Source organism: Sphingomonas sp. Sphisp66 (genome assembly GCF_047324325.1).
GTDB lineage: Bacteria > Pseudomonadota > Alphaproteobacteria > Sphingomonadales > Sphingomonadaceae > Sphingomonas.
This window is the reverse complement of record NZ_CP168508.1, coordinates 2,238,399-2,292,271: the sequence shown is the minus strand read 5'-3', so window position 1 is coordinate 2,292,271 and position 53,873 is coordinate 2,238,399. Positions and strand designations below refer to the sequence as shown.

58 protein-coding genes and 1 tRNA gene (2 of these 59 cut by a window edge) are annotated in these 53,873 nt (G+C 66.7%); 23 read left to right on the top strand and 36 right to left on the bottom strand.

What is annotated here, in order from left to right:
• Nucleotides 1-1,215, top strand: partial view of a hypothetical protein gene (locus ACEN8G_RS11110; protein ID WP_413415609.1) — the 3' portion only. It extends 297 nt beyond the left edge of the window; only the last 1,215 of its 1,512 coding nucleotides appear in the window; its start codon lies off the left edge, out of view; the stop codon is at nt 1,213-1,215.
• Between the two features lie 255 nt (nt 1,216-1,470).
• On the opposite strand, the gene ACEN8G_RS11105 is transcribed toward ACEN8G_RS11110, so the two are convergent.
• Nucleotides 1,471-2,187: a murein L,D-transpeptidase catalytic domain family protein gene (locus ACEN8G_RS11105; protein ID WP_413415611.1), complete on the bottom strand. Its 717-nt coding sequence runs from the start codon at nt 2,185-2,187 to the stop codon at nt 1,471-1,473.
• A gap of 262 nt (nt 2,188-2,449) precedes the next feature.
• Between ACEN8G_RS11105 and ACEN8G_RS11100 the strand changes: the two genes are divergently transcribed.
• The 5 genes from ACEN8G_RS11100 to mtnA all read left to right on the top strand — a co-directional run bounded on the left by ACEN8G_RS11100 (nt 2,450) and on the right by mtnA (nt 6,165).
• On the top strand, nt 2,450-3,166 hold the full coding sequence (locus ACEN8G_RS11100) for a L,D-transpeptidase family protein (RefSeq protein ID WP_413415612.1): 717 nt from the start codon (nt 2,450-2,452) through the stop codon (nt 3,164-3,166).
• Nucleotides 3,167-3,211: 45 nt separating this feature from the next.
• Nucleotides 3,212-3,829, top strand: coding sequence for a methylthioribulose 1-phosphate dehydratase (locus ACEN8G_RS11095; protein ID WP_413415613.1), 618 nt, complete (start codon nt 3,212-3,214; stop codon nt 3,827-3,829).
• Nucleotides 3,826-4,368: a 1,2-dihydroxy-3-keto-5-methylthiopentene dioxygenase gene (locus ACEN8G_RS11090; RefSeq protein WP_413415614.1), complete on the top strand. Its 543-nt coding sequence runs from the start codon at nt 3,826-3,828 to the stop codon at nt 4,366-4,368. Before ACEN8G_RS11095 ends, ACEN8G_RS11090 begins: the two co-directional genes overlap by 4 nt.
• Before the next feature lie 115 nt (nt 4,369-4,483).
• Nucleotides 4,484-5,122, top strand: a complete 639-nt coding sequence (gene mtnC / locus ACEN8G_RS11085; protein ID WP_413415615.1) for an acireductone synthase — start codon at nt 4,484-4,486, stop codon at nt 5,120-5,122.
• The gene (gene mtnA / locus ACEN8G_RS11080) at nt 5,119-6,165 is read left to right on the top strand and encodes an S-methyl-5-thioribose-1-phosphate isomerase (RefSeq protein WP_413415616.1); all 1,047 of its coding nucleotides are present in this window, start codon (nt 5,119-5,121) and stop codon (nt 6,163-6,165) included. The genes mtnC and mtnA overlap by 4 nt, the downstream gene beginning before the upstream one ends.
• A 135-nt stretch (nt 6,166-6,300) precedes the next feature.
• Here the strand turns inward: mtnA and ACEN8G_RS11075 are convergent, their stop codons facing one another.
• The gene (locus ACEN8G_RS11075; protein WP_413415618.1) at nt 6,301-7,008 is read right to left on the bottom strand and encodes a hypothetical protein; all 708 of its coding nucleotides are present in this window, start codon (nt 7,006-7,008) and stop codon (nt 6,301-6,303) included.
• 117 nt (nt 7,009-7,125) lie between these two features.
• Entirely contained in the window at nt 7,126-8,283 is a 1,158-nt protein-coding gene (locus ACEN8G_RS11070) for an aminotransferase (RefSeq protein ID WP_413415619.1), read from the bottom strand.
• Nucleotides 8,284-8,367: 84 nt separating this feature from the next.
• Here ACEN8G_RS11070 and ACEN8G_RS11065 point away from each other — a divergent pair, with 84 nt between their 5' ends.
• Nucleotides 8,368-8,601: a hypothetical protein gene (locus ACEN8G_RS11065; RefSeq protein WP_413415620.1), complete on the top strand. Its 234-nt coding sequence runs from the start codon at nt 8,368-8,370 to the stop codon at nt 8,599-8,601.
• A 212-nt stretch (nt 8,602-8,813) separates the two neighbouring features.
• Here the strand turns inward: ACEN8G_RS11065 and ACEN8G_RS11060 are convergent, their stop codons facing one another.
• The 4 genes from ACEN8G_RS11060 to ACEN8G_RS11045 all read right to left on the bottom strand — a co-directional run bounded on the left by ACEN8G_RS11060 (nt 8,814) and on the right by ACEN8G_RS11045 (nt 11,773).
• Nucleotides 8,814-9,272, bottom strand: a complete 459-nt coding sequence (locus tag ACEN8G_RS11060; RefSeq protein WP_413415621.1) for a hypothetical protein — start codon at nt 9,270-9,272, stop codon at nt 8,814-8,816.
• A 70-nt stretch (nt 9,273-9,342) separates the two neighbouring features.
• The gene (locus tag ACEN8G_RS11055; RefSeq protein ID WP_413415622.1) at nt 9,343-10,167 is read right to left on the bottom strand and encodes an NPP1 family protein; all 825 of its coding nucleotides are present in this window, start codon (nt 10,165-10,167) and stop codon (nt 9,343-9,345) included.
• A gap of 321 nt (nt 10,168-10,488) precedes the next feature.
• Nucleotides 10,489-11,532: a rod shape-determining protein gene (locus ACEN8G_RS11050; RefSeq protein ID WP_413415624.1), complete on the bottom strand. Its 1,044-nt coding sequence runs from the start codon at nt 11,530-11,532 to the stop codon at nt 10,489-10,491.
• A 164-nt stretch (nt 11,533-11,696) separates the two neighbouring features.
• Nucleotides 11,697-11,773, bottom strand: a tRNA-Arg gene (locus ACEN8G_RS11045).
• A 58-nt stretch (nt 11,774-11,831) separates the two neighbouring features.
• Here ACEN8G_RS11045 and ACEN8G_RS11040 point away from each other — a divergent pair.
• From ACEN8G_RS11040 to ACEN8G_RS11025, 4 genes are all read left to right on the top strand, one after another.
• On the top strand, nt 11,832-12,581 hold the full coding sequence (locus ACEN8G_RS11040) for a queuosine precursor transporter (protein ID WP_413415625.1): 750 nt from the start codon (nt 11,832-11,834) through the stop codon (nt 12,579-12,581).
• 4 nt (nt 12,582-12,585) lie between these two features.
• A complete protein-coding gene (locus ACEN8G_RS11035; RefSeq protein WP_413415626.1) occupies nt 12,586-12,924 on the top strand; it encodes a hypothetical protein in 339 nt (112 codons plus the stop codon).
• Nucleotides 12,925-12,981: 57 nt separating this feature from the next.
• Nucleotides 12,982-13,812 (top strand): alpha/beta hydrolase, encoded by an 831-nt coding sequence (locus ACEN8G_RS11030; protein WP_413415627.1) that lies wholly within the window; start codon nt 12,982-12,984, stop codon nt 13,810-13,812.
• A gap of 147 nt (nt 13,813-13,959) precedes the next feature.
• Nucleotides 13,960-15,297, top strand: a complete 1,338-nt coding sequence (locus ACEN8G_RS11025) for a methyl-accepting chemotaxis protein (protein ID WP_413415628.1) — start codon at nt 13,960-13,962, stop codon at nt 15,295-15,297.
• 126 nt (nt 15,298-15,423) lie between these two features.
• Here ACEN8G_RS11025 and ACEN8G_RS11020 read toward each other — a convergent pair whose 3' ends face one another.
• From ACEN8G_RS11020 to ACEN8G_RS10985, 8 genes are all read right to left on the bottom strand, one after another.
• Nucleotides 15,424-15,888 carry a cysteine hydrolase family protein gene (locus tag ACEN8G_RS11020; protein ID WP_413415629.1) on the bottom strand — a complete coding sequence of 155 codons (465 nt, stop codon included), beginning with the start codon at nt 15,886-15,888 and terminating at the stop codon, nt 15,424-15,426.
• Nucleotides 15,889-15,943: 55 nt separating this feature from the next.
• A complete protein-coding gene (purQ, locus tag ACEN8G_RS11015) occupies nt 15,944-16,609 on the bottom strand; it encodes a phosphoribosylformylglycinamidine synthase subunit PurQ (RefSeq protein WP_413415630.1) in 666 nt (221 codons plus the stop codon).
• Nucleotides 16,606-16,836 carry a phosphoribosylformylglycinamidine synthase subunit PurS gene (gene purS, locus ACEN8G_RS11010; protein WP_413415631.1) on the bottom strand — a complete coding sequence of 77 codons (231 nt, stop codon included), beginning with the start codon at nt 16,834-16,836 and terminating at the stop codon, nt 16,606-16,608. The genes purQ and purS overlap by 4 nt, the downstream gene beginning before the upstream one ends.
• 179 nt (nt 16,837-17,015) lie before the next feature.
• The gene (purC, locus tag ACEN8G_RS11005; protein WP_184165459.1) at nt 17,016-17,795 is read right to left on the bottom strand and encodes a phosphoribosylaminoimidazolesuccinocarboxamide synthase; all 780 of its coding nucleotides are present in this window, start codon (nt 17,793-17,795) and stop codon (nt 17,016-17,018) included.
• Nucleotides 17,796-17,899: 104 nt separating this feature from the next.
• Entirely contained in the window at nt 17,900-18,895 is a 996-nt protein-coding gene (locus ACEN8G_RS11000; RefSeq protein WP_413415632.1) for a DUF4349 domain-containing protein, read from the bottom strand.
• Nucleotides 18,896-19,005: 110 nt separating this feature from the next.
• Nucleotides 19,006-19,875 carry a DUF4349 domain-containing protein gene (locus tag ACEN8G_RS10995; protein ID WP_413415634.1) on the bottom strand — a complete coding sequence of 290 codons (870 nt, stop codon included), beginning with the start codon at nt 19,873-19,875 and terminating at the stop codon, nt 19,006-19,008.
• 177 nt (nt 19,876-20,052) lie between these two features.
• Entirely contained in the window at nt 20,053-20,958 is a 906-nt protein-coding gene (locus ACEN8G_RS10990) for a hypothetical protein (protein ID WP_413415635.1), read from the bottom strand.
• 172 nt (nt 20,959-21,130) lie between these two features.
• Nucleotides 21,131-21,448, bottom strand: a complete 318-nt coding sequence (locus tag ACEN8G_RS10985) for a UrcA family protein (protein ID WP_413418331.1) — start codon at nt 21,446-21,448, stop codon at nt 21,131-21,133.
• Nucleotides 21,449-21,562: 114 nt separating this feature from the next.
• Between ACEN8G_RS10985 and ACEN8G_RS10980 the strand changes: the two genes are divergently transcribed.
• Nucleotides 21,563-22,504, top strand: coding sequence for a LysR substrate-binding domain-containing protein (locus ACEN8G_RS10980; protein ID WP_413418333.1), 942 nt, complete (start codon nt 21,563-21,565; stop codon nt 22,502-22,504).
• Nucleotides 22,505-22,546: 42 nt separating this feature from the next.
• Here the strand turns inward: ACEN8G_RS10980 and ACEN8G_RS10975 are convergent, their stop codons facing one another.
• Nucleotides 22,547-23,158, bottom strand: coding sequence for an outer membrane protein (locus tag ACEN8G_RS10975; protein ID WP_413418335.1), 612 nt, complete (start codon nt 23,156-23,158; stop codon nt 22,547-22,549).
• A 538-nt stretch (nt 23,159-23,696) separates the two neighbouring features.
• Between ACEN8G_RS10975 and parC the strand changes: the two genes are divergently transcribed.
• Nucleotides 23,697-25,937, top strand: a complete 2,241-nt coding sequence (gene parC / locus ACEN8G_RS10970) for a DNA topoisomerase IV subunit A (RefSeq protein ID WP_413418337.1) — start codon at nt 23,697-23,699, stop codon at nt 25,935-25,937.
• A 159-nt stretch (nt 25,938-26,096) separates the two neighbouring features.
• Complete coding sequence (locus ACEN8G_RS10965) at nt 26,097-27,713, top strand: putative bifunctional diguanylate cyclase/phosphodiesterase (RefSeq protein ID WP_413418345.1); 1,617 nt, start codon at nt 26,097-26,099, stop codon at nt 27,711-27,713.
• Here the strand turns inward: ACEN8G_RS10965 and ACEN8G_RS10960 are convergent.
• The 4 genes from ACEN8G_RS10960 to ACEN8G_RS10945 form a co-directional block, all read right to left on the bottom strand.
• Nucleotides 27,683-28,873: a CCA tRNA nucleotidyltransferase gene (locus ACEN8G_RS10960; RefSeq protein ID WP_413418339.1), complete on the bottom strand. Its 1,191-nt coding sequence runs from the start codon at nt 28,871-28,873 to the stop codon at nt 27,683-27,685. The genes ACEN8G_RS10965 and ACEN8G_RS10960 overlap by 31 nt on opposite strands.
• A complete protein-coding gene (locus ACEN8G_RS10955; protein WP_413418341.1) occupies nt 28,861-29,451 on the bottom strand; it encodes a CoA pyrophosphatase in 591 nt (196 codons plus the stop codon). The genes ACEN8G_RS10960 and ACEN8G_RS10955 overlap by 13 nt, the downstream gene beginning before the upstream one ends.
• Nucleotides 29,448-30,014, bottom strand: a complete 567-nt coding sequence (locus tag ACEN8G_RS10950) for a DUF1285 domain-containing protein (protein WP_413740784.1) — start codon at nt 30,012-30,014, stop codon at nt 29,448-29,450. Before ACEN8G_RS10950 ends, ACEN8G_RS10955 begins: the two co-directional genes overlap by 4 nt.
• A gap of 327 nt (nt 30,015-30,341) precedes the next feature.
• The gene (locus ACEN8G_RS10945) at nt 30,342-30,872 is read right to left on the bottom strand and encodes a GNAT family N-acetyltransferase (protein ID WP_413415326.1); all 531 of its coding nucleotides are present in this window, start codon (nt 30,870-30,872) and stop codon (nt 30,342-30,344) included.
• A gap of 170 nt (nt 30,873-31,042) precedes the next feature.
• On the opposite strand from ACEN8G_RS10945, the gene ACEN8G_RS10940 reads away from it, so the two are divergent.
• Nucleotides 31,043-31,414, top strand: a complete 372-nt coding sequence (locus ACEN8G_RS10940) for a dihydroneopterin aldolase (protein WP_413415327.1) — start codon at nt 31,043-31,045, stop codon at nt 31,412-31,414.
• A gap of 87 nt (nt 31,415-31,501) precedes the next feature.
• Here ACEN8G_RS10940 and ACEN8G_RS10935 read toward each other — a convergent pair whose 3' ends face one another.
• Entirely contained in the window at nt 31,502-32,203 is a 702-nt protein-coding gene (locus ACEN8G_RS10935; protein WP_413415328.1) for a hypothetical protein, read from the bottom strand.
• A 368-nt stretch (nt 32,204-32,571) separates the two neighbouring features.
• Here ACEN8G_RS10935 and ACEN8G_RS10930 point away from each other — a divergent pair, with 368 nt between their 5' ends.
• The 5 genes from ACEN8G_RS10930 (at nt 32,572) to ACEN8G_RS10910 (ending at nt 35,684) form a co-directional block, all read left to right on the top strand.
• Nucleotides 32,572-33,252, top strand: coding sequence for an energy transducer TonB (locus ACEN8G_RS10930; RefSeq protein ID WP_413415329.1), 681 nt, complete (start codon nt 32,572-32,574; stop codon nt 33,250-33,252).
• An 86-nt stretch (nt 33,253-33,338) separates the two neighbouring features.
• A complete protein-coding gene (locus ACEN8G_RS10925) occupies nt 33,339-34,103 on the top strand; it encodes a MotA/TolQ/ExbB proton channel family protein (protein WP_307119479.1) in 765 nt (254 codons plus the stop codon).
• A 94-nt stretch (nt 34,104-34,197) separates the two neighbouring features.
• Entirely contained in the window at nt 34,198-34,677 is a 480-nt protein-coding gene (locus ACEN8G_RS10920) for an ExbD/TolR family protein (RefSeq protein ID WP_413415330.1), read from the top strand.
• A 32-nt stretch (nt 34,678-34,709) separates the two neighbouring features.
• Nucleotides 34,710-35,132 (top strand): ExbD/TolR family protein, encoded by a 423-nt coding sequence (locus ACEN8G_RS10915; RefSeq protein ID WP_413415358.1) that lies wholly within the window; start codon nt 34,710-34,712, stop codon nt 35,130-35,132.
• A gap of 186 nt (nt 35,133-35,318) precedes the next feature.
• Nucleotides 35,319-35,684, top strand: coding sequence for a tetratricopeptide repeat protein (locus ACEN8G_RS10910; RefSeq protein WP_413415331.1), 366 nt, complete (start codon nt 35,319-35,321; stop codon nt 35,682-35,684).
• A 96-nt stretch (nt 35,685-35,780) separates the two neighbouring features.
• On the opposite strand, the gene dcd is transcribed toward ACEN8G_RS10910, so the two are convergent.
• Nucleotides 35,781-36,332, bottom strand: coding sequence for a dCTP deaminase (gene dcd / locus ACEN8G_RS10905; RefSeq protein WP_183996397.1), 552 nt, complete (start codon nt 36,330-36,332; stop codon nt 35,781-35,783).
• A 94-nt stretch (nt 36,333-36,426) separates the two neighbouring features.
• On the opposite strand from dcd, the gene ACEN8G_RS10900 reads away from it, so the two are divergent.
• Nucleotides 36,427-39,114, top strand: a complete 2,688-nt coding sequence (locus tag ACEN8G_RS10900) for a glycosyl hydrolase 115 family protein (protein ID WP_413417872.1) — start codon at nt 36,427-36,429, stop codon at nt 39,112-39,114.
• Here ACEN8G_RS10900 and ACEN8G_RS10895 read toward each other — a convergent pair.
• Genes ACEN8G_RS10895 through ACEN8G_RS10880 form a run of 4 tightly spaced genes read right to left on the bottom strand, consistent with a single transcriptional unit; the run spans nt 39,111 to nt 41,118 of the window.
• The gene (locus ACEN8G_RS10895; RefSeq protein WP_413740783.1) at nt 39,111-39,485 is read right to left on the bottom strand and encodes a glyoxalase; all 375 of its coding nucleotides are present in this window, start codon (nt 39,483-39,485) and stop codon (nt 39,111-39,113) included. The two genes, ACEN8G_RS10900 and ACEN8G_RS10895, sit on opposite strands and share 4 nt — an antisense overlap.
• 13 nt (nt 39,486-39,498) lie before the next feature.
• On the bottom strand, nt 39,499-39,939 hold the full coding sequence (locus ACEN8G_RS10890) for a cytidine deaminase (protein WP_413417868.1): 441 nt from the start codon (nt 39,937-39,939) through the stop codon (nt 39,499-39,501).
• Nucleotides 39,936-40,628: a GH25 family lysozyme gene (locus ACEN8G_RS10885; RefSeq protein ID WP_413417866.1), complete on the bottom strand. Its 693-nt coding sequence runs from the start codon at nt 40,626-40,628 to the stop codon at nt 39,936-39,938. Before ACEN8G_RS10885 ends, ACEN8G_RS10890 begins: the two co-directional genes overlap by 4 nt.
• Nucleotides 40,629-40,632: 4 nt before the next feature.
• Nucleotides 40,633-41,118: a UPF0262 family protein gene (locus tag ACEN8G_RS10880; RefSeq protein ID WP_413417864.1), complete on the bottom strand. Its 486-nt coding sequence runs from the start codon at nt 41,116-41,118 to the stop codon at nt 40,633-40,635.
• Nucleotides 41,119-41,201: 83 nt separating this feature from the next.
• Here ACEN8G_RS10880 and ACEN8G_RS10875 point away from each other — a divergent pair, with 83 nt between their 5' ends.
• Nucleotides 41,202-42,695, top strand: coding sequence for a replicative DNA helicase (locus ACEN8G_RS10875; RefSeq protein WP_183996387.1), 1,494 nt, complete (start codon nt 41,202-41,204; stop codon nt 42,693-42,695).
• 243 nt (nt 42,696-42,938) lie between these two features.
• Here the strand turns inward: ACEN8G_RS10875 and ACEN8G_RS10870 are convergent, their stop codons facing one another.
• From ACEN8G_RS10870 to ACEN8G_RS10825, 10 genes are all read right to left on the bottom strand, one after another.
• A complete protein-coding gene (locus tag ACEN8G_RS10870) occupies nt 42,939-43,715 on the bottom strand; it encodes a phosphoadenylyl-sulfate reductase (protein ID WP_413417862.1) in 777 nt (258 codons plus the stop codon).
• Nucleotides 43,708-44,133, bottom strand: a complete 426-nt coding sequence (locus tag ACEN8G_RS10865) for a DUF934 domain-containing protein (RefSeq protein WP_413417860.1) — start codon at nt 44,131-44,133, stop codon at nt 43,708-43,710. Before ACEN8G_RS10865 ends, ACEN8G_RS10870 begins: the two co-directional genes overlap by 8 nt.
• 126 nt (nt 44,134-44,259) lie before the next feature.
• Nucleotides 44,260-45,891 (bottom strand): nitrite/sulfite reductase, encoded by a 1,632-nt coding sequence (locus ACEN8G_RS10860; RefSeq protein WP_413417858.1) that lies wholly within the window; start codon nt 45,889-45,891, stop codon nt 44,260-44,262.
• A 256-nt stretch (nt 45,892-46,147) separates the two neighbouring features.
• Complete coding sequence (locus ACEN8G_RS10855) at nt 46,148-46,444, bottom strand: DUF2849 domain-containing protein (RefSeq protein WP_413417856.1); 297 nt, start codon at nt 46,442-46,444, stop codon at nt 46,148-46,150.
• Nucleotides 46,441-47,226 carry a uroporphyrinogen-III C-methyltransferase gene (cobA, locus tag ACEN8G_RS10850; RefSeq protein ID WP_413740782.1) on the bottom strand — a complete coding sequence of 262 codons (786 nt, stop codon included), beginning with the start codon at nt 47,224-47,226 and terminating at the stop codon, nt 46,441-46,443. Before cobA ends, ACEN8G_RS10855 begins: the two co-directional genes overlap by 4 nt.
• 259 nt (nt 47,227-47,485) lie before the next feature.
• On the bottom strand, nt 47,486-48,781 hold the full coding sequence (locus ACEN8G_RS10845; RefSeq protein ID WP_413417248.1) for a glycoside hydrolase 5 family protein: 1,296 nt from the start codon (nt 48,779-48,781) through the stop codon (nt 47,486-47,488).
• Between the two features lie 154 nt (nt 48,782-48,935).
• Entirely contained in the window at nt 48,936-49,226 is a 291-nt protein-coding gene (locus ACEN8G_RS10840; protein ID WP_413417246.1) for a zf-TFIIB domain-containing protein, read from the bottom strand.
• Between the two features lie 5 nt (nt 49,227-49,231).
• Nucleotides 49,232-49,939, bottom strand: coding sequence for a Bax inhibitor-1 family protein (locus ACEN8G_RS10835; RefSeq protein WP_413417244.1), 708 nt, complete (start codon nt 49,937-49,939; stop codon nt 49,232-49,234).
• A 332-nt stretch (nt 49,940-50,271) separates the two neighbouring features.
• Nucleotides 50,272-51,687 carry a succinylglutamate-semialdehyde dehydrogenase gene (gene astD, locus ACEN8G_RS10830; protein WP_413417242.1) on the bottom strand — a complete coding sequence of 472 codons (1,416 nt, stop codon included), beginning with the start codon at nt 51,685-51,687 and terminating at the stop codon, nt 50,272-50,274.
• 60 nt (nt 51,688-51,747) lie between these two features.
• Nucleotides 51,748-53,097, bottom strand: a complete 1,350-nt coding sequence (locus ACEN8G_RS10825) for a protein adenylyltransferase SelO family protein (protein ID WP_413417240.1) — start codon at nt 53,095-53,097, stop codon at nt 51,748-51,750.
• 18 nt (nt 53,098-53,115) lie between these two features.
• On the opposite strand from ACEN8G_RS10825, the gene ACEN8G_RS10820 reads away from it, so the two are divergent.
• Nucleotides 53,116-53,873 carry the 5' portion of an alpha/beta fold hydrolase gene (locus ACEN8G_RS10820; RefSeq protein ID WP_413417238.1) on the top strand. 112 nt of this gene lie beyond the right edge of the window, so the window shows 758 of its 870 coding nt (coding positions 1-758); the start codon lies at nt 53,116-53,118; the stop codon falls past the right edge of the window.

The window sequence follows — 53,873 nt, the reverse complement described above, 5'->3', positions numbered from 1 at the left end:
TGGGGCTTCTACCGCGTCTGCGCGCGCTTCGGGGTGGGGAGCCTTGCCGCGGGCCTGCTCTTCCTGGCGGCGACGATCGGGGACCTGCGCATCTCCAAATTCTGGCTCGAGCCCTGGACGACGACCATGTCGGCCGCCTTCATCTGGCTGGCCTTTGCCGAGGCCGCCGACATGATGTTCGGCCAGCGCCGCCGACCCTGGCTGCTCGGCGCGCTGCTGATGGCGATCGCGCTGGTCCGTCCGGCGGACGTGGTGGTGAGCGCGGTGATCGGCGGCTTCGCGCTCTGGCGCCCGGTGCTGATCGAGAAGCGCTGGGGTGACCTGTTCAAGGGCCTGGGCGGGGCAGGGGCCGCGCTAGCGCCCTATGCCTTGCTCTATCTCGCCATCTATGGCGCGCGCCTGACCGACTATACCGTGCTGTCGGGCGACTACGGCTTCGCCTTTGCCGACCTCGGCTGGAAGGCGAGCATTCTGCTCGTCGATCCCTCGCCCTGGTTCCCGGGCGAGACCGGGTTGCTGCGCGAGCTGCCCTGGCTGCTCACCGGTGTGGCCGGGCTGATCCTCGGCGTGATGCGCCTGCAGGGGCCGGCGCGCTGGCTGACGCTCTGCATGGCGCTGGTCGCGCTGATCTACACCACGATGATGCTGGCCTATGTCGATCTGGTGCCCAGCGGCATGTGGCGCTTCTTCAACGCGCACTACTTCAAGTGGCTGTTCCCGATGGCGGCGCTGTTCACCTGGCTGCTGGTCACCTGGCGCGACCTGCGCGGGCTGGTGGTCGTCGCGGCGCTGGTGCTGCTCGCCAGCTTCCGCATCGTGCCGCGCCCCGCCGAGCCGCAGGAGCCGGCCAAGGCGCTTACCTTCGTCGCGCCTGACATACGCTGGCAGGACATCTATTTCGCCCGCTCGACGATCGTCGATGCGAAGGGCGCCCAGCGCAGCCCGGCGGATTACCACCAGCTGCCGATCGGCGACCGGGTGACCGCGATCGCCTTCAAGCGCCCGTTCGAGGGCGACGCGCGCTGGTATGGCGTAACGCCGCCCGGTATGGCGACCTGGCCCAAGGCCAGCGGGCAGGAGGACGTGGTGCTGCCGGGCAGCTGGCCGCAAAAGCCGATCGCGCGCTACGCGACGAAGCTGACCTTCGGCTATCCCTGCTGGGCGCCGCCCTTCCCGTGCGGGACCGGGCCGGGGCCGGGGCTGCCGAAGAACTAGGCGGGATCGTCATCCAACATCGAGAGCGGCGGCGACTCGCCAAAGTACACGAAGTACAGCCCGAGAGCGGGTTTTGGGGCGGCCTATTTTCCCTGATTTCCCGGTATCGCCGCGCATCTCGCAATATCCTTGCGCCGGGCCGATCCTATCTTTCCTACAAAGCAAAGAGCGGCCGGGACTCGGGTCCCGACCGCTCCAGCGAAACATGCGAAATCCTACATCGCAACCGGGACAGGATCGTCCCGGGGGATGCGCTCAGACCTTGGCGGCGTAGATCATCCGGCCCGGGCCGAGGCGCTCGAACAGCTTGGCCAGCTGGTTCTCACCCACCGCAAAGCAGCCCTGGCTGCGGCCGAGCTTGCCGTGCCGGGCGATCATGTCCTCGTTCGCATACCAGGCCGAGTGGACCACGATCGCGCGGTCGAGCGCGTTGTTGTTGGTCGGATCGAGCCCGAGCAGGCGCTGCGAGTCGCCATGCTTGCCGACATAATAGTCGGCAGTCAGGAACGCGCCTTCGCAGGTCGCTTCCGAATTCACTTCGTTCGAGAAGCGCTGGAGCATGCCGCTATGGTTCGGATCCGAGCCGATGCCGTGCGCGACGAGGAAGCGCTCGACCTGGCCGGTGCCGAGGTTGACGACGTGGAAGCGCTGGTTGTTCGACGAGGTGGCGAAGTCGGCGATCGCGATCCGGTCGTGCGACGGGATGCGCATCGAATGGCGGTTGAGCGCCGCCAGCGCCTTCTTGAACAGCTCGGGCCGGATGCCGTTGGGGACGCCGGGCACCTTGGGCGCGGCAGCCAGTTCGGGCGCCTTGGGAATCGCGGGAACAGGAGCGGGGACCGGCATCGGCGCCGGTGCCATCGCGGTGCTGATCGTACGCGAGGCGCAGGCAGAAACCACCGCGCCACTCGCCATCACCATCGCAGCCTTCAGCAAGGCGCGACGCGTCTGAATCGTATCGAGGCTATCCATCACTATCCAAAGAACCCGCTGCTTTACCCCTTGGGGGAATCTATATCAGACAGATGGTAAGCGCGGCGCTTAACATCCGTCCCAAGTTGCGCGACTCGCCGCAACGCATGCCCGGTTCGCCGAAGGCCCGCCGAAATCCGGAACATTGCCAGCGATTTGCGCACCCGAAATATGTCCGATTCGGCAGCGGCACGAAATTAGGTTAATTTCGTTAAGGAATCGCCCTGAGCCGTCCCGGCTCGCGGATTCGGAGAGCTGTTTGATGCGTTCCGGCGTCCTTGCCGTTTTTCTCCTGGCCAGTGCCACGATCCTTCCCGCCATTCCCGCAACCGCGCAGGTCGCCGCATCGGACACGATGCAGGTGGCGCCCTCGTCGCTGCGCAATGGGCAATGGGCCTGGTATGAGGAGCCCCAGCTGATCAAGGCGAGCACGAACGACTGGGATCCGGTCTCGATCGTGGTCAGCATCCCGGACCAGCGCGCCTATGTCTATCGCGGCGGCCATCTGGTCGGCGCCAGCACCGTGTCGACCGGATCGGACGGGCACGAGACGCCGGTGGGCGCCTTCACCATCCTCCAGAAGAAGGTCTTCCACCGCTCGAATCTCTATTCGAACGCACCGATGCCGTTCATGCAGCGGCTGACCTGGGACGGGATCGCGCTCCATGCCGGCCGGCTGCCGGGCTATCCCGCCTCGCACGGCTGCATCCGCTTCCCCGCGGCCTTTGCCAAGCAGCTCTATGCGCTGACCGAGCTCGGCGGCGATGTGATGGTCACCGACGAGCCGGTGCTCGATCCCGTGCGCGCGGTGCCGCCGACGCCGCTGCTGATGGCCGATGCGCGCAACCTGGGCGGCGAGGCGTTCAACATGGTCACCATGCCGGGCACCGCCCCGCGCCTGCGGATCCAGCCGGCGAGCTGGACGACCGGGCCGACCCGCGAGATCGTCCAGCCGCTGCCGCGTCGCGGCTCGAAATAAATTCTGTAATGCGCGCGACGCTTTGGATCGGCTAAGCGCGATTCCATGACGATGTCCTTCGAAGATGCCGCCCACGCCCTGGTCGAGGTCGGCCGCCGGCTCGATGCGCGCGGCTGGGCCCCTGCCACCGCCGGCAACTATTCCGTCCGCCTCGACGATGGCAGCATCGCCGTCACCGTGTCCGGCTGGCACAAGGGGCGGCTGACTCCCGCGGGCATCATGCGCGTCGATCTCGAAGGGACACCGCTCACCCCGGGCAAGCCTTCGGCCGAGACCGACCTGCATTTGTCGATCTACCGGCTTTTCCCGAACGTAGGTGCCGTCCTGCACGGCCATTCGCCCGAGGCCGTGGGCATGAGCCGCGCCGCAGCCGACGCCAGCGAATGGGTGTTTGCCGGGCACGAGATGCTCAAGGTCTTCCCGGGCAACACCACGCACGAGGCCGAGATCCGCCTGCCGATCGTCGACAACAGCCAGGACATGGCGGTGATCGAGGAGGCGATCCGTCCCGCCTTGCTGGCGCCGAACGCCGCGCCGGCCTATCTTATCCGCAGCCACGGGCTCTATGCCTGGGGCAAGGACCTGGCCGAAGCCGAGCGCGTGCTCGAGGGCACCGAATGGCTGATCGCCGCCGAACTGGCCGAAAGGGCGTGGAAACGATGACCCATCTCCGCATCTTCGACGAAGCGGGCGGCGCTCCGCTCGCCGACACCCGCGACGCGGCCGAGATCGCCGCCGCGCTCCAGCCGATCGGCGTGCGCTTCGAGCAATGGCCCTCGCGCCCGCTCGCCAGCGATGCCGGGCAGGACGAGGTGCTCGAGGCCTTTGCGCCCGAGGTCGAGCGCCTGAAGGCCGAGAATGGCTATCAGTCGGTCGATGTGATCCGCATGGTCCCCGACCACCCCGAAAAGGCGAACCTGCGCACCAAGTTCCTCTCCGAGCACCGCCATTCTGAGGACGAGGTCCGCTTCTTCGTCGAAGGCGAGGGGCTGTTCACCCTGCGCGAGGGCGAGAAGATCTATGCCGTGCTGTGCGAGGAGGGCGACCTGATTTCGGTCCCCGCCGGTACCCGCCACTGGTTCGACATGGGACCCTCTCCCAGGTTCACCGCTATCCGCCTGTTCACCAACGCCGACGGCTGGATCGCCAACTTCACCGGCGACACCATCGCGGACCGGTTTCCACGGCACGAGCCTGCCTAACCCAACCCGTCATCCCCGCGAAGGCGGGGATCCAGAGTCACGAAGGACATCGCTCTGCCACCCTGGATCCCCGCCTTCGCGGGGATGACGAAAGGGGTAGGGCGCCGAGAGTTGAATGACCCACACCCCTCCCAAAGCCATCCTCCTCGACATCGAAGGCACGACGAGCAGCATCAGCTTCGTCGCCGACGAGCTTTTCCCTTATGCCCGCAAGCATCTCGCGGCTTTCGTCGAGGCGAACCCGGAAGCCGCCGCGCCGATCCTGGCCGAGGTGCCGGGCGAGGATCCGGTCGCCACGCTGATCCAGTGGATCGACGAGGACCGCAAGGCGACCCCGCTCAAGACCCTCCAGGGCCTGATCTGGGCGCAGGGCTATGCCGATGGCGAATTGAAGGGCCATGTCTATCCCGACACGCCGGAGGCGCTGCGCCGCTGGACCGAGGCGGGGCTCCAGGTGAACATCTATTCCTCGGGATCGATCGCCGCCCAGAAGCTGATCTTCGGCCATTCGATCGCCGGCGACCTGACGCCGCTGCTCAGCAACTATTTCGACACCACCACCGGCCCCAAGCGCGAGGCAGATTCCTACACCAGGATCGCCGATGCGCTCGGCCTCGCGCCGTCCGGGCTGCTTTTCGTCTCGGACATGCCGGCCGAAGTCGATGCCGCGCGCGAAGTAGGGCTCCAGGCGCTGCTGATCGATCGCGCCGGCGGCCCGGCCGATGTCCATACTCTCGCGGAAGTCCTCCCATGATCCTCGAAGGCAAGCCCACGCGCTCGATCCGCCGCACCGAAGACGGCAAGGGCGCGGTCATCCTCGACCAGCGCCAGCTGCCCTGGGAGATTCGTTGGGTAGAGCTGCGCGACGTCGATGCCGCGGCGGTGGCGATCCGCGAGATGTGGACGCGCGGCGCCCCGATGATCGGCGCCACCGCCGCCTATGGCTATGCGATGGCGCTGGCGGTCGATCCGGGCGATGCCAGCCTCCAGGCGGCCTATGACAAGCTCCACGAGACGCGCCCGACCGCGATCAACCTGCGCTGGGCGCTCGACGAGGTCCGGGCCGCGGTGAAGGACCTGCCCGAAGCGGAGCGCGCCGAGGCCGCCTTCGCCCGTGCCGATGCGATCTGCGACGAGGATGCCGGGCTCTGCCGCGCGATCGGCGAGCATGGGCTGGAGCTGTTCAAGGCACTGCACGCGAAGAACCCGGACCGGCCGCTCAACATCCTGACCCACTGCAATGCCGGCTGGCTCGCGACGGTCGATTACGGCACCGCCACCGCGCCGATCTACCTCGCGCATGATGCGGGCATCCCCGTCCATGTCTGGGTCGACGAGACCCGCCCGCGCAACCAGGGCGCGCTGCTCACTGCGTTCGAGCTGCGCAACCACGGCGTGCCGCACACGGTGATCGCCGACAATGCCGGCGGCCTGCTGATGATGAAGGGGCAGGTGGACGCAGTGGTGGTCGGCACCGATCGCGTCACCCGCAACGGCGATGTCTGCAACAAGATCGGTACGTACCTGAAGGCGCTCGCGGCGCACGACAACGACGTGCCCTTCTATGTCGCGCTGCCCTACACGACCTTCGATCCCAACACCGAAAGCGGTGCCGACATCCCCATCGAGGAGCGCAGCGCCGAGGAACTGACCCGGCTGACCGGGCCGCTGGCAAGCGGGGAAATCGGCACTGTCCGGGTAACCGATTCCCCCGCCGCCAATCCAGCATTCGACGTGACGCCCGCACGCCTGGTGACGGGCTACATCACCGAGCGCGGGGTGCTGGACCGGATCTGAGGTTCATGTGCCTGTTCCCCGGCGAAGGCCGGGGCCCAGTTGCAATGCCGACAGTGAGGTGCCGGCCCCTCTCGAAATGCGCCGATACCGGGCCCCGGCCTTCGCCGGGGAACAGTATTGGCCAGGGTTCGCCGCTCAGCGCGGCTCGGTCTTCACCGTCGTCGTGGTGGTGGTCGATGCCGCCGGGCGGGTGACCGTCGTGGTGGTCTTGCGCACCGGCTTCTTCACGACCTTGCGCGTGGTGGTGCGCGCCGAGGAATAGGTGCGCGCCGGCTGGGTCGTGGTGGTCTCGATCGTGGTCGCGACCGGCTGGGCCGCCGCCGCACGCGCTGCGGCCGCATCCGCCGCCGCCGACTGGGCAGCCTGGGCCGCCGCGTCCGCGCGGGCATTGGCTGCCGCCGCATCGCTCTGCGCGGTCACCGCCGCATCCTGCGCGGCCTCGCGCTGGCTGGCCTCGGCCGCGGCACTGGCCGAGGCATTGGCCGCTGCGGCCTGCGCGTCGCGGCGCGCGTCACGCTCGGCGGCGATCGCATCGCCCTTGTTGCGCTCGGCTTCGGCAAGCGCCTGGTCGGCCAGGCCCGAGGCGCGGCGCGCCTCGTTGATCGTCGAATCGCGATGGTCGCGCGCCATCTGGTCCTTGGCGACGCGCAGCGCCTCCTGCGCCTTGGCCATCGATTCGGTGGCATAGGTTTCCGCGCCCGCAGTCTGCGCCGCTTCCACCTTGGCGGTGGCCTCTGCGATGGCAGTGCGTGCACGGTCGATACGGCTCTGGGCAAGCGACGGCGTCGCGGCGAGCAGCGCGGCCACGGCGGCGCCGCGCATCAGCAGCTTCATGTTACGCATGGTACAACTCCAGTTTGTCCCGCGGCCGGCGAACGTGCCGGAAACGAGCCGAGTTGCGCCTTGCGCGGTGAAGCGGACTTTTACGTCGGTGAAATGCCGCGCGCCCGAGTCGTCGGATCAGCCGGCGAGCCGATCGCGCGCTTCGGCGATTCGAGTGATTGCGGCATCGAGCGTCGCGTCCTCCTTGACGAAGCAGAAGCGCAGCACGTTGGTCACCGCGTCCTCGGCATAGAAGGCCGAGACCGGGATCGAGGCGACGCCCGCCTCGTCGATCAATTTGTTGGCGAAGCTGACATCGTCGAGGCTGATGTCCGATGCGGTGAGGTCTACCGAGAGGAAATAGGTCGCCGCGCTCGGCAGCACCGTGAAGCCCGCGCCTTCGAGCCCGGCCTTCAGCCGGTCGCGGCCATGCTGGAAGCGGTGGCGTGCTTCCTGCACCCAGGCGTCCTGCGTCGCGAGGCCCTCGGCCACGGCCCATTGCAGATTGGGCGGAGTGGTGAAGGTGAGGAACTGGTGGGCCTTGGAGATCACCCGGGCGAGGGCAGGGGCGGCGCAGATCCAGCCGACCTTGAAGCCGGTCAGCGCGAAGATCTTGCCGGCCGATCCGATCTTCACCGTGCGCTCGCGCATGCCGGGGAAGCCGATCAGCGGCAAATGGCGCGCGCCGTCGAAGGTGACATGCTCCCAGACCTCGTCGCAGATCGCGATCAGGTCATGGCTGACGCAGAAGTCCGCCAGCATCGCCAGCTCGTCCGCGCCGCACATCGTCGCGGCGGGGTTGAGCGGGTTGTTGAGCAGCAGCACCCGGGTCTTGCTGGAGACCGCCGCTTCGAGCGCCGCCTTGTCGATCTTCCATTCGGGCGGGCTCAGCCGCACGAACCTGGGCACGCCGCCCGCCTGGCGGATCAGCGGCACATAGGCGTCGTAGAGCGGCTGGAAGCAGATCACTTCGTCGCCGGGGCTGACACAGGCGAAGATCGCCGCGGCCAGCGCCTCGGTGGCGCCCGATGTGACCACCACTTCCTCGGCGGCGAGGTTGAGCGCCTGGTGGCGTGCGTAGTGGTCGGCAACGGCACCGCGCAGCTCGGGCAGGCCGATCATCGGCGGATACTGGTTCGATTTCTCCAGCATCGCCTTCGCCGCCGCCTGCAGCACCGCCTCGGGTCCGCGCCCGTCGGCAAAGCCCTGGCCCAGGTTGATCGCCCCGGTCTCGCGGGCGCGGGCGGACATGGCTTCGAAGATGGTGGTGCCCATCCGGGCGTAGAGCGGGTTCATGGAGCAAGCTTGTGGCGGCTTGCATCTTGGGGTGCAACCGCCGCATTAGGCCGGCGTTCAGGCTTGCATCAATAAAGGAAGATCATGAGCAAGACCCCGCCCAAGCCGCAGGAAGCCCGGTCGCCCTATCCGATCGAGGAGGCCCCGCACGATCATCACGACGAGGGCAGCGAGGCGCTCCAGGCGGTGAAGGACATCGCCGAGGCGAAGAAGCGCTGGAAGCCCGATGCCAAGCAGATCGGCATGGGTGCCGCGATCGGCATCGGCTCGGCCGCGATCGTCGCGGGCCTGCTCTATTGGCGCGGCGGCAAGAAGTAATCGCTTCCCCGCGGCGAACCATCTTCGTCGCTCGATCCACCTCCTACGTCGCACCGCGCTCGTGCTCTCGTGCCCTTCCGGCCACAGGGTTCGAGTGCCGGCGTGACCTGAACCCGACAGTTGCGCCGGCATACATCCCTGTGCCGGTCCGGAACGACGCCCGTATCGGTGCCTGACGGGCGTCCCGCTGGCCGGGGCGCCCGTCCTGGCCGCTATCGCGCCGCTACCACCGATGCGCGGATGTGGAAGAGGTTGCTCTCCACCTCGTCCATCTGGACCGGCCCCTGCATCCGATATCCGTCCGCCGCGACCACCTTGGCCAGCCCGCCAAGCAGCATCTCCTGGCGCCTGGCGAGGAATTCCTCCCCGGTCGGCGGCGGGATCGTCGCGGTGACGGCGCATCCGCGCGCGTCGCAGCTGAAATCCACCTTCTCGAGCAACGGATAGGCCTGGCGGACATGCGCGATCACCTTGTCCGGCATGACCGGTGCATTGGCCGGCACGATGACCGCGGGCGCCGGCGCGTCGCTCGCTGCCGCCACCGGCGCGCTGGTGATCACCACGCCCTCGGCAGGCGGCTTGCTCCCGCCCTCAGCGCTGCCCTGGACGAACCAGAGCCCGGCCAGGGCGAGCAGGCCCGCGCCGCCCAGCGCGAGCATCGGCAACTTCATTCCCATGGGCACCTCGATGGGGTTCCACCCCGCGCCGCCGGGGGTGGGGGGCGGCGCGGGGTGGAGAGGGTCAGCAGATGGTCGAGCCGGCCGGGCAGCCCGGCGAGTTCGCGCCCGAGTCGGTGTTCGGATCGAACCCCGGGGTGATGCTGCTGTTGACGGTGGCAGCGAGGACGCCCGAGAAGCGGGAGTCCTTGTTGTCGAAATTGCCGCTGCCGAAATTATAGTTGGCGATGGCGTTGCGGACGCTGGCCGACGGATAGCCGTTCCAGCTGATCAGCGGCTGGATCAGCCACTGGCCGGTGCCGTTCTCGGGCGGCTCGTCGCCATTGTCGGTCTTCGAGAAGCGCCACAGGTGCGAGAAGCCCCAGGTCTCGTAGTGATAGACCATCTTCACATGCTGGCCGGTCGAGTCGCTCTGGAAGCGCAGCTGGCCGCCGCTGGTCGCACGGGTTTCCCAGCCGCCATGGTTGCCGCGGGTGACGCCGACGACGCTGCTGTTGGTGCCCTGGTCGGTGGTCCAGACGATCACCGATTCCCAGTCATAGGCGTGCGAGAAGTCCGACTGCCAGAAATAGCTGTAGACGCGGGCGCAATAGCCGTTGTTGCAGCGTGCGCGGACATAGACGTTGCTCGTCGTGCGGTAGTTGCCGTTGCGGCACGAGGCGGGCGGCAGCGTGGCGTAGGTCGAGGCGCCCGCGCTGATCGCGCCCGATGCGTTGACGGCGGGGACGTTGAAGCAGACGTCGGTGTCGAAGTCGATCGCCGGCTGGAAGCGCTTGTCGAGCGCGGTGGCCAGTTCCGGTAGCGGCGCGACCGGCGCCGGCCAGCCCTGTGCCTGAGCGGAATGCGGCGACAGCATCGCGAGCGCCCCGAAGGTCGCGACCGCCAGCATTTGAATTTGGCTCTTCATATAATCTCCCAATGCAAGACAATGTGGAGTCAAGTCGCGCCAGTTCGTTTCCGCAATCAGTATTGCGGATGTATTATTTGATAATATTTATAACGAATCGCGCATTATTTAATTCGCGCGTTACTGTGAAAATATTGTTGCAGTATTCGAATTGAAATCTTCGTAACGATATTATTCATGGTCTTCCGGCGCTATTGCGCGCGCCGGGACGTTTCCTCAGCCCAGGCGCGCATGTGCCCTCAGAAGGGAGACGGGAGATCGCGAATATCAGGACAAAGATTTTTTTGCGGCCGGAGCGGCAGGTCAGCTGCTCGACATTGCGCCGCGATACACCGGATCCTCGAGCGCCCGCCCGGCGCCGTTGGCGACGCACATCAGGGCATTCTCCGCGACCATGACCGGCAATCCGGTTGCCTTGGACAGGACATCGTCGAGATTCGCGAGCAGGCTGCCGCCACCGGTCATCACGATGCCCTGGTCATAGATGTCGGAGGCCAGCTCCGGCTCGGTCTTCTCCAGCGCGGAGTGCACCGCCTCGACGATCTGGGCGGTGAGGTCGGCAAGGGCGTTGGCGATCTCGCCCTGATTGACCTCGACCTCGGAAGGCATGCCCTTCACCAGGTCGCGGCCCCTGACCTTGGTCGTCAGGCCGATGCCGTCCTCGGGAAGCTGGGCGGTGCCGATCTCGACCTTTATCCGCTCCGCGGTGGCTTCGCCGACCATGAGATTGTGCTTGCGGCGGATCGCGGAGGCGATCGCCTCGTCCATGCGGTCACCGCCGACGCGGATCGAGGCGCTGTACGCCAGGCCCTTGAGCGACAGGACGGCGACCTCGGTCGTGCCCCCGCCGATATCTACTACCATGACGCCGAGCGGCTCGGTGATCGGCAGGCCGGCACCGATGGCCGCGGCCATGGATTCCTCGATCAGATAGACCTTGCCGGCGCCAGCATTGGTGGCCGCCTGCTGGATGGCGCGCCGCTCCACCTGGGTCGCGCTGCTGGGAATGCTGACCGCGATCTCCGGACGGCGGCCGATCCGCATCGGGCGGCCACCAACCTTGTCGATGAAGTATTTGATCATCTGCTCCGCCACCTCGACGTCGGCGATCACGCCGTCGCGCATCGGACGGATCGTGCGGACATTGTCGGGCGTCTTCCCGAGCATCAGCTTCGCCTCGGCGCCGACTGCCCGTACCCGCGAGATGCCGCTGGTCGTTTCCATCGCCACCACCGATGGTTCGCTGAGGACGATGCCGCGGTCCCGCAGGTAGATGACTGTGTTTACCGTGCCGAGGTCGATCGCGAGGTCGTGGGAGCCGCCCGAGAAAAAGCGAGGAAATTGCATCAAGTTCAATCTGTTGGGATCGCGTGCGCTGCGCAGGATTGCGGAGCGCGATATCGATCGCGCGGGCCGCTGCGGTGGGCCGGTGCCGGGGAGGGGTCAAGCCATTATCCGTTGGGATGACCCGCAGCAGCGCCGATGTGAGCGTGATCGTGCGACTGGGTTTTTGGCGCGCCCGGCTGGATTCGAACCAGCGACCACGAGCTTAGAAGGCACGTGCTCTATCCAACTGAGCTACGGGCGCGCGCCGGATGCCCCTAGCGTGGATTGCGCGGCAGCGGAACCGGGATCATAGATGCCGCATGAGCGAGGGGAACGGGAAGCCGGCGCAGGTCGCCGCGAACACGCTGCGCGGCGGGCATTTCCGCTATTACGACTTCGTGATGGCCGCCTTCGTGGCGATCATCCTGCTGTCGAACGTGCTCGGCGCAGGCAAGGTCTCGCAGGTCTGGCTGCCGATCTACAATGATTACTGGCCATTCGGCGCCGGCATTCTGTTCTTCCCCGTCTCCTATGTGATCGGCGACGTGCTGACCGAGGTCTACGGCTATGCCCGCGCCCGCCGGGTGATCTGGGCGGGCACCGGCGCGGTGCTGTTCATGGCCTTCATGTCCTGGGTGGTCGTCGCGCTGCCGCCGGCACCGAGCTGGGGCAACCAGGCGGCGTACGAGACGATCTTCGGCCAGGTGCCGCGCATCGTCCTCGCCTCGGTCTGCGCCTTCTGGGCCGGCGAGTTCGTCAACTCCTATGTCCTTGCCCGGATGAAGATCTGGACCAACGGCAAGATGCTGTGGACCCGCACGATCGGCTCGACGATCGCGGGCGAGGGGATCGACAGCCTGATCTTCTATCCGCTCGCATTCCTCGGCGCCGCGGGCTGGACCACCACGCTGGTCATCCAGGTGCTCTTCACCCAATGGGCGCTCAAGGTCGCCTGGGAAGTGATCCTCACGCCGGTCACTTATCTCGTCGTCGGCTTCCTCAAGCGCCGCGAGGGCGTCGACGTGTTCGACAAGGGCACCGACTTCACGCCCTTCGCCACCCGGGTGTGAGCCAGTGAGCCCGCTGCAATCGGCCAAGTTCTGGCTGATCCAGCATGTCGGCCTCGCCAAGGACGCGCTCCACATCTATGTCGGGCTCACCCTGTTCCTCGGCGCGGCGCTGGCCTTTCGCTGGCCGCTGCGGAGCTGGAAGCCGCTGGCCGTGGTGCTTGCCGCGGCGCTGCTTGGCGAGGCCTGGGACCTGCGCGACAGCCTGGTCCATCACACTCGCATCGATCTCTGGGGCAATTGGCACGACATCTGGAACACGATGTTCTGGCCAGTCGTGCTGCTGCTCCTTGCCCGCACTACCAGGCTCTTCGGGCGCGACACTTGCGAATACCCGAAGGAGTAAGCTGACGCGCGCCGACAACGCTGGCATCATTTCCCGCGAATTCTCCAGGAGGGCAGCATGACCGCGACGACGGAAGAGACTTTCGGCAGCACGGGGCACGTCAACATCTTCTTCCGCTCCTGGCTGCCCGAGGGCGAGCCGCGCGCCGTAGTGGTCATCTGCCACGGGGTGAACTCGCATGGCGGCCAGCATGAATGGACCGCCCAGCGCTTCGTCGAGAAGGGCTATGCGGCCTATGCGCTCGATCTGCGTGGCCGCGGCCGCTCGGAGGGCGAGCGCTTCTATGTCGAAAACGTCTCCGACTATGTCGACGATGTCGCCGGCACGATCGCCATCGCCAAGTCGCGCCATCCGGGGCTCAAGGTCTTCCTGCTCGGCCACAGCGCCGGCGGCGTCACCTCCTGCACCTATACGCTCGACAATCAGCACGAGCTCGCCGGCTTCATCTGCGAGAGCTTCGCCTTCCAGGTGCCGGCCCCCGGCTTCGCGCTCGCCGCGATCAAGGGGCTCAGCCACATCGCGCCGCATCTCGGCGTGCTCAAGCTGAAGAACGAGGATTTCTCCCGCGATCCCGAATGGGTCGCGAGGCTCAACGCCGATCCGTACATCAAGGACGAGGTCCAGCCTGCCGCCACCGTGGCCGCGCTGGTCCGCGCCGATGAGCGGATGCGCAAGGAGTTCGACACGATCACGATCCCGGTGATGATCCTGCACGGCACCGAGGATCACGCCACTGTCTGCCATGGCAGCGAATTCTTTTACGAGCATGTCGGGTCGAGCGACAAAACTCTGAAGATCTATAAGGGGCATTATCATGACTTGCTTGCCGATCTCGGCAAGGAAAGTGTGATGGCCGATATTATGCAATGGGTTGAAGCGCGAACGTAACGAAAAGACTTTTGCGTAATTTACGTACTTGCAAAATATAACCTAAGTTACTTCGAAGATATTTGGCAGGTCCGTGATTCTCCGGTGCTGGGCACTCTATAATGCTCCGAGCAGCAACATTTCGTTGCAGGTTCTGAGAGAATGCCCATGCACTGGTTCGTCGCTAACGCACCTATCCGCCGGAAGCTGCTCGTAGCGTTCGGCTCGATGACGGCGCTCGTCGCGCTCACCCCGCTGACCCTGTTGTTGTTCCCGGCGCTTGCCCTGGCCGTCGGCATCGCCGCCGCCGTGGCGGCCGCCGGCCTCAGCGTCTGGTATCGCAAGGCCATTGCCGACCCCTATGTCACCACCGTGGTGCGCATGGAGGCGCTCGCCGCCGGCGATCTCGCCAGCCCGATCCAGTTCACCGAATATCGGGACTGTGTCGGCCGGCTGACCAAGGCGATGTTCACCTTCCGCGATACCGCCGCCGCGCAGATCAAGCAGAACGAGGAAGCCGAGCATCACGGCGAGATCGTCCGCGGCATGACCGGCAATCTCGAGCGCCTCGCCAAGGGTGACCTGACTGCCGACATCGTCGAGGAATATCCGGCGACCTATGCGAAGCTGCGCGAGAATTTCAACGCGGCGCTTGCGTCGCTGCGGACCCTGCTCGGCGCCGTCACCGAAAGCACCTCGGCGATCCGCAACGGATCGGGCGAGATCGCCCAGGCGTCGGAAAGCCTGGCGCGCCGCACCGAGGCGAATGCCGCGAGCCTCGAGCAGACCACTGCCGCGATCAGCCAGATGGACCAGCGCCTCAAGGCGACCGCCGAGGCCGCCGGCCGCACCGTGGCGCGTGCCGATGGCGCCACCGCGACCGTCTCGGGCGGCCGCCAGGTCGTCGATGAGGCGGTGCAGGCGATGAACCGGGTCAATGACAGCGCCAAGGGCATCGACAGCGTCATCGAGGGGCTCGACAAGATCGCCTTCCAGACGCGCGTCCTCGCGATGAACGCGGCGGTCGAAGCCGGCCGTGCCGGTGAGGCGGGCAGGGGCTTCGCAGTCGTTGCCGATCTCGTCTCCGCGCTCGCCATGCGTGCCGAGGAAGAGGCCGGGCGTGCCCGCGAGCAGCTCACCGCTACCCAGGTCGATATCGTCGCCGCGGTGGAGATGGTCGAGAAGGTCGACGGCGCGCTCGCCCATATCGCCGAAGAGGTGAGCGGCGTGCACACGTTGCTCAACCAGATGGCGGCCGACAACCAGGCTCAGTCGACCGCGGTCAGCGAGATCAGTAGTGCGATCGGCGTGATGGACCAGTCGACCCAGCAGAATGCCGCAATGGTCGAGGAAACCTCGGCCGCCGCGCGCAACCTCACCGTCGAGGTCGCCACGCTCGCCGAGCAGGCGGCGCGTTTCCAGGTGACGGGTGGGGGGCGTCCGATTTCTTTCCCGGCGCCCGGGCTGTCCGCCTCGAACGGCGCCTTCGCCAGCGCGGTGCACTGAGTAGCTGGCCACCATGCATTCTAGGTTCGTCACGGAGTAGGGCGGTCGCGGTTCTTTTGCGGCCGCCTTCCTTGTCTCATGAGAGAGACGCATGTCCTGACGCACCTTACGATTCGACGTAAGTACCTATTTGGATAAATCTAGTTCATCGGGACTGCGCAGCACTTTTCCGAAGTGATGCTCCCAAAGCCGCGCGCCGAGATCCGCGCTGCGGTCTAGTGAGGAACCGACGCTCAGCCATTGCAGCAGGGTGGGCTGCAGTCCGGCGTCGAACAGCATGAAGCCTGCTGCCAGGCAGCAAGTGTCCGCCTGGATGCCGCAGACATATACGCGTTCCGCCTGCTGCGTGCGCAGATGGTCGATCAGTTCAATTGGCGGAAGATAGCCGTGCTTCACGAAGATGCGGTCGGCCGCGACAAGGCTCTCGTCGTCGGGTGCGGGTTTCCAGCCGAGCTGGCGCTCGAACGGCGTCACCGACTCATCGTGCCGCTCGACCGTTGCCACGGTGTAGAGGGTCCGGCTCAGCGCGCGGATGCCCTCGACTATCGCATCCGGCACGGCAAAGCTCGGCTGGACGTCGACGACCAGCATCGCAATTCCGGGGAGGGTGGGGCGCTCTGCTGGCAGCGGCCCCGGCACGCAGGCCTCAGGCCACCGCTTCGAGCAGGCCCTCGAACAGGCGGCGGCCGTCGGTGCCGCCATGCGCGGCTTCGATGCGGCGCTCGGGGTGCGGCATCATGCCGAGCACATTGCCGGCCTTGTTGAGCACGCCGGCGATGTTGCGGGCCGAGCCGTTGATGTCGGCGGCATAGCGGAAGGCGACGCGGCCCTCGCCCTCGATCCGGTCGAGCGTCTCGGCATCGGCGAAGTAGTTGCCGTCATGATGCGCGACGGGAACGGTGATCTGCTCGCCCGAGCGATAGGCCGAGGTGAAGATCGACTGCGAATTGTCGACCGTCAGCGGCACGTCGCGGCAGACGAAGTTGAGGCCCGAATTGCGCATCAGCGCGCCGGGCAGCAGCCCGGTCTCGGTCAGCACCTGGAAGCCGTTGCAGATGCCGATCACCGGCGTGCCCTTGTCGGCCGCCTCGATCACGGCCCTGACGACCGGCGAACGCGCCGCGATCGCGCCGCAGCGGAGATAGTCGCCATAGGAGAAGCCGCCGGGCAGGGCGATCAGGCCGAGGCCGGAGGGCAGCTCACTCTCGCCGTGCCATACCATGGCGGGCTTCACGCCCGTCACCGCCTCCAGCGCGACTGCGATGTCGCGATCGCAGTTGGAGCCCGGAAAGACGATGACCGCGGTCTTCACAGCTTTTCCACCCGGTAGTTTTCGATGACGGTGTTGGCGAGCAGCTTGCGGCACATCTCGTCGACGGCCTCGTCGCTGGTCGAATCTGCGAGCTCGAGCTCGAAGATCTTGCCGGCGCGGACGTCTTCGACGCCGTCAAAGCCGAGGCCGCCCAAAGCGTGCTGGATGGCCTTGCCCTGGGGGTCGAGCACGCCGTTCTTCAAGGTGACGATGATGCGGAGCTTCATGGCCAGCGCCTATGGCGCGGAGTGCGCCGGGCTGCAACCCAAAGCGCGTCATTTTCCATGCCTAAATGCGCGTCATCCCGGCGAAAGCCAGGATCTCAGGCGAAGGCGCTCGGAAAGAGCCGCACGAGATCCCGGCTTTCGCCGGGATGACGGTATTGGTTTGGTGATGGGGCTAGGGCTTATTTGCCCCGGCGCTTCCGGTGGCTCTCGAGGTCCAGCACCGCCGAATCCTCGCCCTCCGGGAACAGGCCCAGCCGGCGCGCGACTTCCTGATAGGCTTCGACTTCGCCGCCCAGGTCGCGGCGGAAGCGGTCCTTGTCGAGCTTCTCGCCGGTGGTCATGTCCCACAGGCGGCAGCCGTCCGGGCTGATCTCGTCGGCCAGGATGATGCGCGAATAGTCGTTGTCCCAGATCCGGCCGAACTCGAGCTTGAAGTCGACCAGGCGGATGCCGATGCCGGCGAACAGGCCCGAGAGGAAGTCGTTCACACGGATGGCCATGTCGGCCATGTCGTGCAGCTCTTCCTGGCTCGCCCAACCGAAGCAGAGGATGTGCTCGTCGGTGACCAGCGGGTCACCCAGCGCGTCGTCCTTGTAGTAATATTCGATGATCGTGCGGGGCAGCGGCGTGCCTTCCTCGATCCCGAGCTTCTTGGCCAGCGAACCGGCGACGACGTTGCGCACCACCACCTCGATCGGGACGATCTCGACCTGGCGGATCAGCTGCTCGCGCATGTTGAGGCGGCGGATGAAGTGCGTCGGGATTCCGATGCCGGCGAGCAGCGTGAAGACGTGCTCGGAGATCCGGTTGTTGAGCACGCCCTTGCCGTTGATCGTGCCCTTTTTCTGGGCGTTGAAGGCGGTCGCGTCGTCCTTGAAATACTGGATCAGCGTGCCGGGTTCGGGACCCTCGTAAAGGATCTTTGCCTTACCTTCGTAGATCTGCCGGCGGCGTGCCATCGGGTGCTTTTTCCCCTGGAAAGTCATTGCCCCGGCGGCACGGGGAATCCGCGCACGTGCCGGGGCGAGAGGCGGCCTATAACGAAAGGGGCGCTGAGGCGCAATCACACATCCTCGTTAACGGCCCCCAATCCGGCACGGCGCCACTGCCGCAGCCAGGGGCGTGCCGCGAACAATGCCAGCCCGGCCAGCAGCGCCCAGGGGCCGAGGAAGATCACCAGCAGCAGCAGCGTCTGCCCGACTCCGAGCACCGCCGCACCCGACTGCGCCACCGCGTCGCTCAGCCGGCCGAGAAAGCCCTGCGGCGTCGGCGCCTGCACCGGCGCGGTTACCGGGACATAGCTCACCGAGAAGTTGGAATAGGCGACGCGGCCGCGCAGCTCGCCCAGCCAGCCCCTGGCCTGGTCGAGCTCCTCCTGCGCCTGGGCGACGCTGCGCTCGGCCTCGACCAGCTCGCCGACCTTGCCCTGGCGCCCGCGCAGCATGTCGGTGAGCCGGGCGACGAGGATCTCGCGCTGGCGGAGGCGGGCGTCGGTGTCGACCAGGTCGCGCGAGACGTCCTCCGCCGAGATCTGCGTATCGACCGCGCGACCGCCCGCCTTGCCGATCATCTGGGTCAGGTCGCCGGCAAAGGCCTGGCCGAGCGGGCTCGCCACGCGCAGCTTGAGGAAGGCGCTGGTCGCGCCGTCGTCATTGGCGGCGCGCTGCATCGCCACCAGCTGGCAGCGCGGGCCCAGCCGGTTGCAGAGGTCGAGATGTGCCTGTTGTGCGCCGGCAATGGCGGCGGCGGGCAGGCGGTAGGCGAGGGTGAAGTTGTAGGCGAGCTGCGGCACGCTGATCGGGATCGCCGCGGCGCCGGTGGTGGAGTCACCCGGCGGCGAGACGGAGTTGCGCACCGAGGATGCATAGGATCTGGCGATGTCGCTCTTCGGCATGGCCGGGGGCGTCGTGGTCAGCAATGGCGTCTGGACGTCATAGGTCGCGAGCTTCTGTCCCTCGCGGAACTGGGTGGAGCCGATCAGGCTCGCGCAGGTGATCGCCACCAGCAGCGCGGCGAGTCCGCCGCTCACCACCAATATCCGTCGCTTCGGTTTCAGCATGACCTCTCTCCCTCTGTTATGAATGTTATAACATCACATAATCGAGCCAAAAACAAGCGGGGCAACCTGCGCTGCCCCGCTTGCCTCCCTAGAAACCGTATCGGATGGGATCAGGCCGTCTCAGCCGGCTTGCTGCGCTTGCGCCGCACCAGCAGCACTACCGGGATCGCCAGCAGCACCCAGGGGAGCAGGTAGATCGCCAGCGTGAGCAGGGCGCGGATGCCGATGAGGAAGCTGGCGAAGGATCCTTGCCCTGCCTCGGTCAGCTGGCCCGCGACGCTGCCCGAATTGGTCGCCGGCGCAATCGCCGAATAGCGGATCTCGAAGTCCGACATCGCGACTCGTCCCTGCAATTCGGTCAGCCAGCCACGGGCCTGGTCGAGCTCCTCCTGTGCCGCCGCGACGCTGCGCTCGGCTTCGACCAGCTCGGAGACCTTGCCCGAGCGGGTGCGCAGCACCTCGGTAAGCCGGGCGACGAGCAGTTCGCGCTGGGCGATCCGCGCCCTGGTGTCGACGATCTGCTTGGAGACGTCGTCGGTGGAGACCTTGGTGCCCGTTGCCCGCCCGCCGGCATCGGCCGCGGCCTTGCCCAGCGCGTCGGAAAAGCGATTGGCCTCGTTCGTCGCCACGCGCAACTTGGTCAACGCGTCGCCGGTCTTGTCCTGGCTGTCGTCGCGCTCGAAGGCGAGCAGCTGGCAGCGTGCAGGGCCCATGTCCTCGCACAGCCGACGATGCGCATCCTGCACCGCGCTCAGCTTGTCGGTCGGCAGCAGATAGCCGAGCGAATAGCTGTAGGCGAGCTGAGGCAGGCTGACCTTCACCTTGTCGGCGGCAGGCCCCTTGGCATCGCCTGCCGCCTCGCTGGCGGGCTGGGTCATCTCCTGGGCGCTGACATCGCGCTGGCCGGTCTGGCCGTTGTCGGCGCCGGAGCATCCCGCCAGCGCGCCACCAAGCAAAAGCAACGGAATAAGACGCTTCATAATCCCTCCTTGCCACAATATGGCCATAATCCATCACGGAGGTGGGATATGAGTCAAGCCATAATTTAGCCTTATTTGGGGCGAGATTGTGGCGGGCGACGCAAAAGCGCCCGCGCCGGTAACCCGCTTTGGCGGGAACCGGTCACGGGCGCTGCCTTGTCGGGCTGTCAGCGGCTTTTAGGCGTGCTGGTCTTCTTCATCGCGGGAGAACCAGCGCTGGATCAGGTTGCGATTGTCGCCGCGCCCGCGCTGGTCGCGGCCGTCATGCGCGCTTTCGTAGCTGTCGTCATGGCGCGGTTCGGGATCGGAGCCCACGGCGCGGCCATGGATGATCCAGCGCAGCAGCAGCACCACCGCCAGCATCAGCAGGCACCAGGGTCCGATGCTCGCCAGCAGCTGGACGAGCTGGGCGACCGAATTCTCCAGCGTCTGCCCGGCGGTTCGGAAATTCGCCTCGGACGAGCCCAGGCCGCTCAGCGCGCTGCTCGATTCATAGGTGAACAGCATCGGCGCATTGGCCAACGTCTGGCCCTGGCTCGCCTCCACCTCGGCGATCATCGACAGCGCGTTCTGCAGGCGCGCGGCGCGGGCCTGGCCGTCGGGCGAGGTGCTGGCGCGGGCATTCTGCAGCTGGTCCTGCAGCCGCTTCACCACCGCGACGCTGCGCGCCGTGGCGGTCGAGTCCGCGCCGGTTATCTCGGTATCGACCAGCACGCCGTCCGATCCGGTCACGTTCTTGGTCACCGCGTCGCCGAATGCCCGGGCGATCGACGGATCGATGCGGATGGTCAGCACCGCGCGCGTCTTGTTGCCGTCGTCGACGCGGTAGCGCATCGAGAGGATGCGGCAGCGCGCCGGGCCGATCCGGTCGCAGGCATCGGCATTGGACTGGAGCACGCCCTTCACCCGGCTTCCGGGCAGGCGATAGGCATAGCGATAGTCGAAGCCCGTGCCGGTCGAGGCGAAGGCCTCGGCATTGGCTGCCGAAGCGAATTCGGACTTGTCCTTGCCGTCCGCCGGGCGATTGAGATCATCGCATCCAGCGAGCAGCGCAAGCGCCGCCAATGCCCAAACGACTCGCATGGGTTCCTCCCTGTTCCTTGACCAAGGAGTAACCATATTTTGTGACGGGCCCAACCCGCCCGAAACGCACCGGCTTTCCCTTTTCGGGATCGCGCCGCGCGATATCAGCAATGCTTATGGGTTGGCGGGCGGCGTTGCAGGCCGCCCGCCTCTTCGCCTTCCGAGGGATCAATCAGGGACGGGCGGAGATCCGGACGGCGCCGCCCTGCCGGGCGACGGCCTGCTGGCGCGCTTCCGAGACGCGCTCGCGCAGGAGCGCCTTGCAGCGCAGCGCACTGGGAGACTCGGTCACATAGCCGGGGCGGGTGGCCGGGCATGCCTTGTCGATCGCGCGGGCCAGCCGCCGGTCGAGCACGCTGCGGCCCTCGGCGCGGGACAGGTCGAGATCCGCATAGGAAACGCGGACGATTTCGTGGTTCTGCGCCTTCGCGGCCAGCGGTATCAACGCGGGCGAAAGGATCAGGGCGAGGGGGATCAGGGTCTTCAGCATGGCTTGTTCCTTTGGATGCGCGCCATGTTCGGCACCCCCTCCATCTGCGCCCGAACGCGCCGGCGGGCCAACAAATCATTGGCCAACATCCATAAGCTGTGCTTGTATATTCTGATGCGTCGCCTTCCGCCCCTGTCCGCCGTCCGCGTGTTCGAGGCCGCTGCCCGGCACGGCAACTTCACCCGCGCCGCGGGGGAACTGGGCATGACCCAGGCGGCGGTGAGCTATCAGATGAAGCTGCTCGAGGAGCGCGTCGGCGCGCCGCTGTTCGCGCGCAGCGGGCGCGGGATCGCGCTCACTGATGTCGGCCGCCGGATCGCGCCGCAGATCACCACTGCCTTCGATGCGATGGGCGACGCCTTTGCCGCGGTGCACGCCGAAAGCGAGAGCGTGATGCGGATCACCGCGCCGCGCACGCTCGCCACCAACTGGCTCGCCGGCCGGATCGGCTCGTTCCAGCTCGCCCGGCCCGAGCTGGCGGTGCGGCTGCACGTCGGCGACGAGATCGTCGATCTGCTGGCAGGGGAGGCCGATGTCGGGCTGCGCGGCGCGCCCGGCCCGATGCCGGGGCACAGCTGCCATTTCCTGATGGGCATGCCCGTGGCGCCCTTTGCCAGCCCGGACTTCCTGGCGCGGCACCCGCCGGTGCGCACGCCGGCCGATCTGCTCGATCTGCCCCGGCTGACCTATAACGACGATTGGTGGGACCTGTGGTTCGCCGCGGCGATGGGCGAGACGCCGGCCTATGTCGATCTGGCCGGCGTCCGTTTCGATTCGCAGATTCTCGACGGCAATGCCGCGATTGCAGGCCACGGCATCTCGATTCTCAGCCCGCCGATGTGGCTGCCGGCGATCGCCTCGGGCCAGCTCGTCCAGCTGCTCCCGCAGATCACCGCCCAGTATCGCAATGCCTTCTGGCTGATGTATGCCGAGAACAAGCGCAACCAGCCCAAGATCCGCGCCTTTCGCGACTGGCTGCTGGAGGAGGTGAAGACCTCGATGGCCCACGACCCCTGGGGCGCGCTGGTGCCGCCGGAGGGCCGTCCGGCGGACTGACAGGGGGATGGGGACAAGCCATCCCCCTGCCGCGCATGCGTTCTAGAAGCGCACGCCGATGCCGGTCAGCAGCTGGTGGCGATCGTCGTGGCCCAGATAGTCGTCAGTTCGCGTGAGGCGATATTCGGCCTTGGCATAGACGTTCTTGGTCAGCTTCTGCTCGATGCCGGCGCCCACGCGCAGACCATTGGCGGTGCTGGGACCATAGTCCCGGCCGTCGCTACCGTGAGTCTCGTAGCGCAGGTCCGCCCAGCCGGCCTTGGCAAAGATCAGCGTCTTCGGGCTCAACGCGTAGCCGATGCGGGCAGAGACATCGATGTCGCGTGCCGCGTCGGTCTTGAAGGTAGTCGACCCGGTGCCCGGGAACGGCCCGACCTTGGCGCTGCCCGCGACGACCCAGCCGATACCGCCTTCGACGCCGATGGTGACCCGCTTGCCGATAGCCACGTCATAGCCGACCGCGCCGCCCGCGCGCAGCCCGGTCAGTTCGCCGCCGGAAAGCGCATCGTCGCTGCTCTGGTCGAGGCCGATCGTCGCCTCGACGCGCGGACCGGCAAAGGCCTTGGCGGGCGCCTGTTCGGTTTCCTGAGCAAGGGCAGTGTTCGCGCCAACGAGGCAAGTCGCGGCGGCGAGTATCAGGATCGAATTACGCATGTTGCTCACTTTCGTTAAGTTCCCCTGTGTATTTCCGGGACGGAGCAGTTTTTTAGATCCCGTAATATATTGAGATAATTTTTTGGGAACATGCGCGGTATTGAAAGTGAAGTAGGTTCGTAACGAATGGTTACGGAATCTATTGTGGCGTCGACGTGGCGAACCGATGTGACAGATCGCCACATTCTTCCAGGCATGTGCCATGCTCTTCTCTCGGAGGCGCAGGCCGAAAATGGCAGGTCCGTGGCGCAAAGCTGGCCTCGCCACTGGCAAAGTTGGAAATGTTCTGCTTTAGTTCTGGAATGCGGCCTTATCCCGAACCTCATGCCCCGCCCTTGGCTTTATCGGCTCTCGCGCACGCGTGTGGAGATTCAAGGGATTCAACATTTCTCCGCGGGCGTTTCGGTAAAACCACGGGAAATTCGATAGTTAGCCGCTCGGTCAGCTGCTCGAATTTTCCAACGCCCAAGCGTTCGGTTGAATGTCGCCGCGCCCCGGCTTGGCGCTTGGCCTTTGCTGCTGCTATCCGGGATGGGCAATGAGCCTCGACACCGACATCCAAGACCCCGGCGCGCCTTCCGACGTTCCCTTCGACAGCGCGCTTTCCGAGCGGTACCTGGTCTACGCGCTCTCCACGATCACGGCGCGCTCGCTGCCGGACGTCCGTGACGGGCTGAAGCCGGTCCACCGCCGCCTGCTCTGGGCGATGCGGCTACTGCGGCTCGATCCGGCGAGCGGCTACAAGAAGTGCGCCCGCGTCGTCGGCGACGTGATCGGTAAATATCACCCGCACGGCGATCAGTCGGTCTATGACGCGATGGTCCGCCTCGCCCAGACCTTCGCGCTGCGCTACCCGCTGGTCGACGGCCAGGGCAATTTCGGCAATATCGACGGCGATAACGCCGCGGCCTATCGCTATACCGAGGCGCGGCTGACCCAGGTCGCCATCGACCTGATGGACGGGCTCGACGAGAATGCCGTCGATTTCCGCCCCACCTATAACGGCGAGGACGAGGAGCCCGAGCTCTTTCCGGGCCTGTTCCCGAACCTGCTCGCCAATGGCGCCGCCGGCATCGCGGTCGGCATGGCGACGAGCATCCCGCCACACAATGCCGCCGAGCTGATGAATGCGGCGGTGGCGCTGATCGACAATCCCCAGGCCAATGTCCTCGACTATGTCCAGGGGCCCGACCTGCCGACCGGCGGCATCATCGTGGACAGCCCGGCGGCGATCGCCGAGGCCTATGCCACCGGCCGTGGCGGCTTCCGGGTGCGCGCGAAGATCGAGAAGGTGACCGAGAAGGGCGGGGGCTGGCACCTCGTGGTCTCCGAGATCCCCTACGGCGTCCAGAAGGGCAAGCTGATCGAGGGTATCGCCGACCTCATCAACGAGAAGAAGCTGCCGATCCTCGGCGATGTCCGCGACGAGAGCGCCGAGGATATCCGCATCGTGCTCGAGCCGCGCAGCCGCACGGTGGTGGCCGAGGACCTGATCAACAGCCTTTTCCGTCTGTCGGACCTCGAAGTGCGCGTGCCGCTCAACCTCAACGTGCTCGACAAGCACCGCACCCCGCGGGTGATGAGCCTCACCGAGGCGCTGCAGGGCTGGCTCGAGCACCAGTTCGTGGTGCTGCGCCGCAAGTCCGAGCACCGGGTGGCCAAGATCACCGACCGGCTCGAGCTGGTCGGCGGCTACATCATCGCCTTCCTCAATCTCGACCGGGTGATCGAGATCATCCGCACCGAGGACGAGCCCAAGCCGGTGATGATGGCCGAGTTCCAGCTGACCGACCGCCAGGCCGAGGCGATCCTCAACATGCGGCTGCGCTCTTTGCGCAAGCTCGAGGAGATGGAACTCAAGCGCGAGCGCGACGCGCTGGAGAAGGAAAAGGCCGATCTCGAGCTGCTGCTCTCCTCGGATGCGCGCCAGCGCACCCGGATGAAGCGCGATCTCGCCAAGATGATCGAGCGCTACGGCCCGGAGACGGCTTTGGGCAAGCGCCGCACCCTGGTCGAGGAAGCGGCGCCGGCGCGCGAGATCCCGCTGGAGGCGATGATCGAGCGCGAGCCGATCACGGTGATCCTCTCGGCCCGCGGCTGGATCCGCGCGATGAAGGGGCATGTCGAGGACCTGTCGGGCGACGCGCTGAAGTTCAAGGAAGGCGATTCGGCTTTCCTGGCCTTCCACGCCCAGACCACCGACAAGCTGCTGCTGGCCGCCGACAATGGCCGTTTCTACACGCTGGGCGCCGACAAGCTGCCCGGCGGGCGCGGGTTCGGCGAGCCGGTTCGGCTGATGATCGACCTGGAGGGCGAACGGAACATTATCGCCCTGCTGCCGTCGAGCCAGGCGCCGAAGCTGCTGGTGGCGGCGGATGACGGCCGCGGCTTCGTGGTGAAGGTCGAGGACGTGATCGCCGAGACGCGCAAGGGCAAGCAGGTGGTGACGCCGCGCGCCGGCGCGCATCTCAAGCTGGTCAAGCCGATCGGTGCCGAGGACGATGCGGTGGCGGCGGTGGGCGACAACCGCAAGCTGCTGGTCTTCCCGCTGTCCGAAGTGGCGGAGCTTGGGCGCGGGCAGGGCGTTCAGCTCCAGCGCTACCGCGATGGCGGGCTGAGCGACGTGCGGACCTTCAGGATGGTCGACGGGCTGAGCTGGGCGATGGGCGGCGAGAGCGGCCGGACGCGCAGCGAGACCGATCTTTCGCCCTGGCGCGCGACGCGCGGCGCGGCGGGCCGGATGGCGCCGAACGGCTTTCCGCGCGACAATCGTTTCTAGGGCGACGTAAAACGCTTTTGTTTCAGGCGGTTTTAACCAATCGGGACTAGGCCGAACAGGATGGTGTTCGCCAGGTCGAAGAAAGCCCGTCTCGTGGCGCAGCTGCCCCTGCCGCAGCAGCCGGACGCGCTTGCCTTCGGTCCGGGCGTCTCGGCGATGATGCTCGACATGCTGCCGGTGCCCGCTGCGCTCGTCGAACTGCAGGACGACTGCTTCGTCTTCGATGCGGTCAATCGTTCCTTCCGCCTCGCCGGCCTCGGCACCGTCGCCAGCGAATCGCCGCTGATCCGCCTGCTCGGACCGCGTCTCCGCCGCTTCATCGAATCGAACGAGATGCAGTGCGAGATCAGCTGGCAGTTCGGCGACGAGGTCGATGCCCGGCATTTCCGGGTGATGCTCGCCAAGCGTGCCGATCGCCGCGCCTTTCCGCGCTGCATGGTCACTCTGGTCGATCACACCTCCGAGCTGCGTACCGAATACAGCCTGCGCCGCGAGATGGCGACGGACAGCCTCACCGGCCTGCCCAACCGCGCCGGCTTCTCCGATGCCCTCGAGCATGCGATCTCGCCCGAGAATGTCGGCGATTTCGCGGTGCTGGTGGTCAATCTCGACCGGTTCAGCCGCGTCAATGCCTGCATGGGCGGCCTTGCCGGCGACGAGCTGCTGATCACTGTGGCGCGCCGCGTGAAGGGTGCGCTGCGCAGCCGCGACACGCTGGCCCGGATGGGCGGCGACGAGTTCGGCGTGCTGCTCACTCTCGACGAGGGGCCGGGCGACGCGCTCCATGTCGCCAAGCGCATCCAGGCGGCGCTGGCCAATCCGTTCCGCCTCTCGGACTTCGAGATCCGCGTCGATTGCTCGATCGGCATCGCCCTGGGCGGCGACAATGACGGCGATCCCGAGGATCTGGTCCGCAACGCCCAGTTCGCGGTCAAGCGCGCCAAGAAGAGCGGCCGCACCGAGATCTACCAGGCGCATACCTTCGACATCGCCCGCGAGCAGTTCGGCATCGAGACCGAGCTGCGCCGGGCGATCGAGCATGGCCAGATGACGCTCTGCTACCAGCCGATCTGCGACCTTGCGACTGGCCGCATCGTCTCGTTCGAGGCGCTCGCCCGCTGGACCAACGAGGAGGGCGTGGCGCTTTCGCCCAACGACTTCATCCCCGTTGCCGAGGAATCGGGCCTGATCATCCCGCTCGGCCGCTGGGCGATGGAGGAAGCGGCGCAGACCATCGCGGCCTGGGACCGCGCGGCGGGCGGCGACGCCGGCGTCAAGGTCGCGGTCAACCTCTCGGCGATCCAGCTGCAGCGCGATCACATCCCCGCCATGGTCAAGGGCGCGCTCGACCGGCACGGCGTGGCCGGCAACCGCCTGACCCTCGAGCTCACCGAGAGCGCGATCGTCACCGATCCGGATCGCATCGCCCAGACGATGAATGCGCTCAAGGACCTGGGCACCACGCTGGCGATGGACGATTTCGGCACGGGCTATTCGAACCTCGCCTATCTCCAGAAGCTGCCGATCGACCTGCTCAAGATCGACCGCAGCTTCGTCTCCGGCATGCTGGCCGACCGCGACAAGGTCGCGATCGTCCGCGCCATCCTCAGCCTCGCCCAGGCGCTCGGCATGCAGACCACCGCCGAGGGCATCGAGACCAACGAGCTTGCTCAGACGCTGGCGGCGCTGGGCTGCACCTATGGCCAGGGCTTCCTCTATTCGCGCGCCCTGGAGCGCGAGGACGCCTACGCGCTGCTCGCCGAGCGCAACGCCTGAGCCACTGCCTCGTCGGCCAGTGCCGACACGCGGGCCTCGTCCGGAAACCCCTCGGCGATCCAGGCTTGCTCGACCTGCTTCATTAGCCGCGCGACATCGGGCCCGGCCTTGATGCCGCGCGCCACGATCGCGCCGCCGGTGAGCGGGAAGCGAGGCGGCTGCCACCCATCCAGCACCGCCACCTCCGAAAGCGGGCTGCCGAAGAGCAGCAACCGGTCGCGTGCGGCTTCCACGCCTGCATGCCATGCCATCGCGATGAAATTGCCCTCGGGCGGCAGGGCAGCGGCACCGAGGCGCTTGCGCTGGGCCTTCGAGAGCTTGAGGCGTGCGGCGATCAGCTCGGCAAGCGCGGGGTCGGCCGGGATCAGCGCGGCGAGCCGGCGGATTGCATCGGGAGCGACACCGGCCGCGTCCTCGCGTGCCGCGAGATCGGCGAAGCGGTCCGCCGACACGATCTCCGGCAGCACTGGCGCGAAGATGCCGCGCTCGATCATCAGCGCGACGACGCGCACCGCGTCCTTCGCCACCAGCAGCTTGAGCAGCTCGTCCGCGATCCGCTCGCGGCTGAGCGCCATCAGGTCCCTGGCGCGGGCGGTGCAGGCCTCGAGCCCGGCCGGATCGGCGACGTCCCCGAAGCGGGCGAGGAAGCGGAAGAAGCGCAGGATGCGGAGGTGATCCTCGGCGATGCGCTGGAGCGGATCGCCGATGAAGCGGACATGGCGCACCGCGAGATCGGCCAGGCCGCCGAAATAGTCGAAGATCTCGCCGGTCGCGGGATCGGCATAGAGCGCGTTGATCGTGAAATCGCGCCGCGCCGCGTCCTCGCGCCAGTCATCGGTGAAGGCGACGGTGGCACGGCGGCCGTCGGTGGAGACGTCGCGGCGCAAGGTGGTCACCTCGACCGGGCCGCTCTCCAGCACCGCGGTGATCGTGCCGTGCTCGATCCCCGTCGGCACCGCACGGATGCCGGCGCCCTTGAGCAATTCCATCACCCGCTGGGGCGAGAGCGGTGTCGCGACATCGAGATCGGAGACCGGCAGGTCGAGCAGGGTATCGCGCACCGATCCGCCGACGAAGCGCGCATCGCCGAGCACCTCGACCAGATGCGCGAGCCCCGCGCGGTGCCGCCATTCGGCGTCGGGCAGGATCATGCCGCCCATCGCAGCCGCCTCGACAGATTGACCAGCATCGCCGCCGTTGCTCCCCAGATCCGGCGATCCTGCCAGAGTATCTCGTAATAGCGCCGCTCGCGGCCCTGATATTCCGCCACCTGCTCGCGCTGGTTCGCGGTGTCGAGCAGGAAATCGAGCGGCACCTCGAACACGCTGGCGACTTCCGCTTCCGAAGGCGTGAGCATCAGGTCGGGCGGCACCACGCCGATCACTGGGGTGACGACATAGTTGGTGACGGTGCGGTAGCTGTCGGTCATGCCCACCACCTCGACCGAGGCGGGGGGCAGGGCGATCTCCTCCTCGGCCTCGCGCAGCGCCGCGCCGATCGGGCCATCGTCGCCCGGGTCGATCCGGCCGCCGGGAAAGGCGACCTGGCCGGCATGGCGGCGCAGCGTCTCGGTGCGCTGGGTGAGGATCACGCCCGGCGCGGCGCGGTCGGTGACGGCGATCAGCACCGCGGCGGGATTGCCCTGGATCGCGGGATCGAAGTCATAATGGTCGCCCGGCAGCAGCAACGGCGAATGATCCGCGGCCAGCGCCAGGCGCAGTCGATCGGCGAGGCTCATGCGCCTGGCTCCAGCGCGAAGAAGCTGCCGTTGCTCCACACGCCCGGCGGCGTGCTGCCATTGGCCAGCGCGATCTCGGCCAGCTCGTAATAGACGCTGCGCGCGACCAGCGCCTCCAGCCCGCGGCGGACATGGAGATAGGGGCGGGGACCATCCCCGCGCTCCTCGAAGCGCAGGCCATGCTCGGGCCCGGCGGGGACGAGATCGCCGGTGTTGAGCCGGAAGGCGAGCCGCATCGCCGCGCCTTCGCCCTCGCGCTTCATCTCAACCGCGGTGAAGGGGGCATCCTCGACATCGATGTCGAGCTTCTCGACCGGGGTGACCAGCACGAAGCGGCCGTCGGGCTCGCGGCGCAGGATCGTCGAGAACAGGCGGACCATTGGAAGGCGCCCGATCGGCGAGCCCTGGTGGAACCAGGTGCCGTCGCGCGCGATGCGCATGTCGCTATGCCCGCAATGCGTCGGGTTCCAGCTCTCGACCGGCGGCAGGCGATTCTCCTCGGCCAGGCGGGCGATCTCGGCGAGCGAGAGGCTGGCGAAGTCGGGCGGGGGCGGGGAGGGCATCGATTCGCCTCAGTTCAGGGGCCGTTTGGGGCGCGGAAGTTCACTAAGTTCACGACATCCACGCGCGAGGCTTCCGGCGCCAGGATGCTTCTGCAAACGAAGGGTGTGGAAGAAAGGCTTCGAATGGTCGGCCATGCCGAGGACCCAAGCAGACAAAATCCTACATTGGAAGGGGCGACCGTTACTGGAACCCAACCCGTCACCCCGGCCTTGTGCGGGGGTCCACTATGCCGCCCGTACCGCGCTCGAGCCTCTTGTCCGTATCTTGCCTCCCGGTGGACCCCGGCACAAGGCCGGGGTGACGGAATGGAGATGCGCGCCTAACGATCACGCCGCCCGTCGAAGACGCGCCCCGACCTGGCCCGGGCCGGCCGGCACCCCGGTGCCGCGGGCGAGCAGGCGGCGAGCCTCGAATGGGCCGGGCAGGCGCCAGCCGCCGGTCTTCTCGGCGGTGAAATCGAAGAAGCGGCCATAATATTCGGGGTCGCCGACCAGCATCAGCGCGTCGGCGCCGGGGACCGAAACGGCCTCCGCGGCTTCGAGCATACGCTCCATCAGCATGCGGCCGATGCCGCCCTGCTGGCGATCGGGCTGCACCGCGACGGGGCCGACCATCACCATCGGCACGCTGCCGCCGCCATCGCATTCGAGTGCGACCGGCCAGCACTGAATCGAGCCGAGCAGGCTGCCGTCATCGGCCACCGCGGCGAAGCTCAGCTCGGGGATCTCGGAAGTGCCAAGGCGCACCTTGTACGCAGTGCGCGCGCGTCGGCCCGGACCAAAAGCACGGTCGAGCAGCGTCTCGACGGCCTGAGGATCCACGGTCTCCAGCGGCAGCAATGCGATCACTTCATACATTCCTTTCACAACGCCCGACCTGCGGATCGGGGCCGCGCGAAATAGCGCCCATCGCCGCTTTCGCAATACTGAATATATGTCGGGGCGGGCCGGGAACGAGGGGCGGGCTTTCCAGCAGGCGTGCATCTGCTATTGGGCGCGGCCTGTTTCCCCTGAAAGGCATTGGCGACTTGCCCGATTCCCTGAAGCTCCAGGTCCATGACCTGGAAGTCGAAGTCCTCACCGGCGTCTATTCGGAAGAGACGCATCTTCCGCAGCCGCTGCGCATCTCGGTGACGGTGGACATCGACATGCCCGAGCGGTTCGAGCCGGACACGCCGCTCAAGGCCTCGAAGAACTATATGGACGTCAAGCACGCCGCGACAGACGGCCTGCCCAAGGACGTCCACTTCACGCTGGTGGAGGCGGTGGCCGAGCATATCTGCGACACGCTGTTCGTCGGCGATGCGCGGGTGCAGCGCGTCGAGGTGCGAATCGTCAAGCTGGCGATCGCCGAGCAGGGCGAATCGATCGGCATCACGCTGGTGCGCGAGCGCCGCTAGGCGTCATCCCGGCGAAAGCCGGGACCTCAGGCCGCGAGCGCACGCCTGCCGCATGAGACCCCGGCTTTCGCCGGGGTGACGGTCATATCAGGCACAAGGCCCCAGCGAGCGGAGGACGAAGGCATAGTCTTCCTTCGCCTTGGTCGCATTCGCGGCGTCGTCCGATTCGACGCTTTCGGCCGGCAGGCTGCGCGGCAGGCCGCAGGCGAGGCGGTACCAGAGGAAGGTATTCGCGCGCGGCGCCCCGGCCGATTCGTCGACGATGTCCCCCAATGAGACACTCCAGCGCGTCGTCTCGCCCGGGCGGCGGAGGATCTGGAGCGACACCGGCGCGCCGCCGGCGGTCTGCAGGAAGACCTGGGTCTCGCCTTCGCCGGGCAGCGAGCCGGGGACGTGGAAGGCGTTGCCGACGCCGGTGATCGCGGGCGGGGCATCGGCCGCCAGCGCGTCCCTGGTGATCGCGCGGACCTGGGCGTCGAGCTCGGGCAGCCAGTTCATCTGGCTCTGCAATCCGGTGAGCTGCACGGTGCCCGGACGGCTGGGCACGGGGCGGGCGAACAGCAGCACGCGCTGCTTGGCGAGCTTGGGTGCCTTGCCCTTGGCGTTGAGGGGCACATCGGCGGTGTAGGTGATGCGCGAGGCCATGGCCTGGGTGCCGCGAATCAGGGCGGATACGTCGGCCTCGATCAGGAATCGGGTCATACCAGTGGCCAGACCAGGCGATTCTTCCGCCTTCAGCCGTTCGGCCTTGCGGATGCGCGCATCGATGATCAGCGGTGCCGTCGTCACCTGCTTCGCCAGGGTGGCGTAGCTCGGTAAGACAGGGGCTGGTTGCGCCTGTGTTTGCTGGGGTTTAGCGGATGCACCTAAGGGTGCAGCGAGCGCAATTGCGCAAGAAAATATGGCGGGGAAGCTACGGTTCATGCCGATCGGGTTACCGGAATCCGTTACGGCTATACAGAAATAATTCCGTCATGCGGCGATTGTAGGGCGCGTTTGTCCGACAAAGGGTTTGCGTCCACCCGGTGCGCGCGATAGAGACTCGCCCGCTGCCGAATGGGACGCATATAGCGCACGGCGGGCAGACTTGTGCACACGGGGTCGCAAATCCGCAGCACAGGGCTGTATGTCAGGGATTAGAGGAGTGACGTTGCCGGATGTCTTACGCTGACCGCAATACAAGTGGCAGCCGCGTCGTCGCGATCGTTCTGGTTGCGATAATCGTGGCTGGCATGGGATATGCCTTCGTCACGGGCCTTGCATATCAATATATCAAGAAGCAGGCGGAAAAGCTGAACACGTTCGACGTGCAAGAGCCGCCGCCTCCGCCCGAGGAAGTGCCGCCGCCGCCGCCGCCGCCGGATACTCCGGTGCCGCCGCCGCCGACTCAGATCGCAGTGCCGCCGGCAGTGGTCCAGGTGCCGACTCCGTCGCCGCCCATCCAGACCACGCCGCGGATCGATATACCGCAGCCGCCGACGACTCCGCCGGCTCCGCCTGCGCAGCCGGCTCCTCCGCCGCAGCCGCCCGCGCCGCCGCGGATTGCAAAGAAGCTCACGCCGCGCGGTTCGCCGCAGAGCTGGGTGACGGACGACGACTATCCTGCCTCCGCGCTGCGCGCCGAGCAGGCTGGCACCGTCCGCTTCCGTCTCGACGTCGATGCGTCGGGCAAGGTGACCGCATGCACCGTCACGGGTTCGAGCGGCGTGTCCGTCCTCGACAGCACGGCTTGCAACCTCCTCAAGCGCCGCGCCCGGTTCAATCCGGCCGAGGACGAGGGCGGGAACAAGATCCCTGCGCCCTATAACGGCAGCTTCACCTGGAAGATTCCGAGCTAGGCTGTGTGTTTCGCCGGCGCGCTCTAGCGAGGGCGCGCCGGATCTGTGGATAAAAAGCGCTATTTAGTTAGAGGAAAGAACCGACAATGCTCACGACCATTCTCGCCGCCGCTGGGGCGCCCAAGGAAAATCCGTACGGCCTGATTCCGGCGCTCCGTGAGGGCGGCCTGATCTCGCAGACGGTGTTCGGCATCCTGGTGCTGATGCTGTTCTTCTCGCTCTACATCCTGTTCACCAAGCTGTTCGAGCAGCAGAAGATCCTCAACCAGGCGAAGCGCGTCCGCGCCGGCTTCTGGAACGCCAACAGCCTGCGCGAAGGCGCTGCGAAGCTCGAGAAGAACTCGGCCTATCGCCAGCTGGTCGACGACGGCCTGGCCGCCCAGGAGCAGCACTCGAAGCTGACCGATCCGGTCGAAGCCCATGACTGGCTGCACGGCTCGCTCGCTCGCTCGGAAGACCTGATCAACTCGCAGCTGAAGAGCGGCCTGTCGTTCCTCGCGACCGTCGGCTCGACCGCTCCGTTCATCGGTCTGTTCGGTACCGTTATCGGCATCATCCGCGCGCTCGTGAAGATCGGTGCGGCTGGCCAGGCGTCGATCGACGCGGTCGCCGGTCCGGTCGGTGAAGCGCTGATCATGACCGCCGTCGGTCTCGCCGTCGCCGTTCCGGCCGTGCTCGCCTTCAACTGGCTGCAGGCCCGCAACAAGAAGATCAACGAGAGCCTGAACGCGTTCTCGAACGATCTGCTCGGCTACCTCGCTTCGGACGGCCGCGTGCGCCCGACCGTCGCCAAGGCTGCTCCGGCCAAGGCCGCTCCGGCCGCGACCACCAGCACCGCGCCGCGCGCCTAAGCGATCTGGAATGCATGGGCCGCGCTCCCTGGGGATGCGCGGCCTGTCTCCGGCCCCGAGCCGGAGTTGGAATAGAAGGATAGGATAGCGCGCAATGGCGATGAGCGTAGGCGGGGGCGGTGAAGACGCCCCCATGTCGGACATCAATACCACGCCGCTCGTCGACGTGATGCTGGTGCTCCTCATCATCTTCCTGATCACGGTTCCGGTCGTGATCCAGACGGTGAAGCTGGAGCTGCCGAAGGTCCAGTTCGAGCCGACGACCACCAAGCCCGAGAACGTCTCGCTCTCGGTCACCGCCAATGGCGGCAAGTGCGAAGTCTTCTGGGGCATGACCCCGGTGACGAGCCAGGAACTGGTCGATCGTGGCGTGAAGAAGCTGAAGCAGGAGATCGACAAGCAGGGTGGCATGAACGCCGCCGGCCTCGAGCTCCCCGAAGTGCACATCCGTGGCGACGTCAACACGCCGTACCGCTGCATTGGCGGCACCATCTTCGCGATGCAGATGGCCGGCTTCGTCAAGGTTGGCTTCATCTCCGAACCGCCTGCCGGCTCGGCCACGGTTCGTCTCTGACGGCCCTGCTCAAAGGAGTTTAGACTATGGGTATGAGCGTGGGCGGCGGTGGTGATGACGGCCCGATGATGGAAATCAACACGACGCCGTTGATCGACGTCATGTTGGTGCTCCTGATCATGATCATCATGACCATTCCGATTCAGACGCACGCGGTGAAGGTCGACCTTCCGCAGTCGACCAACAACAACGCGCCGATCGTCGAGCCGGAGAAGAACAAGGTCTATATCGATGCGCAGGGCCAGGTTTTCTGGAACAGCGCGCCGATCGACGACGTGACGCTTCGCCAGTATCTCGACCAGACGCTGCAGATGTCGCCGGAGCCGGAGCTGCACTTCCAGCCCGATCCGCAGGCACGCTACGAAGTCGTCGACCGCATTCTCGCGATCATCAAGCGCGCGAATGTGAACAAGCTCGGCTTCGTCGGCAACGAGCAGTATCGCAACGATTTCTGATCCGCCGCCCCTTAGGGCCGGCATTCGGAAGCAAAGCAAGGCGGTCCTTCGGGGCCGCCTTTCTTTTTGCCCGTATGACTACGGAGGCGTATCAAGCCGCTTGTGCGGATGACACATAAGTGTAACACTATTGTCTTCAAAGAGTCATGGAAGAGTCTCCGTGACGTAACAGAAGGAGTAGGAGTTATGCGCATCGCGCTCATTGTCCTTGCCGCCGCCCCGTTCGCGCTTGCTGCGCTTCCCGCGCAGGCCCAGGGCCAGAACGGGGACCCCGTAGCCAGTACCGCCATTCAGAATGGCCAGTTTTCCCAGGCGGAGCGCCAGCTCACCGCCCAGCTGCGCCAGAATCCGGGCGCGCCCGAGCTTCTGCTCAATCTCGCCGCGATCTATGCCGAGACCGGCCGCGCCGCCGAAGCGCGCGACCTGTATCGCCAGGTGCTCTCGCAGCGGAATTTCGAGATGGACCTTCCGGGGGATCGGCAGTCGACTTCGTACGCCGTCGCCAACAAGGGTCTTCAGCGCGTCAACGCGCTCCAGTTGACCTCGCGCTGAGCGCGCCAACGCCGGCGGCCGCGCCACCCTCTCGCGCGGCCGGCGGCGATACCGGCGCCGGATGATCCCGGCGCCTTTCCCATTTGGAACAGAGGCTTAGAGCCGCGGCAGGGTTACGCCGCGCTGCCCCATATATTTGCCTGCGCGATCGGCATAGCTGGTCTCGCAGGGCTGGTCGCCCTTGAGGAACAGGAACTGGCACGCGCCCTCGTTCGCATAGATCTTGGCGGGCAGCGGCGTGGTGTTGGAGAATTCCAGCGTGACATGCCCCTCCCATTCTGGCTCGAGCGGCGTCACGTTCACGATGATCCCGCAGCGCGCATAGGTCGATTTGCCGAGGCAGATGACGAGCGTGTCGCGCGGAATGCGGAAATATTCGACCGTGCGGGCCAGCGCGAAGCTGTTGGGCGGGATGATGCAGACATCTGTCTTGCGGTCGACGAAGCTGTTCGCGGCGAAATCCTTGGGATCGACCACCGCCGAATCGACATTGGTGAAGATCTTGAACTCGTCGGCGACGCGCGCGTCATAGCCGTAGGACGACAGGCCGTAGCTGATGCAGTTCTCGCGGCGCTGCGCCTCGACAAAGGGCTCGATCATGCCCGTCGAGAGGGCCTGTTCGCGAATCCAGCGGTCTGAAAGGATCATGGCCCCGTTTTGCCGGAAGCGCGCGGCGGGGCAAGTGGCTTGTCGGATTGCCCGCATCTGCGCATAACGCAGACAAATAGACACGGGAGAGAGTATGCGCGGGTTGGTGACGGCTGCACTGGCGGGGATGATGGTCTCGGTGCCGGCACTGGCCTGCGAAGGTGCGGTGAGGGTCTGCGCAAGGGCCGACAGGGCGAGCTTCGCGCTGATCCGCGCCGGCAAGCCCGCGACCGTGCTGGTCGATCCCGGCGCCGACCCGGCGGTGCGCCATGCCGCGGAGGGGTTTGCCGGCGATCTCCAGCGCGTGAGCGGCGCCAGGGCGACACGCGCCGCGGCGCTGGCCGGGGCCAAGGGCCCGGTGGTGATGATCGGCGTACTCGGCCAGAGCCCGATGATCGATGCCCTGGTGCGCGCCGGCAAGATCAAGGCGCAGGACATTGCCGGCGAATGGGAGGCTTTCCGCCAGATCATAGTCGACAACCCCGCGCCGGGCGTCGACCGGGCGCTGGTGATTATCGGCTCGGACCGGCGCGGCGCGGTCTATGGCGCGTACGACATCTCGGAGAAGATCGGCGTGTCGCCCTGGCACTGGTTCGCCGATGTGCCCATTGCGAAGCGCGCGAACGTCTACATCACCGCCGGATCACGGCGCGACCAGCCCAGGGTGCGCTATCGCGGTTTCTTCATCAACGACGAGGCACCGGCCTTTTCCACTTGGGCACAGAAGAAGTTTGGCGGCGCAAATGCAAAGGCTTACGCGCATATCTTCGAGCTCGAGCTGAGGCTCAAGGGCAATTATCTCTGGCCGGCGATGTGGGCGCCGCGCGCCTTCAACGACGACGATCCGCAGAACAAGATCCTCGCCGACGAAATGGGCATCGTCATGGGCACTTCCCATCACGAGCCGATGACGCGGGCGCAGGACGAGTGGCACCGGAACACCGCCAGCGGGGTGACCGGCGGCAAATGGGACTACACGACCAACGCCGCCAACCTGCGGGCCTTCTGGCGCGGAGGGATCGAGCGGATGATGTCGAAGGGCGACGGCAAGGGCTATGAGAGCCTGGTGACCGTCGGCATGCGCGGCGATGGTGACGAGCCGATGGCCGAGGGCACCGCGACCAGGCTGCTGGAGGGCATCGTCGCCGACCAGCGCAGGATCATCGCCGACGTGACCGGCAAGCCGGCGGATCAAACGCCGCAGGTCTGGGCGCTCTACAAGGAAGTGCAGGATTATTACGACCACGGCATGCAGGTGCCCGACGACGTGACTCTGTTGTTCGCCGACGACAATTGGGGCCAGATCCGTCGCCTGCCCGATCCCGGCGCGAGCTCGCGCAAGGGCGGCTACGGCGTCTATTATCACTTCGATTATGTCGGCGGGCCGCGCAACTACAAGTGGCTGAACACCAACCAGATCGAGAAGAGCTGGCAGCAGATGGACCTGGCCTGGCAGCGCGGCGCCAGGGCGCTGTGGATCGTCAATGTCGGCGACCTCAAGCCGATGGAGTACCCGCTGAGCTTCTTCCTGAAGCAGGCCTGGAACCCCGAGGCGATGACGCCCGAGGCGCTGGCGCGTTTCCCGGCGGAGTGGGCCGGCGCGCAGTTCGGGGCGGCCAAGGGCAGGGAGATCGGCACGCTGCTCACCCGCTATGCCCAGCTCGCCGCGCGGCGGAAGCCCGAGCTGATCGACGCCGGGAGCTTTGCGCTGGGCCGCGGAACGGGGCCGATCGCGGCGACGCTTGAGGAAGCCCGGATGGATGCCGCCGTCAACTATCTCGGGCGGCGGATCGGCCCGGTGCTCCACGGCGGTGAATTCGGCGCGATGGTCGACGAGTGGAGCGCGCTGGAAACGGCGATGCTGCAGGCCAGGGCGAAGGTGCCGGCCGAGGGGCAGGATGCCTTCTTCCAACTCGTCGAGCATCCGATCGCGGCGATGGCGAACCTTTATCGGCTCTATTACGCCGTGGCGTGGAACCGGGCGCTTGCCGCGGCCGACGATGCGCGGGCGAACGCCTTTGCCGACCAGGCGGAGAAGCTGTTCGCCCGTGACCAGGCATTGAGCGACCGGTACCACGGCATCGCCGGCGGCAAATGGGACGGCATGATGCTGCAGACCCATATCGGCTACACGAACTGGCAGCAGCCCGAGAAGCAGGTGATGCCCGAAGTGAAGCGCGTCGCCGGCACGCCAAGGCCGATCCGGGAAGCACCGAAGGGCATATTGGGCGTCGGCAAGCCGCTGTTCGAGCTGCTGCGGTCACCGCAGGGCGGCGAAGGCGTGATCGAGGCGCCGGACTATGTTCGTGCGGTGGGCGGCAAGGGACTGAGCTGGAAGGTGATCCCGCATCTCGGGCGAACCCAGGGCGCGGTGCTTGCCCTGCCGCAGGGGCGTCCGGCCACGATGCCCGCGGATGGCGTGCGGCTCGAATATGCGGTGCCGGTCGCCAGGGCCGGGGAGCTGAACGTGCGGCTGATCCTGGTGCCGACGCTGGGAACCGGCGCGGACGGCAAGCTGCGGGTGGCCGTGTCGATCGATGACGGGCCGGTGCAGGTACTGACCGACCTGCTCACCCCGGCGCCCAATGCCGCGGACAGCCAGCCCAAGCGCGACTGGAACAAGGCGGTGGAGGACAACGCCCGGATGCTGGTGGCGCGCTTCCCGGGCGTTTCGGCGGGCAGGCACGTGCTCAAGGTCTGGCGGATCGACGACAATGTCGTGCTGCAGCGGATCGTGGTGGGTACGGGCACGCTGCCCGAGCGCTATCTGGGCGGGCGCTAGCCCTGCACCACGTGCCACAGCTCGCCGCACGGGCCGATCACATAGGCCAGCGTCAGTCCCCAGGGCATCGGCGCCGGCGGCCTGGGCTCGGGCACGCCGAAGCTGCCCGGCAGGTCGAGCGCCTGGATATGCGCCCACCAGGCGTCGAGATCCCGCACGATGAGCTGCATCATGAAGTTGTTGCCCCAGCCTTCGTCATAATGGTCCTGGAGCAGGAAGCTGCCGGAATCGCAGGCAAAGCCCGCCACGCCGCCCGCCTCGAAGGTCAGCTCGAAGCCGAGCGCGAGATAGAAACGCTTGGAGAGTGCGAAATCCTTGCCGCCGGGGACGAAGGGGCGGATCGTGGTGGTGGCGAGGTTGGTCATGTCCACTTGCGGGCCGCTATCAGGCCATGCCGAGGTCGCGCGGGCCGAACGCTGCAGGTAGCAGTTGCGAGAGCGTGTACTCGGCGATCTCGTCGCCGGTGGCACCGCCGCAGAAGACAGGCAGGTCGCGACCGCCGAGCTGGGCGGCTTCGTTGATGATCTGGCGGCAGCGGCCGCACGGGCTTACCGGCGTGGTGTCTTCATGGCCCATCCGGCCGCCGATCACGCCGATCGCGACGACTTCCTTCAGGCGCCCTTCGCTGCTCGTCTTCGCCAGCGCCACCGTCTCGGCGCAGAGCGAGAGGCCGTAGCTGGCATTCTCGAAATTGGCGCCGGTGACGACCGTGCCGTCCGAGAGCAGCACCGCAGCGCCGACCGCGAAATTCGAATAGGGGGCGTAGGCGTTCTTCGAGGCTTCGCGGGCGGCCTCGATCAGTGCCTTGGGGTTCACTTCGCTCATTTTGCCATCACGTCCCAGTTCACGGCCTCGCCGACGCCTTCGATGCGGCGGTGGCGGGTTGCCTGCCATATCGACCATGGCCGCGCGAAATACGAGGGGGGGAAGAAGCCCTGGCGCGCCCAGAGCAGGCGGGGGAAAGCGTCGCTGAGGCGATACTGGTCCTCGAACCGGCTCGAGACCATCAGGATCGCCGGCTTGCCGAGATGCGTCTCGACGTCGTGGAGGAAGCGGCCCAGCTCGCCGATCACCACCTGGCGCTCGGGCCGGGCGGGGCAATCGGGCTGGAAGTCGATCTCCACCGCCGGCGGCAGCTGGTCGTCCGAGCGCGGCACGGTGCTCATGAAATTGCCCGACTGGTCGGCGGCGAGCTGGCAGAGCGAATAGACATGGAGCGCGCCGCGGCGGATGCCGGCCTCGAAGGTCCAGCGCCAGTTCTCGGGGAAGCGCAGGTCGCGGGCCTGGGCGCCGCTGGTGGCGCGGATATAGGCGAAGTCGATGCCGGCCTTCTTGGCGGTCCACCACTCGATCGGGCCCTGCTCCTCGGACACGTCGACGCCCTGCACCGGGAAGTCGCCGGGCGAGGGGCGCCAGCGCGAGGCGAACAGCCAGGCGCTCCAGCCGAGCAGCCCCAAGAGGATCAGCCCCGGCACGACGAAGCGCAGCCGGCGCGCATATACGCGGAGGTGCACCGGCCTATCCCTTGATGTGGAGCACGCAGATCAGCGTGAACAGGCGGCGGGCGGTGTCGAAATCCACGTCGATCTTGCCTTCCAGCCGGTCCTTGAGCAGCGTCGCCGCGTCGTTGTGAATGCCGCGCCGGGCCATGTCGACGGTCTCGATCTGGGCGGGCGTGGCGTTGCGAATCGCGGCATAATAGCTGTCGCAGATCGCGAAGTAATCGCGGATCGGGCGGCGGAATGCGGCCAGACCGAGGACAAGCGTCTCCTGATGGGAATCGTCGGCGCGCTTGATCTCCAGCGCCAGCCGGCCCTCCTGCACCGCCAGATGGAGCTTGTAGGGGCCGGCATAGCCGTCCGCCTGGGGGCGCTGGGGCGCGAAGTGGTTCTCCTCGAGCAGATCGAAGATCGCGATGCGCCGTTCCTGCTCGATGTCCGCCGACCGCCACAGAATCGTGCGCTCGTCGAGCGTGACGTCGATGATGCGCGGATCTGCGGACATATCGGCGTTGCTTTGCGACCTATTACCGTTTTCCACAAGCTGTGCGGTTGCCGGAAACGCCGGGCAGTGCGCATAGGGTGGGGATGGCGCAACCGATCCCCCTTCCGATTCCTGATTCTCCCGAAGGGCTGAGCCTGCCCGCCAATGTCGAGGCCGAGGCGGCGCTGCTCGGCGCGATGATGATCGACAACCGAGTCGCGGAAGACGTGCTGCAGAAGCTGCGCCCCGAGCATTTCTTCGAGCCGCTGCACGGGCGGATCTATGATGCGATCTCGACGCTGGTGGGCGACAACCGCCTGGCCACGCCGGTGACGCTCAAGCCGCTGTTCGCCGCCGACGCCGCGATGAAGGAGCTGGGCGGGCCGGCCTATCTGGCGCAGCTGACCGGCAACCCGGCCAGCCTGATCGGCGCGCGCGCCTTTGCCGACCAGGTCTATGACCTTGCGGTGCTGCGCGCGCTCGTGGGTGTGGGGCGCCACCTGGTCGATAGTGCGCTCGACACCAGCGAGGAGATCAATCCTGCCAAGCAGATCGAGCAGGCCGAGCTAAAGCTCTATGAAGTCGCCGAAAAGGGCGGCGAGGATACCGGCGCCAAGAGCTTCACCCGCGCCGCGACGGTGGCGGTGCGGCATACCGAGCGGGCGATGAACTCGGGCGGCAGCGTGTCGGGCATCACCTCGGGCCTGACCGACTTCAACGCGATGACCGGCGGTCTCAACCGCTCCGACCTTCTGATCCTCGCCGGCCGCCCGGGCATGGGCAAGACCTCGCTCGCCACCAACATGGCGTTCAACGCAGCGAAGCGGTACCTCGACGACATGGAGGCCGGGATTCCGGAGGACAAGTCGATCGGCGCGCCGGTGGCGTTCTTCAGCCTCGAAATGTCGGCCGACCAGCTGGCGCTGCGTATCCTGTCCGAACAGTCCGAGGTCTCGTCGGAGAAGCTGCGTACCGGCAATATCTCCGGGCCGGAGTTCATGAAGTTCGCGCGCGCCGCGGGCGATCTCGAGCGGCTGCCGCTCTATATCGACGACACGCCGGGCCTCACGATCGCGGCGCTGCGCACGCGTGCGCGCCGCCTAAAGCGCCAGTACAAGATCGGCTTCGTGGTGGTCGACTATCTCCAGCTGCTGACCGGCTCGGCCAAGGCTTCGGGCGACGGGCGCGTGCAGGAAATCTCCGAGATCAGCCGCGGTCTCAAGACGCTGGCCAAGGAACTGCACGTGCCGGTGCTGGCGCTGTCTCAGCTGAGCCGCGCGGTGGAAAGCCGCGAGGACAAGCGGCCGCAGCTCTCCGACCTTCGCGAATCGGGCTCGATCGAGCAGGACGCCGACATCGTGCTGTTCGTGTACCGCGACGAATACTACCACGACTTCAAGGCACCCAAGGTGCCCGACGGCAATTCGACGCCCGACGAGATCGCGAAATACCAGGCCTGGCAGGACCATCAGCTGCAGGTGGCGAACAAGGCGAGCGTGATCATTGCGAAGCAGCGTCACGGCGCCACCGGCACGGTGGACCTGCGTTTCGACCGCCAGTTCACCAAGTTCAGCGATCTCGCGCCGGGCGGCTATTAAGCCGTATCGCCAATCCTACATCGTTGGCCAAGGCGACTCGCCAAAGTCCACAAAGTTCACGCCTCCACGCGATTTTCGCGGCGTCTATTTTCCCTGTTTTCCCGGGAACGCCGCGCATCTCGCAACATGATTGCGAGCGCGTGATCCTATTTTTCCAACAAGGTCAAAGAGCGGCCGGGCCAGGGCTCGGCTGCGCGAGGCAAGCAGCCGAAATCCTATTTTGCAAGGCGCGGGCGGGCCGGCTCAGAAGCTCGGCTGGTTGGGGTCGCCGTCCTCGATCGGGGTGTGGATGCCGCATTCGGTCTTGTCCCAGCCGCGCCAGCGGCCCGAGCGTGGGTCTTCGCCCGGCTTGACCACGCTGGTGCAGGGTGCGCAGCCGATCGAGAGATAGCCCTGCGCCTCCAGCGGGTGGCGGGGCAAGTCATGCGCCTCGAAATAGGCCTCGATGTCCTGCTTGGTCCAGGTGGCGAGCGGGTTGAACTTCAACCGGTCGCCGTCGAGTTCGAAGCGGGGCAGGGCGTTGCGGGTGCTCGCCTGGAAGGCCTTGCGGCCGGTGATGCTGGTGTCGAACGGCGCCAGCGCCTTCTCCAGCGGGATGACCTTGCGGATCTCGCAGCAGCCATCGGGGTCATAGGACCAGCGCAGGCCGGTGGCGTCGCGCTTCTCGATCGTCTCGGCATCGGGCGTGACGATCTGGAGGTTGGTGAGGCCGATGAATTCCGCGAGCTGCCGAACATAGACAAGCGTCTCAGGGAAATGCTTGCCGGTATCGAGGAAGATCACCGGGGTGTTGGGATCGGCCTGGGCGACGAGGTGGAGCAGCGCGGCGCTCTCGGCGCCGAAGGAGGAGACCAGCGCGACCTCGCCGAGCATGTGGTTGCCCAGCACCTCGCGCAGCATCTCGGGCGTGTCGGTGCCGCGGAACAGGTTGTTCAGGCGGATCGCATCGGCCGCAGTCCAGCGCGGGGCGACGTCGATGCGATCAATGTCCCGATCCACCTTGCGCGCGGCCTCAGCCATGCCGGCGCTTCCACACGGGCACCGCAGGATCGGCGGCGGCCTGGTAATGGAACTCGTAGCGGGCGAGGCTGGCGGCGAGCACGGCCTCGTCGACCGGCGCTTCCGGCGCGAAGCTGTCGAAGCCGCAGCGGCGCATCAGCGGGATCTGGTCGACCAGGACATCGCCCTGGGCACGCAGCTCGCCGGTATAGCCGGCCTCGCGCAGGATGCGGCCGGTGGAATAGCCGCGTCCGTCGCGGAACTTGGGGAAGCTGACTTCGACCAAAGCGATGCGATCGAGATAGGGCAGGAGGACGCGCGCATCCTCGCCGCTCTCGATGCGGACGGCGGTGGCGTTGGACTGGCCGAGGAAGGAGTCGAGCGTGACCGCGGGCTCCTCATGCGCCTCGTCGTCGCGGTAGCGGAGGAGGTTGGTCATGCAAAATTCCCCGTCATCCCGGCGAAAGCCGGGATCTCAGGCAAGGGAGCGCGGAAAGAGCCGCACGAGATCCCGGCTTTCGCTGGGATGACGAAATGGGGAAGGGCGAACTTGGGGGCGAGGGACTTACCCATAGATCGCCTCCTTGAACGGGGCCATGCCGAGGCGGCGATAGGTGTCGAGGAAGCGTTCGCCGTCCTCGCGCTGGGCGAGATAGACGTCGGTGGCCTTCTCGATCGCGTCGACGATGCCGTCCTCGCTGAAGCCAGGGCCGGTGATCGTGCCGAGCGACACGTCCTCCGCGCCCGAGCCGCCGAGCAGCAGCTGGTAGTTCTCGACGCCCTTACGATCGACCCCGAGGATGCCGATGTGACCGGCATGATGGTGGCCGCAGGCGTTGATGCAGCCGCTGATCTTGAGCTTGAGCTCGCCCAGTTCGCGCTGGCGGCCGATGTCCGAGAAGCGCGTGGCGATCTTCTGGGCGAGCGGGATCGAGCGGGCGTTGGCGAGGCTGCAATAATCGAGGCCCGGGCAGGCGATGATGTCGCTGATCAGGTCGAGATTGGCTTCGGCCAGGCCGGCGTCGCGGAGCTGCTGCCAGATGGTGTAGAGATCGGCCTTGCGGACATGCGGCAGGACGATGTTCTGGGCGTGGGTGACGCGCAGCTCGTCGAAGCTGTAGGTCTTGGCGAGATCGGCCATCAGGTCGATCTGGTCCGCGCTGGCGTCGCCCGGGATGCCGCCGATCGGCTTGAGGCTGATCGTCACCACTGCATAGCCCGGCTGCTTGTGCGCCGAGACATTCTGGTCGAGCCAGACCGCGAAATCGGGATCGCTGCGATCGAGCGCGTCGGGCGCTTCCGCGTCATAGGCGGGCGGGGCGAAATAGGCGGCGATGCGGTCGAACTCGGCCCGGGGCGGATCGATGCCGAGCGCCTTGACGGCCTTGAACTCCTCCTCGACCTCGGCGGCGTATTTCTCCGCGCCGAGCTCGTGGATCAGGATCTTGATCCGCGCCTTGTACATGTTGTCGCGGCGGCCATAGCGATTGTAGACGCGCAGGCAGGCCTCAAGATAGCTGACGAAATCCTCGAAGGGCACATAGTCCTTGATCAGCGGCGCGATCATCGGGGTGCGGCCCATGCCGCCGCCGACATAGACGGCGACGCCGAGCTTGCCGTCGCGCTCGACGATCTGCAGGCCGATATCGTGCAGGCGCATCGCCGCACGGTCTTCCTCGGCGGCGATCACCGCGATCTTGAACTTGCGCGGCAGGTAGCTGAACTCGGGGTGGAAGGTGCTCCACTGGCGCAGCAGCTCGGCCCAGGGGCGCGGATCGGTCAGCTCGTCTGCGGCGGCGCCGGCGAACTGGTCCGACGAGATGTTGCGGATGCAATTGCCGCTGGTCTGGATGGCGTGCATCTCGACCGTGGCCAGCTCGGCGAGGATGTCGGGCGCGTCCTCGAGCTTGATCCAGTTGTACTGGAGGTTCTGGCGGGTGGTGAAATGGCCATAGCCGCGATCGTACTTGCGGGCGATGTGCGCCAGCATGTGCATCTGGCGGCTGTCGAGCGTGCCATAGGGCACGGCGACGCGCAGCATGTATGCGTGGAGCTGGAGATAGAGGCCGTTCATCAGCCGTAGCGGCTTGAACTGGTCCTCGGTGATCTGGCCGGCCAGGCGGCGGTTCACCTGGTCGCGGAACTCCTCGACGCGCGCGGCGACGATGGAATGGTCATATTCGTCGTATTTGTACATCAGCGGAGGACCTGGAGTTTGTTCGCGCAACGACGCGACGACGCGACGAAGAAGAAGGGTTGGTTCACGCGGAGACGCGGAGGCGCGGAGATTCTTTGCGCGCAGAGGCGCGGAGGACGCAGAGAAGAAGGTGCGCGCGAAAGTGCGCTTTTCCCTGTCTTCGGCAAAGATTGAAAGGCTGCTGGCGCAGCCGGGCGAGACACCTCTGCGCCTCTGCGCGAAAACATCGTCGCGTCGTCGCGTCGTTGCGCGAAAATCATATCACCCAGCTCCCCGCATTCGGGTCGGCGGGTTTCAGCGTCAGGTCCGGGCGGACGGTGGGGCCGAGGGCGCGGATGCGGTCCTTGATGTGGGCGGGGCGCGGGCCCTCCGGCGTCGCGGTGGCGTCGATCACATAGGGGCCGTTGACGCGGCGGGCGCCTTCCTCGGCATGGGCGATCGCCTCGCCCTGGTCGCCGACATCGGCGGCGTCCTCGACATGGCGCGACCAGCCGGTGCCGGTCCACCAAGTGACGTCGCCGCTGGCGAGATCGTTTCCGGTCAGGAGCTTCATGCCAGCGCCTCCGCAGCCTTCGCCCAGTTGGCGAGCTTGTCCTCGGCATCGGCGAGCATGACGACCTCGCCGACGATGATGATCGCCGGGCTCTGCACCTTCTCACGGCTCACCATCGGGCCGAGATCGGCGAGCAGGGTGCGCAGCGCGCGGCTACCCTCCAGCGTGCCGCGTTCGAGCACGGCGACGGGCATGTCGGGCGAGACGCCGTCGTTCATCAGCTTCTCGGAAATGTCCGGGCAGGTGGCGACGCCCATGTAGATCACCAGCGTGCGGCCCTTGCCGGCCAGGCCGGACCAGTTCTGCTCGGACAGGTCCTTGCACTGGCCGGCAACGAAGCTGACCGCGCTCGACCAGTCGCGATGGGTGAGCGGCAGGTTGACCTCGGCGGCGGCGCCCAGCGCGGCGGAGATGCCGGGGATGACCTCGACGGGCAGGCCGGCGGCGCGCACGGCTTCGACTTCCTCGCCGCCGCGGCCGAAGATGAACGGGTCGCCCCCCTTGAGGCGCACGACGATCGCGCCGGTCTTCACATGCGCGACGATGAGGGCGTTGATCGCTTCCTGCGGCACGGTGTGCTTCGAGCGGCTCTTGGCGACCGAGATGCGGTGGGCCTGGGGCGCGAGATCGAGGACGCGCGGATCGACGAGGCCGTCATGGACGAGCACATCGGCCTGCTTGAGCGCCTCGACGGCGCGCACGGTGAGCAGGCCGGGGTCGCCGGGGCCCGCACCAACGAGAATCACGCGCCCGCGCGCGGTGGGATCGAGAAGGGTCGCCATGGAGGGCAAATGGGCCGCGCCGGCGCGGGGGGCAACGGACGGTTGCTTGGGGTGGGGCAAGGGAAACAATCCTTACCGGGGCGTGGGGTTTTGAATTGGGGAAGCGATCATCGCGGTTTCCACTCCGTCACCCCGGCCTTGTGCCGGGGTCCACCGGGAGGCGAGCCTTGCGCAAGAGGCTCTTGCGACAGAAAACGAGGCATAGTGGACCCCGGCACAAGGCCGGGGTGACGAGATAAGGCGAGACGTGGGTGTTGGGTCAGTTGCTCGCCAATGCCCTGGCATGCGCCTGTATCACCGCGCGCGTCGACGCGTCGCTGTTGAACACGCCGTACCAGCCCTGGGGTTCGTGGGGCGGGTCGCCGAGCCAGGCGGTGTCGCCGGGGCGGAAGCGGTGGTCGCCATGGACCGGGCGGCCTTCGCCGTTCCAGGCCCAGAAGTTGGAGCCGGCGACGATGCTCGGGTTGGCTTCGACTGCGTCGTAGATCAGCTTGTAATACAGGTCCTTGTAGCGCGTTGCTGACTCCGGGTCATAGCCGCCGCCGTCGCGGGGATAGCCGAATTCCTCGATCACCAGCGGCTTGCCCATGGCGGTGGCGAGGGCGATGTGCTGGGCGATATATTCGCGCACCTTGGCGAAGCTGGCGTCGTTGGTGCCGGCGATGTCCTTGGCATCGACCCAGCCCCAGTTGAGCGGCCAGATATGGGCGGTGAGATAGTCGATATCGGGGAAGGCGTGCGCGGCCTTGTAGACGTCGGCGCGCTCGACCGAACCCTTCAGACCCTCGCTGCCGGTGGAGACAAGATGGCGGGGCGAGAGCGACTTGATCAGCTTCGCGGTCCCCTGGATCCAGCCATTGTACGCGGCGAGGTTCGGCTCGGCGGATTTGGGGCTGCCGCCCGGACGCGGCTCGTTGGCGAGCTGCCAGGCCATGATCACCGGATCGCCGGCATGGCGCTTCACGGTGGCGCGGACATAGTCGTGGAACAGGGCGACTGCCTCGCTGTTCGCATAGAATTGCGCGGTCATGTCGGGGAATTCGGGCCAGGGATGCGCCGGGTCGTTCGCGTCGAGATACTTCCCGCCATTCACCCAGCTGAGATAGGTCATCATCCCGCCCGACCATTCCCAGAAATTGGTGAGGTAGAGCACTGCCTTCATGTCGCGCTTGGCGAGCTCGGACAGGGCATAGGCGAGGCCGTCGACCAGGGCGGGGTTCCAGGCGTTGCCCCTGGTGCGGAAGGCGGGCTTGACCGAGTTCTTGAGCGGCGAATCCTCCGCCGAGGCAGCGATGCGCAGGTTGCGGACGCCGATGCCGGCCAGCGTGTCGAGCTCGCGGCGCAGGCGGTCGCGATTGCCCCAGGGGGCGTCGGCGCCGAGCCAGGCGGCGTACCACATGTTCGTGCCGGCGAAGCGATAGGGGCGGCCGGCCAGCTGCAGGCCGGTGCCCTTGCGGGTGACGAAAGCACCGGGGGTGGCGGTGGCGGGAAGAGGGATGGCGGCGCCGGCTAGTGCGGCGGCGGTCGATCCGAGCACGGACCTGCGGGTGATCATGGTCTTCCTCCCCTGTTAACGGTCACATCATAACCGTCACGGCGCGAGGAGGAAGTGGGGTTGGACGGGGCGCGGCCTTCGCAGGTGAGAGGGGTAAAGGCCGCGCCACCGTCCGCCCGCGTGTATTGCGCCTGCACGCGGGCTGGGGATCAGGTCAGTCGAACAGTTCCTCGAGGAACGACTTGCGGCGCTTGTGCGGATAATGGCCGCCATGGCCGCGATCGTCGTAGCGCGGGCGCTCGTCACGATACTCTCCGCCGCGATATTGCTGCGGCTGGGGTGCCGCCGGCGCGGGGGCCGGGGCGGCGCTGCGCTCGATGATCTTGTCGAGCTCGCCGCGATCGAGCCACACGCCGCGGCAGCTGGGGCAATGGTCGATCTCGATCCCCGAGCGCTCGACCGGCACCAGCACGGTGCCGTCGACGGGGCAGGTGAAGCTGGCCATGATGGTTACTCCCGCTCGCCGGTGAGGTTCAGCAGCAGCTGGAACATGTTGATCAGGTTCAGGTAGAGCGACAGCGCGCCCATGATCGCGAGCTTGTCGGCGGCTTCGCTGCGGCCGTAATAGGCGTATTCGCTCTTCAGGCGCTGCGTGTCCCAGGCGGTGAGGCCGGCGAAGATGCCGATGCCGACCACCGAGAAGATCGTCTGCAGCAGGGTCGAGCCGAGGAAGACGTTGACGATGCTGGCCAGAACCACCGCGATCAGGCCGACGAACAGGAAGGTGCCCATACCGGTCAGGTCGCGCTTGGTGGTGTAGCCGAACAGGCTCAGCGCCAGGAACATCGCGGACGCCGCGAAGAAGGCCATGGCGATGCTCTGGCCGGTGAAGACCAGGAAGATGCTGGCCATCGACACGCCCATCACCGCCGCAAAGGCGAAGAAGGCGGTGCGCGCGCCGGACGTGCTCATCCGGTCGATGCGGAACTGGAAGAAGAAGATGAAGGCGAGCGGGGCGAACATCGCCACCCATTTGAGCGGGGTGCCGAAGATCAGCGCCACCAGCGCGGGCGTGCTCGCCACGGCGAGCGCGACAAGGCCGGTGATCGCCAGACCGATCCCCATGTTGCGATAGATGCCCAGCATGTGCTGGCGCAGCCCTTCGTCAAAGCGCGCGGCTGCGGCGCCGGTGCGGGGAGTCTGGTAGAGAGGGTTCACGTGCGAAAACTCCAATCGAAGCAAGGCATTCGATCGAGCGGCGCCCGGTTCGGTCTCGGTGGGGAAGGGGGACTTCGCAGTCCAAACCTGCACCGAGCGCGCTCGATGCGGCCGACATCACGAGGGCTTGGAAAAGCCCTCGCCAGAGGGGCCCGGTCCGCATTTGGAATGTAAGGGACCGGTCATGGCGCTTCAACGACGCTACTGTAACGAATTGTTGCTGGGGTGCTGGTCTTTCCGACCCCCTGGCAATCGAGGTTCGGCATGTATGCTGCGCTCTGCTGTTCCCCGGCGAAGGCCGGGGCCCAGAGAGGTTTAAAGCCGGTATCGCTTCAGGCGTCCCGGAGGCCGACACCCATCGACGCGCGGGAGGATTCGCTTTCCGAGGAGACCACCGGATAGGCGCAATAGTCCGCGGCGTAATAGGCGCTCGGCCGGTGGTTGCCCGACCAGCCCACGCCGCCGAACGGCGCCGCCGAGGACGCGCCGTTGGTCGGGCGGTTCCAGTTGACGATGCCGGCGCGGATGTTCGCCCAGAACTGGTCGTAGAGCTTGGGATTCTGCGAGACCAGGCTGGCGGACAGGCCGTAGCGCGTGTCGTTCGCCTCTACGATCGCCTCCTCGAAGCTGTTCACCCGGTAGACCTGGAGGATCGGGCCGAACAGCTCGACGTCCACCTTCTCGCTCGCGCCGGTCATGTCGATGATGCCGGGGGTGAGGAAGGGACGGCCTTCGATCGGGCGTTCCATGTGGCGGATCGGGCGGCCGCCCATGGTGAGCAGCGCGAGGAAGCTCTCGGTGAGCATGTCGGCCGAATCATTGTCGATCACCGGGCCCATGAACGGGGCGGGATCGGCATGCGGCTCGCCGATGATCAGCCGGCCGACCAGCTTGTTGAGCTCGGCCATCAGCGGCTCGTAGAGCTTCTCGTCGACGATCAGGCGGCGTGCGGCGGTACAGCGCTGGCCGGCAGTGGTGAAGGCCGACTGCACGACCAGCACGGCGGCCGAATAGAGATCGGGCGTATCCCACACCACGATCGGGTTGTTGCCGCCCATTTCGAGCGCGAGGATCTTCTCCGGCCGGGTGGCGAACTGGCGGTTGAGCGCGATGCCGGTATTGGCCGAGCCGGTGAACAGCAGGCCGTCGATGTCCGGGTGGGCGGCAAGTGCCTTGCCCTCGTCCGGCCCGCCGATCAGCAGGCGGACACAGCCCTCGGGAATGCCGGCGGCATGAAAGCAGTCGACCAGGAAGGCGCCCGAAGCGGGGGTCTTCTCCGATGGCTTGAACACCACCGCATTGCCGGCGAGCAGGGCGGGGACGATGTGGCCATTGGGCAGGTGGACCGGGAAATTATACGGGCCGAGCACCGCCAGCACGCCGTGTGGCTTGTGGCGTAGCGCCAGGCGGGTGTTCATCGGTGCGTCGATGCGGCGCTGGCCGGTGCGCTCCGAGAAGGCGGTGATCGAGATGTCGACCTTGGCGATCACCGTCTCGACTTCGGTGCGCGCTTCCCAGAGCGGCTTGCCGGTCTCGCGGGCGAGCAGATCGGTGAAGGCATCCGCCTTTTGCCGCACGACATTGGCGAAGCGGCGCAGCGCCTCGATCCGATAGGCCAGCGGGTGGGCGGCCCAGGCGGCCCAGCTGGCGCGGGCGAGGGCGACTTCCTTGTCGGCGTCTCCGCTAGTCTGGCGCCAGAGAACCGCGCCGGTGGCGGGTTCGGTCGAGATGATTTCCGTGCCGGGCATCGATGTCGGGGGGAATTGGTCTTTCGGGAAGGTTGCCGTGCTTTGCACGAATTTCGGCGGCTAGGCCAGTGCCTCTGCCATATGCCGGATCGCGGCGACCTTGGCATGGAGCGGTCCCCAATCGTCCGATTCGGCGATCGCGGCCCAGATCGTCTCCACCTCGTCGATCAGCATCGAACAGGGCGCGCCCGACCAATAGGCGTGGTCGCGCTTCTTGCGCGGCTGGTAGAATTCCAGCTGGCCGCGCAGATCGTCGAACGCTTCGCCATAATGGGTAGGAAGATCGCCGCCGAACGCGTCGAAGAAGAATTCATCGAGCGGGGTCAGGGTCTCGGCAAGGGCCTTTTCCAGCACGCGGGTGAGGATTCCGTCCGCCTCGGTGCCGCGCGGGGTGACGCCGAGGCGCCAGAGCAGGGCGCCGGTGACTTCGCGCTGATAGACCTCGGGGAAGGCCTCCATCGCCTCGATCAGCGCTTCCTCGTCGGCGATCAGACGCAGCGAGATGGCGAGCTGCATCGCGTCCCAATAGATCGCCTCGGGCTGGCGACCGAAGGCATAGAGCCCGGCATGGTCGAAATAGGCGGCGGTGAAGCCCGGCTCCCAGAAGGGAGCGAAGCGCCAGGGGCCATAATCGAAGCTCTCGCCGGTGACGTTGATATTGTCGCTGTTGAGCACGCCGTGGACGAAGCCGGCCGCCATGAAGCGTGCGGCCAGGATCGCGGTGCGGGTGCAGACATGGGTGAGCAGGCGGGCGGGGCCGTCCTCGCCTGGCTCCTCGCCATAATAATGGCGCAGCACATAGGCGACGAGGCGCTCCATCGCCTCGGCCTCCCGGAAATGGGCGAGGCGCTGGAAGGTGCCGATGCGGATATGGCCGTGGTTGAGGCGGACCAGCACCGAGGAGCGGGTGGGCGAGGGCTCGTCGCCGCGGTGCAGCTCCTCGCCGGTCTCGATCAGCGAGAAAGTGCGCGAGGTGGGCACGTTCAGCGCCTCGAGCATTTCGGTGGCGAGGATCTCGCGGACGCCGCCCTTGAGCGTGAGCCGGCCGTCGCCGAAGCGGCTATAGGGCGTCTGGCCCGATCCCTTGGTGCCGAGGTCCATCAGCCGGCCGCGCGAGTCGGTCATCTGCGCGAACAGGAAGCCGCGGCCGTCGCCGATCTCGGGATTGTACACGCGGAACTGGTGGCCGTGATAGCGCAGCGCCAGCGGGGTCGGTAGCGAACCCGCGAGCGGCGCGAACCGCCCGAAATGGGCGATCCATTGCTCGTCGGTCAGTCCGTCCAGCCCGACCTCCGCTGCGGCGCGGTCGTTACGGAATCGCAGGATCGTCTGCGGGAAGCGCGCGGCGGCGACCGGATCGTAGAAGCGATCGCCGAGTTCGAGGATCGCCTGTTGCGGAGTGAAGTCCATGCGGCGATATGGGGAACAATGGCCGAGCGACGCAACTATTCCGACGGTTTCTGGTGGTCGCGGGACGGGATTCGTCTCCACTATCGCGAATATGCAGGCCCGGCGGACAAGCCGCCGGTGCTGTGCTTTCCGGGGCTGACGCGCAATGCGCGCGATTACGAGGCGCTGGCCGAGCGGCTGGCGGGACAGTGGCGCGTGCTGTGCGTCGAGTTCCGCGGTCGCGGCGAGAGCGGCTATGCCAAGGACCCGATGTCCTATGTGCCGCTCACCTATTTCCAGGATGTCGAGGCGCTGCTGGAGGAGCTGAAGGTCGACAGGTTCGTCGCGGTCGGTACCTCGCTGGGCGGACTGGTGACGATGCTGCTCGCCGCCACGGAGCGCGACAAGCTGGCCGGCGTGGTGCTCAACGATGTCGGGCCCGAGATCAATCCGGCCGGGCTGGCGCGGATCCGCACCTATGTCGGCAAGGGTGTGTGGTACCCGACCTGGATGCACGCGGCGCGGGCACTCGCGAGCGGCAATGCCGACGTCTATCCGAACTATGCGATCGAGGACTGGCTGCGCATGGCCAAGCGGCTCTACCGGGTGAACAGCTCGGGGCGCATCGTGCTGGACTATGACATGAAGATCGCCGAGCCGTTCCGGGTGCCGGGCAACGAGGCCGGGCCGGACATGTGGCCGACGATCGACGCGATGAACGGCCGGCCTTTGCTGATCGTGCGCGGCGAGCGCTCCGATATCCTGAGCGAGGAAACCGCCGCCAAGATGGTGGCGCG

Excerpts from the sequence above, each read along its gene's own strand:
- ACEN8G_RS11105 (WP_413415611.1), bottom strand. The coding sequence starts at position 2,187 with ATGGATAGCCTCGATACGATTCAGACGCGTCGCGCCTTGCTGAAGGCT.
- ACEN8G_RS11100 (WP_413415612.1), top strand. The coding sequence starts at position 2,450 with ATGCGTTCCGGCGTCCTTGCCGTTTTTCTCCTGGCCAGTGCCACGATC.
- ACEN8G_RS11095 (WP_413415613.1), top strand. The coding sequence starts at position 3,212 with ATGACGATGTCCTTCGAAGATGCCGCCCACGCCCTGGTCGAGGTCGGC.
- ACEN8G_RS11090 (WP_413415614.1), top strand. The coding sequence starts at position 3,826 with ATGACCCATCTCCGCATCTTCGACGAAGCGGGCGGCGCTCCGCTCGCC.
- mtnC (WP_413415615.1), top strand. The coding sequence starts at position 4,484 with ATGACCCACACCCCTCCCAAAGCCATCCTCCTCGACATCGAAGGCACG.
- mtnA (WP_413415616.1), top strand. The coding sequence starts at position 5,119 with ATGATCCTCGAAGGCAAGCCCACGCGCTCGATCCGCCGCACCGAAGAC.
- ACEN8G_RS11075 (WP_413415618.1), bottom strand. The coding sequence starts at position 7,008 with ATGCGTAACATGAAGCTGCTGATGCGCGGCGCCGCCGTGGCCGCGCTG.
- ACEN8G_RS11070 (WP_413415619.1), bottom strand. The coding sequence starts at position 8,283 with ATGAACCCGCTCTACGCCCGGATGGGCACCACCATCTTCGAAGCCATG.
- ACEN8G_RS11065 (WP_413415620.1), top strand. The coding sequence starts at position 8,368 with ATGAGCAAGACCCCGCCCAAGCCGCAGGAAGCCCGGTCGCCCTATCCG.
- ACEN8G_RS11060 (WP_413415621.1), bottom strand. The coding sequence starts at position 9,272 with ATGAAGTTGCCGATGCTCGCGCTGGGCGGCGCGGGCCTGCTCGCCCTG.
- ACEN8G_RS11055 (WP_413415622.1), bottom strand. The coding sequence starts at position 10,167 with ATGCTGGCGGTCGCGACCTTCGGGGCGCTCGCGATGCTGTCGCCGCAT.
- ACEN8G_RS11050 (WP_413415624.1), bottom strand. The coding sequence starts at position 11,532 with ATGCAATTTCCTCGCTTTTTCTCGGGCGGCTCCCACGACCTCGCGATC.
- ACEN8G_RS11040 (WP_413415625.1), top strand. The coding sequence starts at position 11,832 with ATGAGCGAGGGGAACGGGAAGCCGGCGCAGGTCGCCGCGAACACGCTG.
- ACEN8G_RS11030 (WP_413415627.1), top strand. The coding sequence starts at position 12,982 with ATGACCGCGACGACGGAAGAGACTTTCGGCAGCACGGGGCACGTCAAC.
- ACEN8G_RS11025 (WP_413415628.1), top strand. The coding sequence starts at position 13,960 with ATGCACTGGTTCGTCGCTAACGCACCTATCCGCCGGAAGCTGCTCGTA.
- ACEN8G_RS11020 (WP_413415629.1), bottom strand. The coding sequence starts at position 15,888 with ATGCTGGTCGTCGACGTCCAGCCGAGCTTTGCCGTGCCGGATGCGATA.
- purS (WP_413415631.1), bottom strand. The coding sequence starts at position 16,836 with ATGAAGCTCCGCATCATCGTCACCTTGAAGAACGGCGTGCTCGACCCC.
- purC (WP_184165459.1), bottom strand. The coding sequence starts at position 17,795 with ATGGCACGCCGCCGGCAGATCTACGAAGGTAAGGCAAAGATCCTTTAC.
- ACEN8G_RS11000 (WP_413415632.1), bottom strand. The coding sequence starts at position 18,895 with ATGCTGAAACCGAAGCGACGGATATTGGTGGTGAGCGGCGGACTCGCC.
- ACEN8G_RS10995 (WP_413415634.1), bottom strand. The coding sequence starts at position 19,875 with ATGAAGCGTCTTATTCCGTTGCTTTTGCTTGGTGGCGCGCTGGCGGGA.
- ACEN8G_RS10990 (WP_413415635.1), bottom strand. The coding sequence starts at position 20,958 with ATGCGAGTCGTTTGGGCATTGGCGGCGCTTGCGCTGCTCGCTGGATGC.
- ACEN8G_RS10985 (WP_413418331.1), bottom strand. The coding sequence starts at position 21,448 with ATGCTGAAGACCCTGATCCCCCTCGCCCTGATCCTTTCGCCCGCGTTG.
- ACEN8G_RS10980 (WP_413418333.1), top strand. The coding sequence starts at position 21,563 with ATGCGTCGCCTTCCGCCCCTGTCCGCCGTCCGCGTGTTCGAGGCCGCT.
- ACEN8G_RS10975 (WP_413418335.1), bottom strand. The coding sequence starts at position 23,158 with ATGCGTAATTCGATCCTGATACTCGCCGCCGCGACTTGCCTCGTTGGC.
- parC (WP_413418337.1), top strand. The coding sequence starts at position 23,697 with ATGAGCCTCGACACCGACATCCAAGACCCCGGCGCGCCTTCCGACGTT.
- ACEN8G_RS10965 (WP_413418345.1), top strand. The coding sequence starts at position 26,097 with ATGCTCGACATGCTGCCGGTGCCCGCTGCGCTCGTCGAACTGCAGGAC.
- ACEN8G_RS10960 (WP_413418339.1), bottom strand. The coding sequence starts at position 28,873 with ATGGGCGGCATGATCCTGCCCGACGCCGAATGGCGGCACCGCGCGGGG.
- ACEN8G_RS10955 (WP_413418341.1), bottom strand. The coding sequence starts at position 29,451 with ATGAGCCTCGCCGATCGACTGCGCCTGGCGCTGGCCGCGGATCATTCG.
- ACEN8G_RS10950 (WP_413740784.1), bottom strand. The coding sequence starts at position 30,014 with ATGCCCTCCCCGCCCCCGCCCGACTTCGCCAGCCTCTCGCTCGCCGAG.
- ACEN8G_RS10945 (WP_413415326.1), bottom strand. The coding sequence starts at position 30,872 with ATGTATGAAGTGATCGCATTGCTGCCGCTGGAGACCGTGGATCCTCAG.
- ACEN8G_RS10930 (WP_413415329.1), top strand. The coding sequence starts at position 32,572 with ATGTCTTACGCTGACCGCAATACAAGTGGCAGCCGCGTCGTCGCGATC.
- ACEN8G_RS10925 (WP_307119479.1), top strand. The coding sequence starts at position 33,339 with ATGCTCACGACCATTCTCGCCGCCGCTGGGGCGCCCAAGGAAAATCCG.
- ACEN8G_RS10920 (WP_413415330.1), top strand. The coding sequence starts at position 34,198 with ATGGCGATGAGCGTAGGCGGGGGCGGTGAAGACGCCCCCATGTCGGAC.
- ACEN8G_RS10915 (WP_413415358.1), top strand. The coding sequence starts at position 34,710 with ATGAGCGTGGGCGGCGGTGGTGATGACGGCCCGATGATGGAAATCAAC.
- ACEN8G_RS10910 (WP_413415331.1), top strand. The coding sequence starts at position 35,319 with ATGCGCATCGCGCTCATTGTCCTTGCCGCCGCCCCGTTCGCGCTTGCT.
- dcd (WP_183996397.1), bottom strand. The coding sequence starts at position 36,332 with ATGATCCTTTCAGACCGCTGGATTCGCGAACAGGCCCTCTCGACGGGC.
- ACEN8G_RS10900 (WP_413417872.1), top strand. The coding sequence starts at position 36,427 with ATGCGCGGGTTGGTGACGGCTGCACTGGCGGGGATGATGGTCTCGGTG.
- ACEN8G_RS10890 (WP_413417868.1), bottom strand. The coding sequence starts at position 39,939 with ATGAGCGAAGTGAACCCCAAGGCACTGATCGAGGCCGCCCGCGAAGCC.
- ACEN8G_RS10880 (WP_413417864.1), bottom strand. The coding sequence starts at position 41,118 with ATGTCCGCAGATCCGCGCATCATCGACGTCACGCTCGACGAGCGCACG.
- ACEN8G_RS10875 (WP_183996387.1), top strand. The coding sequence starts at position 41,202 with ATGGCGCAACCGATCCCCCTTCCGATTCCTGATTCTCCCGAAGGGCTG.
- ACEN8G_RS10870 (WP_413417862.1), bottom strand. The coding sequence starts at position 43,715 with ATGGCTGAGGCCGCGCGCAAGGTGGATCGGGACATTGATCGCATCGAC.
- ACEN8G_RS10865 (WP_413417860.1), bottom strand. The coding sequence starts at position 44,133 with ATGACCAACCTCCTCCGCTACCGCGACGACGAGGCGCATGAGGAGCCC.
- ACEN8G_RS10860 (WP_413417858.1), bottom strand. The coding sequence starts at position 45,891 with ATGTACAAATACGACGAATATGACCATTCCATCGTCGCCGCGCGCGTC.
- ACEN8G_RS10855 (WP_413417856.1), bottom strand. The coding sequence starts at position 46,444 with ATGAAGCTCCTGACCGGAAACGATCTCGCCAGCGGCGACGTCACTTGG.
- cobA (WP_413740782.1), bottom strand. The coding sequence starts at position 47,226 with ATGGCGACCCTTCTCGATCCCACCGCGCGCGGGCGCGTGATTCTCGTT.
- ACEN8G_RS10845 (WP_413417248.1), bottom strand. The coding sequence starts at position 48,781 with ATGATCACCCGCAGGTCCGTGCTCGGATCGACCGCCGCCGCACTAGCC.
- ACEN8G_RS10840 (WP_413417246.1), bottom strand. The coding sequence starts at position 49,226 with ATGGCCAGCTTCACCTGCCCCGTCGACGGCACCGTGCTGGTGCCGGTC.
- astD (WP_413417242.1), bottom strand. The coding sequence starts at position 51,687 with ATGCCCGGCACGGAAATCATCTCGACCGAACCCGCCACCGGCGCGGTT.
- ACEN8G_RS10825 (WP_413417240.1), bottom strand. The coding sequence starts at position 53,097 with ATGGACTTCACTCCGCAACAGGCGATCCTCGAACTCGGCGATCGCTTC.